Source organism: Natronomonas aquatica, from assembly GCF_024449025.1.
In the GTDB taxonomy this organism is placed as follows: domain Archaea; phylum Halobacteriota; class Halobacteria; order Halobacteriales; family Haloarculaceae; genus Natronomonas; species Natronomonas aquatica.
This window is the reverse complement of sequence record NZ_JAHLKM010000017.1, coordinates 1-55,659: the sequence shown is the minus strand read 5'-3', so window position 1 is coordinate 55,659 and position 55,659 is coordinate 1. Positions and strand designations below refer to the sequence as shown.

57 protein-coding genes and 1 tRNA gene (1 of these 58 only partly in view) are annotated in these 55,659 nt (G+C 61.7%); 35 read left to right on the top strand and 23 right to left on the bottom strand.

Features of this window, described 5'->3' with window-relative positions; all coding sequences use genetic code 11:
- From KM295_RS11920 to KM295_RS11875, 10 genes are all read left to right on the top strand, one after another.
- Positions 1–1,639: the 3' portion of a bacterio-opsin activator domain-containing protein gene (locus KM295_RS11920; protein ID WP_256030182.1), read on the top strand. The gene continues 392 nt to the left of window position 1, outside the view; 1,639 of the gene's 2,031 nt are visible here — the last part of the coding sequence; its start codon lies off the left edge, out of view; the stop codon is at positions 1,637–1,639.
- 103 nt (positions 1,640–1,742) lie between these two features.
- Entirely contained in the window at positions 1,743–2,597 is an 855-nt protein-coding gene (locus KM295_RS11915) for a lycopene cyclase domain-containing protein (RefSeq protein WP_256030181.1), read from the top strand.
- Positions 2,578–3,678, top strand: coding sequence for a Brp/Blh family beta-carotene 15,15'-dioxygenase (locus tag KM295_RS11910; RefSeq protein WP_256030180.1), 1,101 nt, complete (start codon positions 2,578–2,580; stop codon positions 3,676–3,678). Before KM295_RS11915 ends, KM295_RS11910 begins: the two co-directional genes overlap by 20 nt.
- A gap of 32 nt (positions 3,679–3,710) precedes the next feature.
- Entirely contained in the window at positions 3,711–4,136 is a 426-nt protein-coding gene (locus tag KM295_RS11905) for an SRPBCC family protein (protein ID WP_256030179.1), read from the top strand.
- A 189-nt stretch (positions 4,137–4,325) separates the two neighbouring features.
- On the top strand, positions 4,326–5,186 hold the full coding sequence (locus KM295_RS11900) for a bacteriorhodopsin (protein ID WP_256030178.1): 861 nt from the start codon (positions 4,326–4,328) through the stop codon (positions 5,184–5,186).
- Positions 5,187–5,330: 144 nt separating this feature from the next.
- Positions 5,331–5,415 (top strand) — tRNA-Ser (locus KM295_RS11895).
- A gap of 171 nt (positions 5,416–5,586) precedes the next feature.
- Positions 5,587–6,597 carry an ABC transporter substrate-binding protein gene (locus KM295_RS11890; RefSeq protein ID WP_256030177.1) on the top strand — a complete coding sequence of 337 codons (1,011 nt, stop codon included), beginning with the start codon at positions 5,587–5,589 and terminating at the stop codon, positions 6,595–6,597.
- Positions 6,594–7,424, top strand: a complete 831-nt coding sequence (locus KM295_RS11885) for an ABC transporter permease (RefSeq protein ID WP_256030176.1) — start codon at positions 6,594–6,596, stop codon at positions 7,422–7,424. Before KM295_RS11890 ends, KM295_RS11885 begins: the two co-directional genes overlap by 4 nt.
- Positions 7,421–8,170, top strand: a complete 750-nt coding sequence (locus KM295_RS11880) for an ABC transporter ATP-binding protein (protein WP_256030175.1) — start codon at positions 7,421–7,423, stop codon at positions 8,168–8,170. The genes KM295_RS11885 and KM295_RS11880 overlap by 4 nt, the downstream gene beginning before the upstream one ends.
- A gap of 1 nt (position 8,171) precedes the next feature.
- Entirely contained in the window at positions 8,172–8,927 is a 756-nt protein-coding gene (locus KM295_RS11875) for an ABC transporter permease (protein WP_256030174.1), read from the top strand.
- A gap of 21 nt (positions 8,928–8,948) precedes the next feature.
- Here the strand turns inward: KM295_RS11875 and larB are convergent, their stop codons facing one another.
- Complete coding sequence (gene larB, locus KM295_RS11870; protein ID WP_256030173.1) at positions 8,949–9,719, bottom strand: nickel pincer cofactor biosynthesis protein LarB; 771 nt, start codon at positions 9,717–9,719, stop codon at positions 8,949–8,951.
- Positions 9,720–9,750: 31 nt separating this feature from the next.
- Complete coding sequence (locus tag KM295_RS11865; protein WP_256030172.1) at positions 9,751–10,896, bottom strand: nicotinate phosphoribosyltransferase; 1,146 nt, start codon at positions 10,894–10,896, stop codon at positions 9,751–9,753.
- 134 nt (positions 10,897–11,030) lie between these two features.
- Here KM295_RS11865 and KM295_RS11860 point away from each other — a divergent pair, with 134 nt between their 5' ends.
- The 5 genes from KM295_RS11860 (at position 11,031) to KM295_RS11840 (ending at position 15,942) form a co-directional block, all read left to right on the top strand.
- Positions 11,031–11,978: an ABC transporter ATP-binding protein gene (locus KM295_RS11860; RefSeq protein ID WP_256030171.1), complete on the top strand. Its 948-nt coding sequence runs from the start codon at positions 11,031–11,033 to the stop codon at positions 11,976–11,978.
- A 26-nt stretch (positions 11,979–12,004) separates the two neighbouring features.
- On the top strand, positions 12,005–12,781 hold the full coding sequence (locus KM295_RS11855; protein ID WP_418904792.1) for an ABC transporter permease: 777 nt from the start codon (positions 12,005–12,007) through the stop codon (positions 12,779–12,781).
- A gap of 101 nt (positions 12,782–12,882) precedes the next feature.
- A complete protein-coding gene (uvrB, locus tag KM295_RS11850; protein ID WP_256030169.1) occupies positions 12,883–14,934 on the top strand; it encodes an excinuclease ABC subunit UvrB in 2,052 nt (683 codons plus the stop codon).
- Between the two features lie 45 nt (positions 14,935–14,979).
- On the top strand, positions 14,980–15,705 hold the full coding sequence (locus KM295_RS11845) for a hypothetical protein (protein WP_256030168.1): 726 nt from the start codon (positions 14,980–14,982) through the stop codon (positions 15,703–15,705).
- Positions 15,706–15,801: 96 nt separating this feature from the next.
- A complete protein-coding gene (locus KM295_RS11840) occupies positions 15,802–15,942 on the top strand; it encodes a hypothetical protein (protein ID WP_256030167.1) in 141 nt (46 codons plus the stop codon).
- Between the two features lie 77 nt (positions 15,943–16,019).
- On the opposite strand, the gene KM295_RS11835 is transcribed toward KM295_RS11840, so the two are convergent.
- Together KM295_RS11835 and KM295_RS11830 are read right to left on the bottom strand one after the other, a co-directional pair.
- Complete coding sequence (locus KM295_RS11835; RefSeq protein WP_256030166.1) at positions 16,020–17,315, bottom strand: cobyrinic acid a,c-diamide synthase; 1,296 nt, start codon at positions 17,313–17,315, stop codon at positions 16,020–16,022.
- The gene (locus KM295_RS11830) at positions 17,312–18,340 is read right to left on the bottom strand and encodes a nicotinate-nucleotide--dimethylbenzimidazole phosphoribosyltransferase (RefSeq protein ID WP_256030165.1); all 1,029 of its coding nucleotides are present in this window, start codon (positions 18,338–18,340) and stop codon (positions 17,312–17,314) included. Before KM295_RS11830 ends, KM295_RS11835 begins: the two co-directional genes overlap by 4 nt.
- A 124-nt stretch (positions 18,341–18,464) precedes the next feature.
- Between KM295_RS11830 and KM295_RS11825 the strand changes: the two genes are divergently transcribed.
- Together KM295_RS11825 and dnaJ are read left to right on the top strand one after the other, a co-directional pair.
- Positions 18,465–19,172: a CbiX/SirB N-terminal domain-containing protein gene (locus tag KM295_RS11825; RefSeq protein ID WP_256030164.1), complete on the top strand. Its 708-nt coding sequence runs from the start codon at positions 18,465–18,467 to the stop codon at positions 19,170–19,172.
- 98 nt (positions 19,173–19,270) lie between these two features.
- Complete coding sequence (dnaJ, locus tag KM295_RS11820; protein ID WP_256030163.1) at positions 19,271–20,431, top strand: molecular chaperone DnaJ; 1,161 nt, start codon at positions 19,271–19,273, stop codon at positions 20,429–20,431.
- On the opposite strand, the gene sppA is transcribed toward dnaJ, so the two are convergent.
- Positions 20,428–21,426 (bottom strand): signal peptide peptidase SppA, encoded by a 999-nt coding sequence (sppA, locus tag KM295_RS11815; protein WP_256030162.1) that lies wholly within the window; start codon positions 21,424–21,426, stop codon positions 20,428–20,430. The two genes, dnaJ and sppA, sit on opposite strands and share 4 nt — an antisense overlap.
- Positions 21,427–21,548: 122 nt before the next feature.
- Here sppA and KM295_RS11810 point away from each other — a divergent pair, with 122 nt between their 5' ends.
- Both KM295_RS11810 and KM295_RS11805 read left to right on the top strand, forming a co-directional pair.
- Positions 21,549–22,226: an RraA family protein gene (locus KM295_RS11810; protein ID WP_256030161.1), complete on the top strand. Its 678-nt coding sequence runs from the start codon at positions 21,549–21,551 to the stop codon at positions 22,224–22,226.
- A gap of 71 nt (positions 22,227–22,297) precedes the next feature.
- The gene (locus KM295_RS11805; protein ID WP_256030160.1) at positions 22,298–22,756 is read left to right on the top strand and encodes a PUA domain-containing protein; all 459 of its coding nucleotides are present in this window, start codon (positions 22,298–22,300) and stop codon (positions 22,754–22,756) included.
- Between the two features lie 27 nt (positions 22,757–22,783).
- Here KM295_RS11805 and KM295_RS11800 read toward each other — a convergent pair whose 3' ends face one another.
- Complete coding sequence (locus KM295_RS11800; protein ID WP_256030159.1) at positions 22,784–23,149, bottom strand: thiol-disulfide oxidoreductase DCC family protein; 366 nt, start codon at positions 23,147–23,149, stop codon at positions 22,784–22,786.
- Between the two features lie 56 nt (positions 23,150–23,205).
- Entirely contained in the window at positions 23,206–24,489 is a 1,284-nt protein-coding gene (locus tag KM295_RS11795) for an MFS transporter (RefSeq protein WP_256030158.1), read from the bottom strand.
- 153 nt (positions 24,490–24,642) lie between these two features.
- On the opposite strand from KM295_RS11795, the gene KM295_RS11790 reads away from it, so the two are divergent.
- Together KM295_RS11790 and KM295_RS11785 are read left to right on the top strand one after the other, a co-directional pair.
- Entirely contained in the window at positions 24,643–24,969 is a 327-nt protein-coding gene (locus tag KM295_RS11790) for a transcription factor S (protein ID WP_256030157.1), read from the top strand.
- Between the two features lie 176 nt (positions 24,970–25,145).
- Entirely contained in the window at positions 25,146–26,060 is a 915-nt protein-coding gene (locus KM295_RS11785; RefSeq protein ID WP_256030156.1) for an NAD-dependent epimerase/dehydratase family protein, read from the top strand.
- 186 nt (positions 26,061–26,246) lie between these two features.
- Here the strand turns inward: KM295_RS11785 and KM295_RS17210 are convergent, their stop codons facing one another.
- From KM295_RS17210 to KM295_RS11775, 3 genes are read right to left on the bottom strand one after another with little or no spacing between them, the layout of a single operon-like run.
- On the bottom strand, positions 26,247–26,624 hold the full coding sequence (locus KM295_RS17210; protein ID WP_472924550.1) for a DUF8112 family protein: 378 nt from the start codon (positions 26,622–26,624) through the stop codon (positions 26,247–26,249).
- Positions 26,621–27,496: a C-terminal helicase domain-containing protein gene (locus KM295_RS11780; protein WP_256030155.1), complete on the bottom strand. Its 876-nt coding sequence runs from the start codon at positions 27,494–27,496 to the stop codon at positions 26,621–26,623. Before KM295_RS11780 ends, KM295_RS17210 begins: the two co-directional genes overlap by 4 nt.
- Complete coding sequence (locus KM295_RS11775; RefSeq protein WP_256030154.1) at positions 27,486–31,358, bottom strand: AAA family ATPase; 3,873 nt, start codon at positions 31,356–31,358, stop codon at positions 27,486–27,488. Before KM295_RS11775 ends, KM295_RS11780 begins: the two co-directional genes overlap by 11 nt.
- 273 nt (positions 31,359–31,631) lie before the next feature.
- Here KM295_RS11775 and KM295_RS11770 point away from each other — a divergent pair, with 273 nt between their 5' ends.
- Positions 31,632–31,856, top strand: a complete 225-nt coding sequence (locus KM295_RS11770) for a hypothetical protein (protein WP_256030153.1) — start codon at positions 31,632–31,634, stop codon at positions 31,854–31,856.
- Positions 31,857–32,033: 177 nt separating this feature from the next.
- Here KM295_RS11770 and KM295_RS11765 read toward each other — a convergent pair whose 3' ends face one another.
- From KM295_RS11765 to KM295_RS11750, 4 genes are all read right to left on the bottom strand, one after another.
- The gene (locus KM295_RS11765) at positions 32,034–32,159 is read right to left on the bottom strand and encodes a hypothetical protein (protein ID WP_256030152.1); all 126 of its coding nucleotides are present in this window, start codon (positions 32,157–32,159) and stop codon (positions 32,034–32,036) included.
- A 166-nt stretch (positions 32,160–32,325) separates the two neighbouring features.
- Positions 32,326–32,907, bottom strand: a complete 582-nt coding sequence (locus KM295_RS11760) for a hypothetical protein (RefSeq protein WP_256030151.1) — start codon at positions 32,905–32,907, stop codon at positions 32,326–32,328.
- Between the two features lie 1,153 nt (positions 32,908–34,060).
- Positions 34,061–36,526, bottom strand: a complete 2,466-nt coding sequence (locus tag KM295_RS11755) for a type IV secretory system conjugative DNA transfer family protein (RefSeq protein WP_256030150.1) — start codon at positions 36,524–36,526, stop codon at positions 34,061–34,063.
- Positions 36,527–36,636: 110 nt separating this feature from the next.
- A complete protein-coding gene (locus tag KM295_RS11750) occupies positions 36,637–38,127 on the bottom strand; it encodes a hypothetical protein (RefSeq protein ID WP_256030149.1) in 1,491 nt (496 codons plus the stop codon).
- Positions 38,128–38,359: 232 nt separating this feature from the next.
- Here KM295_RS11750 and KM295_RS11745 point away from each other — a divergent pair, with 232 nt between their 5' ends.
- On the top strand, positions 38,360–39,340 hold the full coding sequence (locus KM295_RS11745; RefSeq protein WP_256030148.1) for a hypothetical protein: 981 nt from the start codon (positions 38,360–38,362) through the stop codon (positions 39,338–39,340).
- A gap of 694 nt (positions 39,341–40,034) precedes the next feature.
- Positions 40,035–40,388 (top strand): hypothetical protein, encoded by a 354-nt coding sequence (locus KM295_RS11740; RefSeq protein ID WP_256030147.1) that lies wholly within the window; start codon positions 40,035–40,037, stop codon positions 40,386–40,388.
- A gap of 166 nt (positions 40,389–40,554) precedes the next feature.
- Here KM295_RS11740 and KM295_RS11735 read toward each other — a convergent pair whose 3' ends face one another.
- The 3 genes from KM295_RS11735 to KM295_RS11725 form a co-directional block, all read right to left on the bottom strand.
- Positions 40,555–41,052: a PIN domain-containing protein gene (locus tag KM295_RS11735; protein ID WP_256030146.1), complete on the bottom strand. Its 498-nt coding sequence runs from the start codon at positions 41,050–41,052 to the stop codon at positions 40,555–40,557.
- A gap of 51 nt (positions 41,053–41,103) precedes the next feature.
- The gene (locus KM295_RS11730; protein WP_256030145.1) at positions 41,104–41,859 is read right to left on the bottom strand and encodes a winged helix-turn-helix domain-containing protein; all 756 of its coding nucleotides are present in this window, start codon (positions 41,857–41,859) and stop codon (positions 41,104–41,106) included.
- A gap of 270 nt (positions 41,860–42,129) precedes the next feature.
- Positions 42,130–42,930, bottom strand: a complete 801-nt coding sequence (locus KM295_RS11725) for an SWIM zinc finger family protein (RefSeq protein WP_256030144.1) — start codon at positions 42,928–42,930, stop codon at positions 42,130–42,132.
- 652 nt (positions 42,931–43,582) lie between these two features.
- Between KM295_RS11725 and KM295_RS11720 the strand changes: the two genes are divergently transcribed.
- The 5 genes from KM295_RS11720 to KM295_RS11705 all read left to right on the top strand — a co-directional run bounded on the left by KM295_RS11720 (position 43,583) and on the right by KM295_RS11705 (position 47,111).
- Positions 43,583–43,939, top strand: a complete 357-nt coding sequence (locus KM295_RS11720) for a hypothetical protein (protein WP_256030143.1) — start codon at positions 43,583–43,585, stop codon at positions 43,937–43,939.
- Between the two features lie 256 nt (positions 43,940–44,195).
- The gene (locus KM295_RS11715; protein WP_256030142.1) at positions 44,196–44,888 is read left to right on the top strand and encodes a nucleotidyltransferase domain-containing protein; all 693 of its coding nucleotides are present in this window, start codon (positions 44,196–44,198) and stop codon (positions 44,886–44,888) included.
- Positions 44,875–45,387 (top strand): DUF8154 family protein, encoded by a 513-nt coding sequence (locus KM295_RS11710; RefSeq protein ID WP_256030141.1) that lies wholly within the window; start codon positions 44,875–44,877, stop codon positions 45,385–45,387. The genes KM295_RS11715 and KM295_RS11710 overlap by 14 nt, the downstream gene beginning before the upstream one ends.
- Before the next feature lie 484 nt (positions 45,388–45,871).
- Entirely contained in the window at positions 45,872–46,102 is a 231-nt protein-coding gene (locus KM295_RS17205; RefSeq protein ID WP_472924549.1) for a DUF8150 family protein, read from the top strand.
- Positions 46,103–46,334: 232 nt separating this feature from the next.
- Positions 46,335–47,111, top strand: a complete 777-nt coding sequence (locus KM295_RS11705) for an RNA-guided endonuclease InsQ/TnpB family protein (RefSeq protein WP_418904789.1) — start codon at positions 46,335–46,337, stop codon at positions 47,109–47,111.
- Between the two features lie 149 nt (positions 47,112–47,260).
- Here KM295_RS11705 and KM295_RS11700 read toward each other — a convergent pair whose 3' ends face one another.
- From KM295_RS11700 to KM295_RS11690, 3 genes are all read right to left on the bottom strand, one after another.
- Positions 47,261–47,695 carry an HVO_A0114 family putative DNA-binding protein gene (locus KM295_RS11700; RefSeq protein ID WP_256030139.1) on the bottom strand — a complete coding sequence of 145 codons (435 nt, stop codon included), beginning with the start codon at positions 47,693–47,695 and terminating at the stop codon, positions 47,261–47,263.
- Entirely contained in the window at positions 47,688–47,990 is a 303-nt protein-coding gene (locus KM295_RS11695; protein WP_256030138.1) for a toxin-antitoxin system TumE family protein, read from the bottom strand. Before KM295_RS11695 ends, KM295_RS11700 begins: the two co-directional genes overlap by 8 nt.
- 152 nt (positions 47,991–48,142) lie before the next feature.
- A complete protein-coding gene (locus KM295_RS11690) occupies positions 48,143–48,922 on the bottom strand; it encodes a DUF8170 family protein (protein WP_472924548.1) in 780 nt (259 codons plus the stop codon).
- A 113-nt stretch (positions 48,923–49,035) separates the two neighbouring features.
- On the opposite strand from KM295_RS11690, the gene KM295_RS11685 reads away from it, so the two are divergent.
- From KM295_RS11685 to KM295_RS11660, 6 genes are all read left to right on the top strand, one after another.
- On the top strand, positions 49,036–49,506 hold the full coding sequence (locus tag KM295_RS11685; RefSeq protein ID WP_256030136.1) for an ArsR family transcriptional regulator: 471 nt from the start codon (positions 49,036–49,038) through the stop codon (positions 49,504–49,506).
- Positions 49,507–49,821: 315 nt separating this feature from the next.
- The gene (locus KM295_RS11680) at positions 49,822–50,172 is read left to right on the top strand and encodes a hypothetical protein (protein ID WP_256030135.1); all 351 of its coding nucleotides are present in this window, start codon (positions 49,822–49,824) and stop codon (positions 50,170–50,172) included.
- Between the two features lie 124 nt (positions 50,173–50,296).
- Positions 50,297–50,848, top strand: a complete 552-nt coding sequence (locus tag KM295_RS11675) for a DUF7342 family protein (RefSeq protein WP_256030134.1) — start codon at positions 50,297–50,299, stop codon at positions 50,846–50,848.
- A gap of 19 nt (positions 50,849–50,867) precedes the next feature.
- Positions 50,868–51,356 carry a hypothetical protein gene (locus tag KM295_RS11670; RefSeq protein ID WP_418904791.1) on the top strand — a complete coding sequence of 163 codons (489 nt, stop codon included), beginning with the start codon at positions 50,868–50,870 and terminating at the stop codon, positions 51,354–51,356.
- Between the two features lie 456 nt (positions 51,357–51,812).
- On the top strand, positions 51,813–52,130 hold the full coding sequence (locus KM295_RS11665; RefSeq protein ID WP_256030132.1) for a toxin-antitoxin system TumE family protein: 318 nt from the start codon (positions 51,813–51,815) through the stop codon (positions 52,128–52,130).
- Between the two features lie 33 nt (positions 52,131–52,163).
- The gene (locus KM295_RS11660) at positions 52,164–52,580 is read left to right on the top strand and encodes an HVO_A0114 family putative DNA-binding protein (protein ID WP_256030131.1); all 417 of its coding nucleotides are present in this window, start codon (positions 52,164–52,166) and stop codon (positions 52,578–52,580) included.
- 33 nt (positions 52,581–52,613) lie between these two features.
- On the opposite strand, the gene KM295_RS11655 is transcribed toward KM295_RS11660, so the two are convergent.
- The 3 genes from KM295_RS11655 to KM295_RS11645 form a co-directional block, all read right to left on the bottom strand.
- The gene (locus KM295_RS11655) at positions 52,614–52,973 is read right to left on the bottom strand and encodes a toxin-antitoxin system TumE family protein (RefSeq protein WP_256030130.1); all 360 of its coding nucleotides are present in this window, start codon (positions 52,971–52,973) and stop codon (positions 52,614–52,616) included.
- 74 nt (positions 52,974–53,047) lie between these two features.
- Positions 53,048–53,584 (bottom strand): DUF7342 family protein, encoded by a 537-nt coding sequence (locus KM295_RS11650; RefSeq protein ID WP_256030129.1) that lies wholly within the window; start codon positions 53,582–53,584, stop codon positions 53,048–53,050.
- A 1,007-nt stretch (positions 53,585–54,591) separates the two neighbouring features.
- Positions 54,592–55,659 (bottom strand): RNA-guided endonuclease InsQ/TnpB family protein (locus tag KM295_RS11645; RefSeq protein WP_256030128.1); only part of this gene is annotated, 1,068 nt, incomplete at its 5' end.

Sequence of the window (55,659 nt, the reverse complement as noted above, 5' to 3'; positions counted from 1 at the left end):
CTCCGATCCGACCGCGGCGAACCTGCGGCTCGCCCAGCGGACGATGGACGAGGCGCCGGTCGGAATCACGGTCGCGGACGCGACCGAACCCGACGAGCCGCTCATCTACGTCAACGAAGCCTTCGAGCGGCTCACCGGCTACGACAAACACGAGGCGCTGGGCCGCAACTGTCGGTTCCTGCAGGGTGACGACACCGATCCCGAGACGGTCGCCACGATCCGACAGGCGATCGCCGACGACCGTCCGGTCTCCGTCGAGTTGCTCAACTACCGCAAGAACGGCGAACCGTTCTGGAACCAGCTGGATATCGCCCCGATCAGAAACGACGACGGCGACGTGACACACTACCTCGGTTTTCAGACCGACGTGACCGACAGAAAGGAGGTCGAACTCCGCGCACGGAGACAGGCCGAGCAACTGCAGGCCGACCGCCGGATGCGCGAGCGCTTGCTCGCCCGCATCGATGGTCTCGTCAGCCGGGTAACCGCCGCGACCGTCAACAGCACCTCCCGGACGGAAATCAACGAGCGCATCTGTAAGGCGGTCATCGAGACAAACGACTACGACGCCGCCTGGATCGGGACCAGACAGATGACGAGCGATCGGATCGTCGCCGAAGCGCGAGCAGGCTGTGGGACCGCGGCGGAGATACGGGTCCTGCCGGACGACACCGATCCCGTCAACGAGGCGGCCCGAACCGGCACCGTCGTGGTGGCCGACGCCGGGTCGCTGCCGGAGTCCTCGCCACACCGTCGGTTCATGCCCCCCGATGGCGGCATCGCCGCGATCCCGCTCCGGTACCGGGAGGCCGAGTACGGCGTCTTGGTCGTCTACGCGTCGCAGACCCGTACCCTCGACGACCACGAGACTGCGGTGTTTGAAGCGCTCGGCCGCGTCGTCGGCACCGGTATCAACGCCCTCCAGAACCAGCGGCTGCTCGTGACTGACGAGTATCTCGAACTCGTCTTCAGCGGCGGCCAGCCGGGGCCGGTGCTCGTCGAGTTGGCCGCCCGGGCCGACTGTGAGATCACCTACAAGGGCGCCGTCTCGGGATCCGACGGCCAGTTCGCCCTTTCGGTGTTGGCCGCCGGCGCCGATATCGATGCGCTGCGGGATGCGGCCGAAACGATGCCGGACCCGCCCGAACTGAAACTCGTCGCCGACTACGAGGAAGGATGTCTCCTCGAGGTGCTTCCCGGCGGGGACTCGCTGGTGCGCACAGTGCTCGATCACAACGGCTCCGTCCGATCGCTCACCGCGGGCGGTGACGACACGGACATCCGGATCGAACTCCCCGGGGCGGCCGACCCGAGTGGGGTCGTTCAGACGCTCTTAGAACAGTACGAGGGACTCACGCTGGCCTCCCAACAGCGCCGCGAGCGCGACCGAAACGCCAGACAGAAAGTCGTCGAGACGCTACAGACGGAGCTGACTGACCGCCAACTCGAAACCGTCCAGAAGGCGTATATGAGCGACTACTTCGAGTGGCCCCGGCCGGTTTCCGGCGAGGAGATCGCCGACTCGATGGGGATCACCCGGTCGACGTTCCACCAGCATCTCCGTGCCGCACAATCGAAGATCATCGGGGAACTCCTCGATGAGATTCAGCCTGTAACTGACCCAACTAGTCGGGTATGATAGATTTACTACTCGCGGGCAAACTTCGTATTATGGCCCCGACGATGTCGCATCCGACCTCACTGCACCACGAGCCTGCCGGAGTAGCGTCGTCGAGGCAACGATGACACCGGAAACGTATCTGGGGGTCCATCTCCTCTTCGTCGTGCCGCTGATCCTCGTCCTTGGGATCCTCACGTACGCTCGCTCGGCCGCGACGTGGGGGAAAGTCCCGTTCTTCGGCCTCTTCGTCGTCCTCGTTTTGGCGTTTCTGTACACGACGCCGTGGGACAACCTCCTGATCGATCAGGGTGTCTGGTGGTACGGGAGCGGCGCCACGAGGGCACACGTCTGGGCCGCCCCGATCGGCGAGTATCTGTTCTTCGTCCTCCAGCCGATCCTGGCTGCGCTGTGGCTCTATAATCTCGATATCCCGACCGAGGGATCCCTCCGGATCCCGGGTCGAACGCGTCTCGCCGGCCTCGTCGCCGGCCTCGCCGTCGGGGCGTGTGGCGCCGGGCTGTTGCTCGCCGACCCCTCGAGGCTGTATCTCGGTGCGATCCTCGTGTGGGCCGGACCGATCCTCGCGATCCAGTGGGCGTTCGGCTGGCCGCATCTCGTCCGTGCCCGGCGTACCGTCGCGCTCGGTATCGGCGTTCCGACCGTCTATCTGTGGTTCGTCGACTGGTACGCGATCACGAACGGTCTGTGGACGATTTCCACGACGTACACTGTCGGTATCGCGGCGTTCGGGCTGCCGATCGAGGAGATGCTCTTTTTCCTGATCACGAACGTCTTCATCGTCCAGGGGCTGGTTCTGTACCTGTGGCTCGTCGAACAGTGGCCGACGGTCGCCCCCGACGTTCGGGCGGCCGTCCCGCCCGCCGTCGTCGGGCTGTTCCCGGCCGGCAAACGTCGCGCGGTGGCCGACGGCGACCCGGACGAACGGGGTGAAGAGAGTGACCGAACGGTTACCTGACCGGCGATTGCTGCCTGGCGGTGTCGGTTCGGGCGAAAGCGGGGGCGTCGGGGCGCTCTCGAGGCTCGCGTTTCTTCCCGGGTGGATCGTCATCGGCGTGACGACGCTCGTCTTTCTCGCCGGCGTGTCGGTTCCGCGTTCCTATCAGTTGGTCCCGCTCGCCGCCAGCGTCGTCCTCTTCGGGCTCCCACACGGCGCGATCGATCACCTCGCGATCCCGCGAACCAGGGCGGAACCGGTCACCCCGAGGTGGCTCGCCGCCGTCGGCGGCCTCTATCTCGTCGTCGGCGGGGCCTACGCCGTCGTCTGGTTTCTCGCGCCCGCCGTGGCAGTCGGCTCCTTTATTCTCCTGACGTGGGCTCACTGGGGGCAGGGCGACGTCTACCCGCTCGTCACCTTCGGGACGGGCCACCCGACCGGCCGGGTCACGCGTCTCCTGACGGCGGCCACGCGGGGGGCGCTCCCGATGCTCGTTCCTCTCGTGGCGTTTCCCGCCGAGTACGAGCTGGTCGTCACGACGCTCGTCGAACTGTTCGATCCCGGCACAGCCGTCGCGGTTTCGGCCGCGTTCACCCCGACTGGACGGCTCGCCGTCGCGGTCGCACTCGCCGCGCTCGTCGTCGGGACGCTCGCCGTCGGGTTCCGAACCGCCGGCCCTGCGGGACGACGATCCTGGCTCCTCGACGCCGGCGAGACGCTCGCGCTCGTCGCGTTCTTTTCGACCGTTCCCCCGATCTTCGCCGTCGGGCTGTACTTTTGTTTTTGGCACTCGATTCGACACATCGTCCGGCTTTTGGCCGTCGATCCCGGCGCCGCGCCGGCGCTCGAATCGAACCGTTACATTTCCGCGCTCGTCTCGTTCGGCCGGGACGCTCTCCCGCTCACCGCGGCGTCGGTCGCGATCCTGGGGCTCTGGTATCTCGTCGTGCCGGGCACCGTCGCCGAACCGCTTTCGCTCGTCGGGGCGTACCTCGCGTTGATCGCCGTTCTCACGCTTCCTCACGTCGTCGTCGTGGCGGCGATGGATCGCGAACAGCGTCTCTGGACCGCCGACCCCCCGGCTTCGGATCGGGGCGGTTAACTATTAACCCCGTCCGACCGCAACCCTCCCACATGGAGGCGAACGCGACGACGGTCATCGACCGCCCGCCCGAAGCGGTCTTCGAGTACATGGACGTCCCGGAGAACCAGGCGCGGATCTCGCCGCGGCTCTCGGCGGTCGAGACGCTCGGCACGCTCGATACGGGCGGCAAGCGGGCCAGCTACACGTATCGCCTCTTCGGGCTATCCTTCGGCGGCGAGGTTCGCGGCGTCGAGCACGAGCCGCCCGAGCGTATCGTCTTCGAGTTGACCGGCGACATCGGGGGGCGGATCGAGTGGGACTTCGAACCGGTCGAAGGCGGCACGCGAGTCACCTACACCGCGACCTACGATCTCGGTTTCCCGCCGCTTCTCGATCGGCTCCTCGGCCCAGTTGCCGACCGGATCAACCGTCGGGAACTCGAAGCGACGCTCGAAAACCTCCACCGGCGGCTCTGACCGGGCGTCCCGTCGGCGTCCGTACGCCCGCCTACGTCCGGTTCGACCCGGTTCCGTGTGCGGATACGAGCGCCGGGGAGACATCGATACCGGCCGAAAGACCTCCTGTTGGCGGTTTTACATCTCTGAAAGGCCAAACTAGTGTGGTTCCTATTTTTTCAACGTACCGCGCGATATACTGATTGGACTATGTCACAGATCGGAATGTCAGCCACGCTACAAGCATCGCAGGCGGAGCTGTTCCGACACGTACTGAACGACCCACTCCTCGGCAGTTCGATATGGATAAACATCGGACTGGCGGGGCTGTCGTTGCTGTTCTTCGCGTACCTCGGACGGAGCGTCGATGATCCCCGCGGCCGGTTGATCGTCGTGTCAGTAATGATGGTTTCGGCCGTCTCGGTCGCCAGCTATACCGGGCTCGCCTCGGGTCTCACTATCAGCATCCTCGAGATGCCCGACGGCCATCCCATGGCAGGGACGACAACCAATCTGGCGACCGGCGGGACAGTCGATGGGACCGTCAGCCTCTGGGGTCGATACCTGACGTGGGCGTTCTCGACGCCGTTTATTCTCCTTGCGCTCGGGCTTATTGCGGGCTCGAGCATGACGAAGATCTTCACCGCTATTGTTTTCGATATCGGAATCATGATAACCGGGCTGGCTGCGGCGCTTACCACCTCCTCGTATCTGATGCGGTGGTTCTGGTACGCGATCAGCTGTACGTTCTTCCTGGTCGTCGTCTACATCCTGCTGTTCGAGTGGCCCGAGGACGCCCGGGCCGCCGGCACGGCCGATATCTTCAACACCCTGAAGCTGTTGACGGTCGTGCTGTGGTTCGGGTACACGATCTGGTGGGCGCTCGGCAACGAGGGGCTCGCCGTCGTCCAGTCGGTCGGCGTCACGTCGTGGGGGTACAGCCTCTTCGACATCGTCGCGAAGTACTTCTTCTCGTTCCTGGTGATCAGATACGTCGTCAACAACGTCGAGACGATCAGCTCCGGCGCCTCCTACGGGGCGACCACCGAGTCGACCCCCGCCGACGACTGACCGCTCGCCCGGCATCCTGTTGACAACGATTTTCTGAACATATCCTGCGGGACACGAATTTCCCCGAAACCGGGCCGGTCGACAGTGCCGACTTCTCCCGTGGATCGAAACCCATAAACTCACCACCCACCGACGTACGATCGAGCCGAGGTAGCCTAGCCCGGCCAAGGCGGTTGCTTCGAGAGCAACTGTCCGAGAGGACTCGTGAGTTCAAATCTCACCCTCGGCGCTCCCGGCCCTTTTCGTTTCGGACCCAAGCGACCGCTGTGTGTCGCTTTCCCCCCTTCTCCGAGCGACACGTGACAGGATTGACGTTCGATCCGGATTTCAATAGATATTCTCTTTTCAAAGACACTCTCCGAAGATATTTTAAATCAGAACCTGCTACGAGGAACCTACAGTGAAGCGACGAGCCGTTCTCGGCGCGGTCGGCGTCGGGGTATCTGCCGGTCTCGGCGGCTGTCTCGGTTCCGGTACCGACGGCGAGGGGACGTCACTCCGGACCGTCGAGGTCGAAAGCAGCATCAGCGTCGCCGTCTTCAGGTGGGGAATACAGGAAGGGGTATGGACCGACCGCGGGATCGATCTCTCGTTCGAAACGGCCCCGTTCGGGCGGTATAACCGCCAGATCGTCGACAACGAGGCCGATATCGGCGCCCCGTCGGCGGTCGCCCAACTCGAGTTCATGGATCGGGGTGAGCCGCTCGTGTTCGTCGGGCCCCAACAGAACATGTTCAACCGGATGTTCGCCGACGCCGACGACGAATCCATCGTGGATCCCACCGACCTCGCCGGGAAGACGTTCGGGCTCCCCGCGGCGTTGAGTTCGACGACCAGCACCGTCCACCGGGTGCTCGTCGAGGACGAGTACGGCTTCGACATCGTTGAGGACACCGCCGACACACGGGCCGCCGAACCGCCGGCCCTGTGGGAGTTCCTCCAGGAGGGGGAACTCGATGCGATCTCGCAGTTTTCGGGGTTCACCATCAGGGGGATCGCCGACGAGGGCGTCAAAACGGTTTTCGACCCCTACGAGCTCTGGTACCAGCGGACCGGCGTCGGGATCCCGACGACGGCCTTCACCGCCCGCCCGGACTGGCTGTCGGAGCACGGACGCGAGGTCGAGGACTTCCTCGCCGGCTGGGCTGCCGCCCTCGAATCGTTCGAGGCGAACGCGGAGACGGCCCTCGAGGAGTTCGGCGAAGCGGCCGGCATCACCGGTTCGGACGAGGCCGCGACCGTCGTCGAGCTGATGGGGGACGGCGTCGTCTTCGGCCCGGCCTACTACGACGAGGAACTCGTCGAGGCCCACTGGACGTTCTTCGAGCTGCTCGCCGACGCCGGGGCCGTCAGCCTCGGCGACCGGGAGACGACGTTCCGGACCGCAGAGGAGCTCGAGGCCGACACATGAGCGCCGACGGCGCGTCACGGTCCCGGTCCAAGTCGCTCCCGGCGCGCATCCGCCCGCGGCCCGCGACGGTCGTCTCGGTCCTCTCCGTCCTCGTCGGCTGGCAGCTGCTCTCGCTTCTGTTCCCCGCCTACCGGTTTCCCGGGCTGGTGGCGCTCGCCGGGGACCTCCGTCTCGTCGTCGGTGGCGGGACGCCCTTCGATCCGCTCGTCCAGTTCGGCGCCACGGTCGCCCGGGTACTCGTGGGGTTTGCCGTCTCGTTTTTCCTGGCTACGATCTGGGGGATCGCGATGGGGTCTTGGACCGCGCTCCGTGGATACCTCGCCGGGCCGCTTTTCGTCCTCCTGACCGTCCCTTCGGTGGTGTGGGCGTTCGTCGGCGTCATCTGGTTCGGACTGACCGAGTTTCTGGTCCCGGTCTTCGTCGTCGTTCTCGTGGTGTTTCCCTACCTGACTGTCACGATCTGGGAGGGGATGGGCGACATCGACGAGTCGCTCTCGGAGATGGCCCGGGCGTTCGGTGCCTCCCGGCGTGCGGTCTGGCGACACGTTTATCTCCCGCAACTTCGGCCGTACCTGTTCGGGGTCGCCCGGATCGGGCTGGCGGTCTCCTGGAAGCTGTGTCTCGTCGCGGAGGTGTTCGGTTCCGCAACCGGCGTCGGCGTCGCCGTCAAATACCACTTCGAGAGTTTCGAAAACGGGATGGTCATCGCGTGGGCGATCCCGGTAATGGTGCTGATCTACGGGGCGGACCGGCTCCTCCGGCGGCTGGAGCGATACGCGAGCCGGTGGCAACCCGAGACGACCGGCGTCCGGGGGATGGTAGAGTGAGCCGGCTCCGGATTGCGGGCGTCACCAAGCGCTTCGAGGGGGCGGACGGCCCGCTCACCGTCTTCGAGGATCTCGATCTCACCGTCGCCGACGGCGAGTTCGTCACGCTGATGGGACCGTCGGGCTGTGGCAAGACCACCCTCTTGAACGTGGTCGCCGGCATCCTCGAACCCGACGCCGGAACCGTCGAGTTCGACGGCCAGCCCGTCGATCCGGGGGAACTCCCGATCGGATACGTCTTTCAGGAACCCCGGCTGCTCGAGTGGCGCACCGTCGGCGAGAACATCGACTTCGCGCTGAAGGCGGCCGGCGTCGGCCCCGAGGAACGCGACCGCCGGATCGAGGCGTGGCTCGATCGGGTCGGACTGGGCGAGGAGCGAAACAGCTATCCGAAACAGCTCTCGGGGGGGATGCGCCAGCGGGTCGGGCTGGCGCGTGCGCTCGCGATCGATCCCGAGTTGCTGTTGATGGACGAACCCTTCTCCTCGCTCGACGAGGTGACCGCCCGAGGGGCCCGCGAAGACCTGCTCGATCTCTGGTCGGAGACGGGGACCTCGGTACTCTTTGTCACTCACGACGTCGCCGAGGCGGTCGTCCTCTCGGATCGGATCTCTCTGATGGACGAGAACGGCGCCGTCTTCGAGGAACTGGTCGTCCCCCACGGTCGGCCCCGCCAGTTCGACGACCCCGAGATCCACGAGACACAGGCCGAACTCACGCGGCTGTTCTTCGAGGAGGTCGAATGAGATGTCCCGACGCGGGCTCGGCGGCGGTGTCGTGGTGCTTTTGTGTTGGGTGCTCGCGAGCGCGCTCGCGCCGACGCTGCTGCCCGGACCGCTGGCGGTGGCCGAACGGCTCCCCGAGATCGTGGCGTCGGGTCCGGGCGGGAACGGACTGACACACCTCGGCCGGAGCCTGCTCCGGGTCGCCGTCGCGACGGCCGTCGGGCTCGCCGTCGCGGTTCCGGTCGGGGTCGCCATGGCGGTCGACGACCGCATCGAGGCCGGCGTCTCGGTCTGGCTGCCGTTCTGGATGACGATCCCGACGCTCGTCGTCGTGCTGGTCGGGATGGTGCTTTTCAGCTTCAGCGACCTCTCGGTCGTGGCCGCCGTCGTCGTGGCGGCGACGCCTTTCGCGACCGTCTCCGTCCACGAGGGCGCCGCGGACGTCGACCGGGAACTGCTCGATATGGCCGCCGCCTTCGGCGTCGATCGGCGCTCCGTCCTGCGGGAAATCTACCTTCCGGCGATCCTCCCGGCGGTCTTCGGGAGCGCCCGGTACCTGTTGAGCATGGTCTGGAAGATCGTCGTGCTGGCCGAGACGTTCGGCATGAACCGCGGGATGGGAGCGCTGTTCCGGTTCTGGTTCAACGAGGGCGATCTGACGGCACTGCTCGCGGCGCTTGCGCTCTTCGTCGGCGTGATGGTCGCTCTGCAGGCCGCGGTGACGGGGGCCGAACGTCGGCTGTTTCACTGGCGTGAGGACGTCCCGACCGCGCGGTGAGCGGTCCGTCAGTTTTCGGCCCTATCGTGCGATGAGTGCCGCCTGCCCGCCCGCGACGAACCCCGCATCGACGTTCACGACTGTCAGGTAGGTACACGACTGTAACATTCCCATCAGCGCGGCCTCGCCGTCGCCGCCGTATCCCGCTCCCGTCCCGACTGGCAGGCCGATGACGGGTGCCGAGACGAGGCCGGCGACGACCGTCGCCAGCGCTCCTTCCCGCCCGGCAGCGACGACGACACAGTCACACGCCTCGAGCGTCTCCCGCTCGGCGAACAGCCGGTGGATCGCCGAGACGCCGACGTCGTAGACCGTCTCGACGTGACACCCCATCTCGGCGGCGATCGCGGCCGTCTGCTCGGCGACCGCGATGTCGGAGGTCCCTGCGGTGACGACGCCGACCCGCCCCCGCTTTTCGGGCGGCTCGTAGTCCTCGGCCCGGAGGACGAGCGTCCCCGATCGCTCGTAGAACTCGCACTCGTCGGCCGCCGCCTGCAGGTCCGGGCGGGCGGATTCGGGTACGCCGGTGAGCAGCGCCAGCCCGATCGAGGCGAGAAGCTCCTCGCCGATCTCGAGCAGTTCGCTGTCTGTCTTGCGTTCGGCCTCGATTACCTCCGGAATGCCGGTCCGCTCGCCCTGTCGGGTGTCGACGCGGGCGAACTCTCCGAGCTGGCGGACGCCGCCGAGCCGCTCTCTGGCCTCGGTCACCGTGAGTTCGTCCCGATCGAGCGCCTCGAGGACGGCCTCGACGTCGTCGCCCCCGGCGATCTCTCCGTCGTCTCCGTCTTCCATACCGGCCATTTTCGGTCCCTCGGTGGTAGCTCTACCGTTCGCGATCGAAGACGCCCCGGTCCGAAAGCGGCTCGATCGCCGCCCGTGCGCGTTCGCGGGCGTCATCGAGGTCGAACGACCGGACGATCTCGCCGCCCTCGAGAAGCGGTTCGAGCAACTCTCTCCCGGGGGCCGTCTCGTCGCGTTCGACGACCGTATCCTCGTAGTCCTCGCGGTAGACCGTCTTCGCGCCCGGCTTGACGCCCCGTTTCGTCCGCGCGTCGCCGTCGACCTCGACGACGTTCAAAGAGAAATCGATCGGGTCGGCGTCGGCGATCGCCCCGCCGACGCCGAACCCGTCGGCGACGTCCCGCAGGCGTTCGATCGCCGGGACGTCGATCCCGCCGCTGACCAGCACGTCGACGTCCTCGCTGTCGTGCCGTCTCAGCTCCCAGCGGACGTCCTCGACGATCGCGCGCATATCGCCGCGCCGCGAACCGGTCGTATCGAGCCGGACGCCTTCCAGCGCCTCCCCGAGCGTCCCGAGGGCCCGCCGGACCTCTTCGGCCTCGTCGTCGAAGGTGTCACACAACATCACGCGGGGTACGTCCGGACCGAGCGCGTCGTCGAAGGCGCTCCAGGCGGCCTCCGAGGATCCCAGCACGATCGCGAGCGCGTGAGGCATCGTGCCGCCGGCCTCGACGCCGATGGTCTCGCCGCCGCCGACGTTGCCGATCCCGTCGGCACCCCCGACCAGGGCGCTCCGTTCGATCATCGCCCCGAGCGCGGGGTGCTGTCGACGGGTCCCGAAACTCAGGACGGTCCGGTCGCCGGCGGCCGCCCGGACCCGCCAGGCGGCCGAAGCGATCCCGGAGGCGTGAGCGAGAAACCCCAGGATCGAGGATTCGTACCGTCCGAACGCCCGGTAGGGGCCCTCGATGCGCAGGACCGGGCCGCCGGAGATCGGTGCCCCCTCCGGCGGCGCGCAGACGTCGACGGGGACCCCCTCGAGGAGCCGCGCGAGGTCCTCCAGCCCCGCGATCAGGTTCCACCCTTCGGGTGCCGAAAGCTCCGCGACGACCTCGGGGTCGGCGCCGACGTCCTCGAGGATCTCCTCCGTCCGGAGGAAGTACGCGGCCGTCGCCCGTCCCTCGTCGATGTCCTCGGCGGTGAGTAAGTCGTATTTCCGGTCGGTCATCGACCGGGATTCCGTGGGGGGCAAACAAGGGTGTTTGGCTCTGCCCGGCCGACCGTGGTCACAGCCGTCGTCCGCGGACGGCCGTCGGATCGGCGTTTCACGCTACTTAACCCGCTCGCACGCGACGGTTCCGTATGGAACTCGCGATACGTGCCGACGGGCTCCGGAAGACCTACGGCGACGTCGTCGCGCTCGACGGACTGAGCTTCGAGGTCGATCGCGGTGAGTTCTTCGGCCTGCTCGGCCCCAACGGCGCCGGCAAGACGACCTTTATCAACATCCTCGTGGGGCTGGTCCGGAAGAGCGGCGGGACGGCCGAGGTGTTCGGCTACGACGTCGAAGCCGAGTACCGGGAGGCCCGCGACCGGATCGGGCTCGCCCCCCAGGAGTTCAACGTCGATCGGTTCTTCCCGATCCACGAAGTGTTAGAGCACAAGGCCGGCTATCACGGCGTTTCACCTGCCGAGGCCGAACGGCGCGCCGCGGAGGCGCTGAAGACCGTCGGCATCTGGGAGAAACGCGACACCCGCTTCGATTGGCTCTCCGGCGGCATGAAGCGGCGTTTCCTCCTGGCCCGTGCGCTCGTCACCGACCCCGAGTTGCTCATCCTCGACGAGCCGACCGCGGGCGTGGACGTCCAACTGCGCCGGGACCTCTGGCGCGTCATCGAGCGGCTCAACGCCGAGGGGACGACGATCCTGCTCACGACCCACTACATCGAGGAGGCCGAACGGCTCTGTGATCGGGTCGCGATCGTCGATTCGGGCCGGATCGTCGAGGTGGCCACGCCCGACGAACTGCGTTCGCGCGGCACCGACGAGGTGTTCGTGACGCTCGCCGACGCGCCGGCGTCGGTTCCCGATATCGATATCGACGGCGTGGTCGGGACGCGGCTCGACGGCGACGTCCTCGTCGTCACCGCCCAGGGCGGCGGCCGGATCGCGCCGGAGCTGCTCCGGTCTCTCGAGTACGAGGGCCACGAGGTCGTCGATCTCGACATCCGGCGGGCCTCCCTGGAGGAGGTCTTCGTCGACATGACCCGGACGGACGAGGCGGCGAAGAAACTGGGGGCGATCCAGTGAGCGCCGACACGGACCGGTCGGATCCGATCCGGGGGAACGGCCTCTTCGGCGTCGGTTTCCGGTCGCTTTTGCGCCGGGAGATCCTCCGGTTCGTCCGCCGGCCGCGGAACACGTTCCTGCCGCCGGCGATCACGAACGTGCTGTATTTCGCCGTCTTCGGCGTCATTCTGGGTCGGCGGATCGAGGACGTCGCCGGCTTCGATTACATCGTCTTCCTGCTGCCGGGGCTGGTCGTGCTGGGGGCGATCTCGAACGCCTTCGAGAACGCGTCGTTTTCGATCTTTCATGGGCGCTGGAACGAGTACATCCACGAGGTTCTCACGTCGCCGCTTTCCTACATCTCGATGGTGCTGGCCTATATCTTCGCCGCCGCCATCCGTGGGATCGCAGTCGGGCTCATCATCGTCGCGATCGGGCTCGTCTTCACGCCCGTCCCCATCGAGGAGCCGCTCTACCTGGCGGCGTTCATGGTCGTCGTCCCGCTGCTTTTCGCCTCGCTGGGCGTGGTCGGCGGCTTGCTGGCGACCGACTTCGACGATCTGACCGTGATGAACCAGTTCATCCTCCGGCCGCTGGTGTTCTTCGGCGCGGTGTTTTATTCGCTTTCGATCCTGCCGCCGCTGTACCGGACGCTCTCGCTTTTAAACCCCATGGTATACATGGTCAACGGCGTCCGGTTCGGGTTTCTTGGCTATCAGGAGGTCGATCCGCTGGCCTCGCTTGCGGTGTTGAGCGGGCTGACGGCGGCCGTGATCGCGCTGGACGCGTATCTGTTCAAACGGGGATACGGCCTGTTGGATTGATAACGGCCGTCGTGGCGATACTGGGTATCACACGCCCCCCGGCGCACGCGACGACCGCCGCAAGCGCACGCCTCAAGTATCCGAGACCCCTCCGTCCGACAATGAGCGACACCGGTCCTCTCCAGCCCGACCGACCCGACCTGGATCGGCCGTTTCGGGTCGAGGCGCCCTTCGATCCCGCGGGCGACCAGCCCGACGCGATCGAAAAGCTGGTCGACGGCTACGAGACCGGCGCCGAGAAACAGACGCTTCTGGGTGTCACCGGCTCGGGGAAGACCAACACCGTCTCGTGGGTGATCGAAGAGCTCCAACAGCCCACTCTGGTGCTCGCACACAACAAGACGCTGGCCGCGCAGCTCTACGAGGAGTTCCGGAGCCTCTTCCCGGACAACGCCGTCGAGTACTTTGTCTCCTACTACGACTACTACCAGCCCGAGGCGTACGTCGAACAGACCGACACCTACATCGACAAGGACATGTCGATCAACGAGGAGATCGACCGGCTGCGTCACTCCGCGACGCGGTCGCTTCTGACCCGCGAGGACGTCATCGTCGTCGCCTCGGTGTCGGCCATCTACGGGCTCGGCGATCCGACCAACTACGAGGGGATGGCGATGCGGCTCGAACCCGGCGACGAGGTGGGCCGGGAGGAACTCCTGCGGCGGCTCGTCGATCTGAACTACGAGCGAAACGACGTCGACTTCCAGCAGGGAACCTTCCGGGTCCGGGGCGATACCGTCGAGATCTACCCGATGTACGGACGGCACGCGCTGCGGGTGGAGTTTTGGGGCGAGGAGATCGACCGCATCATGAAGGTCGACGTCCTGAGCGGCGAGGTCGTCTCGACGGAGCCCGCCGCCTTGGTCCACCCCGCCGAGCACTACTCGATCCCCCAGGAGAAACTACAGCGGGCCATCGAGGAGATCGAGGAGCTGAAAGAAAAGCGCGTGAGCTACTTCGAGCGGCAGGGCGATCTCGTCGCCGCCCAGCGGATCGAAGAGCGCACCACCTTCGATCTGGAGATGCTCGAGGAGACCGGCTACTGTTCGGGCATCGAGAACTACTCGGTGCATATGTCCGATCGCGAGTCCGGGGAACCGCCCTACACCCTGCTGGATTACTTCCCCGACGGTTTCCTGACGGTCGTCGACGAGTCCCACCAGACGATCCCCCAGATCAAGGGCCAGTACGAGGGCGACAAATCGAGGAAGGACTCGCTGGTCGAGAACGGCTTCCGCTTGCCGACCGCCTACGACAACCGGCCGTTGACCTTCGAGGAGTTCGAGGACAAGACCGACCGGACGCTGTACGTCTCGGCGACGCCCGGCGAGTACGAGCGGACCCACTCCGCGCAGGTCGTCGAACAGATCGTCCGGCCGACGTATCTGGTCGACCCCGAGATCGAGGTCGTCCCCGCCGAGGGCCAGATCGAAGACCTCCTAGAACGGATCGAGGTCCTCCCCGAGGGCGAGCGTGCGCTCGTGACGACGCTGACAAAGCGGATGGCCGAAGACCTCACCGAGTACCTGGAGGGTGCCGGCGTCGACGTCGCCTACATGCACGACGAGACCGACACGCTGGAGCGACACGAACTCGTCCGGTCGCTCCGGCTCGGGGAGATCCAGGTGCTCGTCGGGATCAACCTCCTGCGGGAGGGACTCGATATCCCCGAGGTGAGCCTCGTGGCGATCCTGGACGCCGACCAGGAGGGCTTTCTGCGCTCGGAGACGACGCTGGTCCAGACGATGGGGCGGGCGGCCAGAAACGTCGACGGGAAGGCGGTGCTGTACGCCGACGACTCTACCGACGCGATGGAGTCGGCCATCGCCGAAACCCGTCGGCGCCGGGAGATCCAGACCGAGTTCAACGCCGAACACGGCCACCAGCCCCGGACGATCGAGAAGCCGGTCGGCGAGACGAACCTCCCGGGCTCGAAGACCGACACCGACGGCGTCTCCGGCGTCGACGCCGACTCGACGGAGGAGGCCCGAGAGTTGATCGACCGGCTCGAACGCCGGATGAGCGAGGCTGCCGACAACCTCGAGTTCGAACTCGCCGCCGACATCCGCGATCGGATCCGCGAACTCCGCGGGACGTTCGAGGAACTCGAGGATCCGGACGAGGGCGTCCCGACACCCGACGAGGAGTTCTGAGCGTCGAGGGCGGCCTTTTTGTCGGTACCGTTCGATCGCCCGTATATGGGCGTCCGTGCGTACCTCGGCTCTCCGGTCGCGCTCGTCTGGACGCTTCTGGGGACTGTCGCCGTCGCCGGGGTCGTCGCCGCCGCCCTCCGGATCGGGACGGTGGCCGCCAGCTCGCGGTTCGTCACGGATCCGACCGCCCTCGACGGTCTCGGCGGGTTCGTCTTCACGATCGTCTCCGGGGCCGCCGTCGTCGCTGTCGCCGCCCTCGTCTGGTTGCCCTATAGTCTCGCCGTCGCCTACGCAGTCGGAAGCCGGGTCGAAGGCGAGCCGGCCACGTTCGGCGGCTCGGTCGACCGTCTCCGGTCGCGTGCCGAGCCACTGTACCGCTGGGTGAAAACGCGGATCGCGATCGAGCCGATCGCCGATCGGTTGCTCTCCGAGAAGGACGTCTCGCCCGCCGAGGTCGCCGTCGGCTGTGACGCCTTCGTTGTTCCCGCCCTGGCGCTCGATGCGTCGACGCTTCGGGCGGCCGTCGGGCGGGCGAACCGGGCGATCCCACAGCCCGGCCGCGAGCGGGTTCTCGCCGTCGGCCTCGGCTCGACGGGACTGCTCGTCGCTTTCGCCCTCGCGTCCGGGAGGTTCGGCGTGGGTATCGGCCTGTCGGTGCGGACGCTCGCTTTCGGTGCGGCGATCCTCGGGGGCGTCCTCACCGCCGCCCTCGATACCGCCTGGCGGGCCGGAACGTATGCCCGACAGGACATCGAGGAAGGGTTCGAATGAGTCGTTCGGGGGCCTCCGTGTGTCGTGATACCTGTCCGTCCGGTCGGGGGCGGAGTCGGGGATAGGTTTATGATGTGGGATCCGTACCCATCCCGCATGACCACGGAGGAGCCCCCTGACACGGACCCGACGGGCTGGCGGCGGTGGTGGGCGAAACTCGTGTACGCCGCGGGATGGTTCGCCGACACGTTCCGCGGGTACTCCGGCAGCCGACGGCTCAGAGAGCGCGAAAAGTAAGACAGGAGACGCCCCGATCCGATTCGACGGCGGCCACCGTCCCGGCCGTCGGACCGGCTTCTATACTCGTCCGCCGTTCACAGCCGATCGAGGAACCGATCGAACGCCCCCGAGTCGGCGTGGACGTGCGCGTAGGTTCCCAGCGTCCGGTGGGCGACGAGCCCGTCCTTGCCGTTTTCGATCCCGTCGCCGCGTTCGACGTCGAAGGCGAACGACGCGTCCGACGCCACGTCGGCCCGCGAGTAGTGGAACTCGTGGCCCCGGAGCGTTTCCCCGCCGTCGGCGGTGAGTGTGTCCTCTCTCGCGCGCAACTCGACGTGATCGAGCGCCTGATACCGCTCGCACATCTCGACGTCCGCCGGGAGGACGCCCGCCATCCGGTGGGTCTCGCCGTCGGTGTCGGTCAGTGTCTCCGAGAGCGCCATCAGGCCGCCGCACTCCCCGAGGACGGGCAACCCATCGGTTGCCAGATCGCCCAACTCCTCGAGCGTTCCGCCGGCCTCGAGCGCCTCGCCGTGAAGCTCCGGATACCCGCCCGGAAGGTAGACGCCGTCACACTCCGGCAGGGGGTCGCCCGCGACGGGCGAGAAGGTGACCACCGACGCCCGATCGCGGAGCCGCTCGATCGTGGCCGGATACTTGAAACAGAACGCGCCGTCGTCGGCGACGGCGACGGTCGCGTCGGTTCGCTTTCCCGTTTCGGTCGCTTCGGGTTTCGGCGGTTTCCGGGCGAACTCGGCGAGCCGTTCGACCTCGAGGTGTTCGCTCGCTTCCCGCAGCGTCTCGCGGTCGATCGGCGCCTCCCCGCCCATGTGTAACCCGAGGTGTCTGTCGGGGATCTCAAGCCCCGACAGCGGCGGAATCCGGCCGAGGTACGCGAGTTCGTCGGGCAACGCCGCCTCGATCCCTTCGGCGTGGCGGCCGCCGTGGGCGCGCTGGGCGAGAACCCCGACGACGTCGATCTCCCGACCGGCGGCGTCAGCGTACTCCTTGAACCCGAGCGCTGTCGCGGCGACGCTTTCCATCCCCGCCTTCGCGTCGACGACAAGCACGACCGGCAACCCGAGCGTTTCGGCGACGGCCGCCGTCGAGTTCGTCCCGTCGTACAGCCCCATCATCCCCTCGACGACACAGACCTCGCCCGTCCCCCGCCAGTAGTTGCGGCGACAGCCCGCCTCCCCGGAGAGCCACGGGTCGAGGCTCCGGGACGGTCGATCCGAGACGACGGCGTGGTGGCTCGGGTCGATGAAGTCCGGCCCCGCCTTGGCGGGCTGGGGGTCGTAGCCGGCCGACTGCAGGCCCTCGAGGACGGCCAGCGTGGCGACCGTCTTGCCGACGCCGGAGGAAGTGCCGGCGAGGACGACTCCCCTCACGGTTTCGGGGCCTCCCGGTCGGTCCCCTCGAAGAGCCGCCCGTACACCTCCAGCAGGCCCTCGCGGACGTCTCCCATCGGCAGCCCCGTCCGTTCGGCGAGCGCCAAAGCGCCGCCCATCCCGACGCCCTCCTTTGCCTCCCCGGCCTCGAAGGCGGCCATCGCGGGGTGCTCGTCGGTGAATCCGGGATCGGTGACGGTCACGGAGAGATCCAGCGCCGCGGCGGCCCGATCGAGATCGATCGCGGGATCCTCGGCGACGAACGAGGTGGTCGCGAGCGACAGCGACCGATCGTAGCCGCCGTGCCGGAGGCAGGCCGCGGCGGCGACCAACTGCGTCCCACCGGCGAGTGTCACCGCGGTGTCGGTCTCGAGCGCCCCGGTGGCGAGCCCACAGACGACGGCGAGGGCGGGATCGCCGACCCGCCGGAGCGCGACCGTCGGCCGGCCCGCGGCGTCGCCGGGGGCCAGCGCCGAGGCTTCAAGCGCCTCTCCGACGACCCGCCGTTTCAACTCGAGTGGGTTCTCCGGCAGCGACGAGGAGACAGCTCCATCGCCGAGGACGTCGGCCTCGCCGAGCGCCGTCAGCACGCCCAGCGCGGTCGTGGTCCCCCCGGGGACCGTTTCTGCGAGATAGAGCTCGTCGTCCGGGAGCTTTCTGCCGAACTCCCTGGCCGCGACGAAGGCGCCGGGCGCCGACGGGACGGGGTCGCGCTCTCTGATGTCCTCGCCCGGGCGGGCACCGACGGTGACTGTCGGCGCGCCGGTCGGCTCGGCGAGCCCGGCGTCGACGACCGTCGTCTCGACCCCCAGCCGTTCGACGACCGCGCGCGTGACGACCGCCGGCGTCGGACAGCCGGTCGGAGAGACGGGGACGACCGGCGCACGGACCGGACGACCGTAGGTGAGGATCTCGCCGTCGGCGCTCGGCGTGTGGGCCATCAGATCGGCGTCGGCCCCGGCGGCGCTGATACCGTCGATCTCGGCCGTCCGCGTCGTTCCGGCGCACAGGACCAGTCGTGTCATTACGGTTGAATTGGACACAACCGCACTTGAGTCCACGGGTCCCCCCGTAACCTATTTATCCGATCGCTCCACAGACGTGTACAAGCGCATTTGCCCTAATTAAAGTAAATTTTCATTCAGGCCCATGACAGACACACTACTGCTCGTCGGCCGGACGCACACCCGCGACGTCGCCCGGATTCACGCCGACCGGCTCCGGGCCCGCGACGTCGCCGACCGCGTCTCGGTCGCGACGTACGACGACGATCCCGCCGAGATCGACCCCGACACCGCCGGCACCGTGTACGCCGTCCCGATGGCCGCCGCGCCGGATCGGGACACGACGCGTTCGATCCCCGGCGTCCTCCCGGAGGCCCGCCACTGCGAGCCGGTCGGAACGAGTCCGGCTGTCGCCCGCGCACTCGCCGAGCGGGCACGGGAGACCCTGCCGGCCGCGCCGGATGCCTCACTCGCGCTCGTCGCCTTCGGCGACAGCTCCGGCCCGAAATCCCGGCGGACGACCGAACAGCAGGCCGACCGACTCCGGGAGACGACGGCCTACGGCGAGGTGACGACGGCGTACCTGCTGCAGAACCCCGCCGTCGAGTGTCTCCGATACAACCTCTCGGGCGAGCGAGCGGTCGTCGTCCCCTTCTTTCTGGCCGCCGCCGAGGAGACCGAGCGGGCCATCCCCGAAAAGCTCGAACTCGACCGCGGTGGCCTCGCCTATGCCGACCCGCTCGGGGACCACGAGGCCGTCACCGACGCGATCGAGGCCGAACTCGCGAAGGCCCGCGCGATCGGCTCGGGGACCGCCGCCGTCAGTCCCCTCGCGGCCGACGGCGGTCGTTGACGGCTGTTCGTGTCCCCCGACCGTTCCCCCGATCGCGACTGAGCGACGTCCGTGACCCGTTCTTTTGAAGTGTCTCAACCGCCTACGGGGAACAACGAATGAGCGAGGACTTCTATTCGGTGCTCGGCGTCTCCAGGGACGCCGACGAGGACGAGATCAAACAGGCGTATCGGGAGATGGCCTCGGAGTATCACCCCGACGTTTCCGACGACCCGAACGCCGAAGAGAAGTTCAAGAAGGCAAAGAAGGCCAAGGAGGTCCTCTTGGACGACGAGAAGCGCCGGATGTACGACCAGATGGGCCACGAGCGGTTCAAGCAGGCCGAAAAGCGCGGCGCGACCGACACCGACAGTCGCGGCGGCATGGGGGGGATGGGTGGCATGGGTGGCGCCGGCGGCATGGGCGGGATGAACGACATCTTCGAGCAGTTCTTCGGCGGCGGTGGCTCCCGCTCCCGTTCCCGCTCGCAGTCCGGCCCCCGGCAGGGTTCGGATCTGAAAACCCGGCTACGGATCGACCTCCGAGACGCCTACCGCGGCGTCACGAAACAGCTGACCGTCACCCGCCCGGAGCGCTGTCCCGACTGCGGGGGGGCCGGGCACCCGCCGGACGCCGACTCCCGGACCTGTCCGGGGTGTGACGGCCGCGGCCAAGAGACGACGGTGCGGCAGACGCCGCTTGGCCGCGTCCAGCAGACCCAGACCTGCTCGCGGTGCGGCGGCGAGGGGCGGATCCACTCCGAGACGTGTTCGACGTGTCGCGGCGACGGGCAGGTCAGAAACGAGGCGACGCTGCAGGTCGAGGTTCCCGAGGGTATCCGCGACGGCCAGACGCTACGGATGGACGGCGAGGGCGCCCCCGGCGAGAACGGCGGGCCGAACGGCGATCTCCTAGTCGAGATCGACATCGAGGATCACGACGCCTTCGAACGGGACGGCGACGACCTCCGGACACGGCAGCCGATCTCGTTCCCGCAGGCGGTCTTCGGCGACACCGTCGGGGTCGAAACCCTCGACGGCACCGTCGAGATGGACGTCCCGGCCGGCACCCAAAGCGGCGAGGTCTTCCGGTTGCGGAACAAGGGGATGCCGCGGCTGCAGCGCCGCGGGCAGGGCGATCTCTACGTCGAGGTCAGGGTCGTCACGCCCGAGAGCCTGAACGAGGAACAGCGGGAGGCCCTGGAGGCGTTCGCCGAGGCCGGCGGCGAGGAGATCGACGTCGAGCAGGGCTTCTTCGAGAAACTGAAAAACACCCTTTAGAACCGGAACCGGAATTGCTCGCCGTCCCCGGCGACCCGGCCTGCGATCCCGGCGCCAAAAGCGTAGGCGACCCGTTCGGCCCCACTCCGGAGCCGTTCGGCGACGCCCGCCCGGGCTTCGAGTTCCCTCGTTTCGATTTCTTCCTCGAGCAACTCTTCCACCCGCGTCTCGGCGTCCTCCTGTGTCCCGAGCCCGTCGACGAGCCCCAACTCGTGGGCCGCCTCGCCGAGGAAGACCTTCGCCTCCGTCCCGCGGATCGTCTCCGGGTCGACGCCGCGTCCCTCGGCGACGGTCTCGACGAACTGCTCGTAGTAGTCGTCGACGATCCCCTGGAGGTATTCCCGCTCGTTTTCCTCGAGGTCATCGAAGGGGACGCCGGCCTCCTTGTACTCGCCGGCGGTGAGCTGTTCGTACTCGATGCCGACCCGCTCGAGGAGGTCGGCGGCCGTCATCCGCGAGCCCCGGACGCCGATCGAGCCGACGATGCTACCCTCCCGGGCCCACAGCTCGTCACAGCCGCTGGCGATCCAGTAGCCGCCGCTGGCACAGACGTCCGTCGCGTAGGCGACCGTCGGGCCCTCGAAGGCCTGCACCGCCAGCCGGATATCGTCGCTCGGAACGACCGCCCCGCCGGGGGTGTTCAGCCGGACGAGAAGCGCCTCGACGTTGTCGTCCTCGTCGGCCCGCTCGATCAACTCGACGATGTCGTCGGCGCCGGGCGAGCCGGGCGGGGAGACAGGCAGCCCGCCGCCGCCGTCGCGGGTGATCGGCCCCTCGACGGCCACCTCCGCGGCGTTGTACGCCGGAAAGACGCTGCCCCCGACGCTGCCCCCGATCCGGAGCCCGGCGACGGCGACCGCGACGACGAGGAGAACGCCGAGGAGATCGGCCGTGTCAGCCGGGATCCGGACGAGGAGGACCCAGCCGGCGACCGAAAGCAGGGCGGCGACCGCGAGCCCGATACCGAGACGACCGACGCGTGCGAGTCCGTTCATGGTTCGCCCCGAGGGCTGGCTCCGTGTTAACTCCTGTGAGGCTACGCTCCCGTCCGCAAGGAGCAACACTGTCCGATTCGGGAACGGGTATATCGGGCCGTACTGACTGGGCAGACGGATTCATGGATTCGAGTGAGATCGGTTCCGCGCTGGGATCGTTTACGACCCCGGATATCGCCGACGCCCTGGACGTCCTCGGGTATCCCGAGCAGACCGCCTTCGGCATCACGCGGCTGTGGGACGACTGCCCGTCGATCGCCGGCCGGGTCATGCCGATCAAGCTCGAACCGGACGCCGACGGCTCGACCGTCACGGGCACTCTCGAGGCGATCGACGCGGCCGATCCCGGCGACGTCCTGTTGTTCGACAACGACGGCCGGCTCGAACAGAACACCTTCGGCGGCATCGCCGGCCTCTGTGCCGACCGGGCGGGACTGGAGGGGGCGATCAGCGACGGCGCCAGCCGGGACATCGACGACCTCCGGTCGCAGAACGTCCCGCTGTACGCCCGCGGCCCGGTCACGACGTCGGTGAAAGACCGGACCGGGGTGGTCGGCTACGACATCCCCGTCGAGTGTGCCGGCGTCGGGGTCGAGCCGGGCGATTACGTCGTGGCGGACGGCAGCGGCGTGATCTTCGTTCCGGGCGAGGTGGTCGAGACGGTCCTCGAGATCGCCCCCACGTTCCTCGAGCAGGAACGGGAGATCAAACGGCGGATCGCCGAGGGGGAGGACCCGATCGCGGTCCACGAGGACCTCGAGTACGAGGACTTCGAGGGCCGCGTCGGCCTCGACGAATAACCGACTTCGCCGCCCGGGCGCCGCCGTCCGAAATGCGGAAAGCGTATCCCCCCCGGGACGCCAGAACTGGTATGCCGACCGACGTCGAGGCGCTTTCGACGGTCGCGGACTACCAGTTCGGGGCGGGCGCCGGCGCGGCGCTCTTTTCCGGCGAGGTCCGCATTCAGCGAACGAGTTCGGGCCGGCCCCAGCAGATCCTCGCCGACGGCGACCGGGTCGTCTCCTATGGGACCGACGGCCGCTTCACGCTCGGCGTGGCGGGCGGCCACAGGCTCCAGACAGCCCTTCCGACGCCGGCCGCCCGCGTCGTCGTCGGCGACGACAGCGAGCCGTTCGTCCGGGAGGGCCGGAACGCCTTCGCGAAGTTCGTCCGGGCGGTCGATCCCGCGGTCCGCCCCGGCGACGAGGTGCTCGTCGAACACGAGGACGGCGATCTGATCGCGGTCGGGCGGGCCGAACTCTCCGCGGACGCGATGGCGGATTTCGAGACCGGGATGGCCGTGAAGGTCAGAAACGGCGTCCCGGAGTGATCGCCCCCGGCCCCCGGCCCCCTGCCTCTACTCGGGACGGTCCTTCGAGAGGAACTGTCCCCACAACCCCCGCCGGTCGGCAACTTCCCGGTAGAGCCGCTCGCGGAGCCGCTCGTAGTCCTCGAACTGCCGGAAGAACCGGACGATTTCCCCCGATCCGGGCGGCAGGTCCGCCCGGACGAGCGACTGTTCGATCGCGGCCCCACAGGAGTAGACCGCCCCGTCCGTGAGAAGGTGAGCACACGACTCGTAGTCCTCGGGGAGCCGTTCGAGCTGTTCGTCGGTGAGCTCGTCGAAGCCGACGGCCTCCAGATCGGTTCGCCGGACGAAAAAGTCCGCCCACCACGTACAGAACCCGCAATCGTCGTCGTAGACGAACGTATCGCCACCCATACCGGGACGTTCGACCGCTGGGGCTATATGTCCCCCGACTCGCCCGGACCGGGGTGTCACTCCCCCCGGCCGAGGAACGCCCCGACGGTGACCGCCCCCTCGAGGGTTTCTTCGACCTGCGTGAAAACGAGGACGAAGGCGACGACCGCCAGGACCGCCCCGACGGCGAACGGGATCGCGAACCCGAACCCGAAAAGCGCACCCGACAGCAGCGGACCGATCGCGGTCCCGAGCCCGAACGCCATCGTCAAAACCGAAAGCGTCGTCCCGGACTCGCCTTCGCCCGCGAGATCGCCGGCGACCGCGAGCGCCGGGGCGAACACCATCGCCACCGACACGCCGTGGACGAGCCGTGCGAGAAGCATCGCCACGGAGGAGGTCACCACCCCCTGGACCGACACTGCGGGGACGAGCAACAGAAGTCCCCAAAGCAGGAACGGCTTGCGGCCGATCCGGTCGGCGGCCCGCCCGACCGGGACCTGCAGGGCGATGTTGGCGATCACGACCGCCGAGAACTGGACGCCGAACCACGTCGGCCCCTGCCCGAGCCGGCGATTGATCGGCTCCTGTAGCGTCGCGAACAGCGCGATCGAGACCGCCATGAACAGCGTCCCGACCCCGAGAACGAAGACGGGGTCCAGCAATCGGTCGCCGTCGCCGAACACCGCGATCGAGAGGTCCTTGCTCGCGCCAGCCGTCATCGGCGGCTCCTCGATGAGGACCGTCACGAGCGTGAAGCTGACGAGCGCGCCGACGACGGCGACCCCGAAGGCGGCGTCGAACCCCGAAAGCGTCGCGTAGGGCAGCGCGTACGGCCCGGCCTGGACGACGAGGCCGGCGACGACGGGGCCGAATCCGAACCCGACGAGCCGGAACGTGTTGAACACCCCGAAGTTGCCCCCGCGCTCTTCGTCGCTTCGCGCGAGGTCGTTGACCAGAGCGATCGTCGTCGGGATGACGAAGGCCCCGCCGAGCCCCTGCAGCCCCCGGACGACCACGAGCGCCTCGTAGCTCTCCACCAGGGCGTAGGCGACGCTCGTGACCGCGAGTACGGCGAGTCCGAACAGGATGTATACCTTCCGACGGCTCGTCCGGTCCGAGAGCCGGCCGGTGAACGGCTGGGCGAAGCTGTTCAGGAAGCCGAAAAGCGAAAGCGCCACGCCGATGAGCAACTCGAGGGTGATCGGGAACCCGAGGATCGACGCCCCCGCATAGCCCGGTAACGCGAGTTCGCCGCTGGCGATGTACAGCGGCAACACGACGATGAGAAACGAGTTCGCGACCGCATCGGCCATCCGGGCCAGCGCCAACACGACCACACGACGATCCGTCCCGAACATCCCAACCAATCGGAACGACGGCCGGCCGTCGCATCACCCTTGCGGAAACGTCGGCGATAGCGGGTCCGTTCCGTGAACGGCCGCGTGGCGGCGTATCGCTCGACGGGACGTGAACCCCGCCGTTTAAATACTGCGGGTCCCCGACTCCACGACATGGAATTTTGCGACGAGTGCGGTTCGATGATGCACAGCGACGACGGGCTGTGGGTCTGTGGTTCCTGTGGATTCGAGAAACCCCGCGACGTCGAAAACGAGGCGGACATGACGACGACCGAAGACCAGGACACCGACAGCGGTCCGGTCGATATGTCCGAGGTCGACGACGCCGAGATCGGTCCGACGACGACGGTTCGGTGTCCCGAGTGCGGCAACGACCGCGCCCGCTACGAGATGAAGCAGATCCGCGCCGCCGACGAGTCCGAAACGCGGTTTTTCACCTGTACCGAGTGCGACCACAAGTGGCGCGAGGACGATCACTGAGAAGGCCTGTCGATCCATCTCTCGGTCATCGCTCCGCTATCGGCGCCACGTAGCGAGCCCACAGCAACACTGCGGGAGAAACGGGATCATCAAGACGCTGACGATCACGTACAAAGCCATGCCGTCGAATTTGGCTTTCCCGAACGTTTTTATTTATATCCGCCGCCGCCACTAACATGCAGGATCGTCGTGTGCTTGTCACTGGCGGCGCTGGATTTATCGGGTCAAATATCGCGAATCACCTAGCAGAGAGCAACGACGTTGTCGCGTTAGATAACGGCTATCTCGGCACACCGGAAAACCTCGAGGATGCCGTCGAGTTCGTCGATGCGAGCGTGCTTGATGCCGACCTTCCGACGGCTGTCGACGTCGTCTTTCATCTCGCGGCACTGTCATCGTATGCGATGCATGAAGACGACCCCTGTCGGGGCGCCCGGGTCAACGTTGAGGGGTTCGTCAACGTCGTCGAGCAGGCCCGCCGGGACGGCTGTGAGACCGTTGTCTACGCGTCGACGTCCTCGATCTATGGGAGTCGTACCGACCCCTCGCCCGAGGATATGGCCGTCTCTGTGAACACCGGGTATGAAGCCTCGAAGATGGCTCGCGAGCGGTACGGCGAGTACTTTTCGAACCACTACGATATGTCGATGGCCGGCCTCCGCTTCTTTTCGGTGTATCAGGGCTACGGCGGCGCCGAAGCCCACAAAGGCGAATACGCGAACGTGATCGCCCAATTCGCCGACGACATCGCCAACGGCGAGCCGCCAGTCCTGTATGGTGACGGTACACAGACGCGTGATTTCACCCACGTCGACGATATCGTTCGCGGCCTCGAACTCGCCGCCGAGCACGAACTGGATGGCGTGTATAATCTCGGCACTGGTGAGCGCTACTCGTTTAATGAGGTCGTTGAACTGCTGAACGACGAGCTTGGCCGGAATATCGGCCCCGAATACGTCGACAATCCGATCCCCGAGTCCGTGTACGTCCACGATACGTGTGCCGATCCCTCGAAAATATACGAGGTGACCGGCTGGGAACCCGAAATCTCGTTTGAGGAAGGGATCAAACGGGTCTGTTCGGCGTATTAGACTCCTCGTTTTTGAAAATACGATGGTCAAATCGCGGATTTCTTTCTAGAACATCCCCGAAAATAAGAGCAATTTCGGCAGGCTTGCCGAAGTCATCTCCCACGAATGTGGTTTGGAGGCTTGAGAGATTGATATCTGTCTGAAGCACTACGAAGGTATCGACGGACATGATAGGGTACGAAGGGATTATGATCTTGTCCCGGTTGTCGGTGACGCGAATGCAGTAACTGCCGGCTTGATCAGACAGAGACTGTGGTGCTGGGCAGTGACCTCTGAAACAGTAGCCAATCGGGCGTTGATTCGACACTCAGACGTTCCGAGTGTCGGGGCGGTGAGCTGATCGGGCGCACAGGACGAACAGCAACACCGACCAATATACCATTGAGAGCCCTCAGCGGGTCGGTAGGCGTAGACGGATACCGAATCGCCCTCTTGTAAACGCTTGTCACAGCGCGAACAGATCACTGTCAGCGACGGCAACCCGATCCCAACCCCGGTAAAGAGTTGGGCGGGGGCCGCAGTAACCGATTCAACGGTGTCGGAGGTGGTATCGTGGTTCGTCATTGGGTGTCGTGGTTACTGATCGTGCTCGGATACACCGCGACGGGAACCGTCGCGTGTGCCACAGCCGGCTGTTGGATGAATTCACCGAGCGATCCACGCCAGGCTGGCTCGGCCTGTCGCCCCACGGCTTGAGTAAACAGCTGTGCCCAAACCGGTCCGTCATCCAACCGATCGCTATCGATTGGGGCGACCTCGAACAGCGCCGTGCTACAAACGATGATGGTCTGGAGCCGCGCCCGGGAGATAGCGACGAGCAGCCGGCGTGGGTCCAACAGGAATTGCTCCTCGCGGCGTGCGAACTCCGGATCCGAAACCGTCGCAGAGACAGCGATAACGTCTCGCTCGCCACCCTGGTATTTTTCGACGGTATTGGCCGTTACCGTGGCGGGCAAAGCCGTCTCCAAGGCGCCTCGCTGGGCGTTGTGTGGCGTGACAACCCCGAAATCGAGGGAATCAAAGTCTTCTGTGGTTGCTCTGTTGGCCTGCTCTTTTTTATTGCTTCCAACGGTCCCGCCGTCCGGCACTGTCTCCTCGGAGCTATCCGTGCGTACAGCACCGGCCAGTGCACCGATAAGCGTCGTCTCGATCGGATTCACCATCCGGTGGGATCGCTCATCATATGTGATGAGCACTACTGAGGCATCGCTCTCGAAGACGGTCGCAAGCCCCGGGCTCGTAGCGTCGATCGCCCGGTCTGGAAGCGGTCGGTTTTCGGCGGCTGTCAGGGTGATCCCGTCCGCCTGATACTCCAACTGTGTCAGCAGGCGAGCCATCTCACTATCGAAGCGGTAGGATTCAGCCAACCGCTCGACCGTCATCGGGAGCGTCTCGTCGGCACCGTCGAGTTCCTCCGGCGGCTGGTCAGTCGGCATCGGTGTCACCTCCAGTTCGGTCGGCACAGCCAGCCTGCGGTGCCGTCCCAACGAGCCGTCGGACGTAATCAAGTGCCGACCGGTGGGCATCAGCGTCGGTAACCGATCGCCGGAGGGTTTCCTGCCAGTCGACGGCTGTAATCGTCGCCAACTGTCGGTGATCACCGATCAACAGGGTCTGCCCACTCGGCTTCAGGGCGCTGCCGGCCAACAAAAGAGCCGGGACGTCCAGCATGCTCGCCTCATCGACACAAAGGACGTCAGCGATCCCTGGCTCATGCCGCATCGCCGCCGGCGCCGAGGTGCCGTCAATCGCCGTGACCGACTCGGCGATGGTCCCGAGCGTCTGGTACAGCGTCGTTGGCGTCATGAACAGCAGATACTGCCCGGGCGAGGCGTCACTGCCGGTTGCTTCGCCGGTTGTTTCCTCTGCGATCTGACCCAGCGTCGCCGCATCCTCGCTGTCATGATAATTACAGTACGTGACCTCGACAGCTGCCGTGTCAGCATCAACGCGGGCCGTCTCGTCCGGTGGGGATGACGGCTGCACGCGAAGGAGCTCAAGCGTTGCTAACCCGGTTTCCGTGTGTCGCCATTCTGCGAGCGTCGCAACCACGCCTTCAAGCGCGGCGTCAACGGCCTCGTGTGACGGCGCTACCACAAACCCAACGAATGGGGTTGATTGCTCCGCGTGGGCAAACGCTCGCCCGAGTACGGCTGGGGCGATCGCACCGCGTGTTTTGCCGGTCCCGGGCGGGCCCTGCAGCGGGACAATCGCCCGATCGGTCGCGTTGATAAACGCCTGTTGACGCTCGTTCGGCGTTAGACAGGCTGGGGCCTCACGGAGCCGCTCACAGAACCGACCGACACCCGTCGGTGGGGCGGCCATCGCAGGGGGTTGTTGGCCTGTCTGGTCGATGAATTTGAGATGTTGATACAGGACGTTTGCCTGGATCGTCGGCGGCTGGAGCGCCCGGTTTGCTTTCGGCGCGCCGAACTCATCGACCATCGGATCGAGCACGAACCGGGCGCCGGGCTCGATCGCAACGGGTGGTCGGGCCGCAATAACGCCGTCGCGGTCGGCCGGCGCTGTCGTGGGATCATCGAGATTATCGCTGTCTGGCGACCGCCAGCCACAGTGATCGACCCGAAAGGCGGTGTAATTCCGTTTGAACCGGTGGGGAAACGCTGTCAGCTGGATCGACCCGGTCGCCTGATTAAGAGAGTCGATCTGGACCGGCGGGGAGTGTTGGATCTCCTTTGGGGCCTCGATACCGGCTTCGGCGTAGGTGCTCGATGCAGCTCCCGGCGTGTCGTCTGTGGTCGGGTTGAGCCGCGTCAGGATACGCCAACTCCCACCGCCCGAGCCATCATCGCCACGAATACGCGCCTGGCGAGCGATCTGATCGGCTGCAGTAGCCTCGAACACCGACTCGTATGCCAACGTCCCCGTAATCGAGAGGGATCCATCCGTGTTGGTTTCGACGCCGGTACACTCGATCAGGATTGACCGCCCGCTTCGGGCCCGGTCTCGCAGCGGTTGTCGGTAGTGCTCTAAAGTGGCTTCCCGGCGGGCACCGTGTTCCATCTGGAGGTAATCGCGGGCGGCGCTGGGCAGGTCGGTTACCGGCACCTCGAACTCCGAGAGCGTCCCCGTCTCAAGCGATTGTTTCTCAAAATATGTGTCCTTGTATGGAATCGACTCGACGAGTCGACACAGCGTGTAGCTGAGACGCTCACAGAGATACTCGATGTCCGATCGCTGGATCGGGTCGTCTTTGTTCTTAGTCCGATAATAAAATCCCTCGAGTTCCTGGCGGTACAGCGCCTGCGTGTCAGCATCAGCCGTCCATTCGGTTACCCGGTTTGGGGTGAGCCGTGGCGTCTCGGCTCCCGGCGTGGCCGGCAACGCTGCCCAAAGATACTCGATCGGGAACTGTCCGCCGGCCCGTTTCCGGATCGGGTACCACCCATCCGGCGTTGACCGTGTCTCATCGTCACCAACGGCTGCGGCGGCCGGCCCCTCGGCGAGGGGCCTGCGAGCCAAATGCAGTCGGATCCGATCTGAAGCCTCGAGATACGGCACCTGCTCACGTATGAACTGATACCCGAAAATCGATCGCAGCGGCGGCGTCTCACCACGTGCATCCAGCGGATCGAACGCCTCGATCGTCCACCCGGGAATGAATTGCTCGGCGACGGCAAACAGCCCCTGCGAGGAATACGCCAGTGCAAAGTACTCGTTCACGATCGGCTGGACCGCCGTAGCCATCTCCTGATCGGTCTCGGTGTGGCCGTCCCGATGTAGATTCAGCAGGTTGCGAAGCGCCTGTGCGTTGTCGAGTTCGGGATGTCGCTCGAGCCCCTCGGCGAGAGCGTCGAGTTCGTGCTTGGTATACGTGTACCAGTGCAGCGCTGCGGACGAGTTCCCGAGAGCCTCGCCGACCGTCTCGATCGCGTCAAACACCTGCCGGCAGAACCGATCGAACAGCGCCGCCTCGAGTTCGTCAGCCGCGGCAGCCGTCTTGGGGACGGCGTCCAGTGTTTCGCTGACAGTATGATAGGTGCCGTCCTCGGCAGCGTAGACACACGCTCCGAGCGCACCGACCCGGTCGATCGTCGAGTCCGGACGGACGAACACGGCGACGTGGATCAGCTCCCCGGGGGCTGCCGTGTCGATATTGCCCCAACCGGCCACCCGGTCGTCCGGAAGTGGCACCCACTGTTGGCCGCGGTAGGCTGGCGGACGAGTCATGGCCGAATACTTCGGGTCGATCTCGCCGCGGAGCACTTGTGCCCGCTGGACGATCCGGTGGACCGGCCCCGGCAGTGCTTGCTCAAGTTTCCGCTGTCGGGCGGGGGCAAGATCAAGCTCTGGCGGCGGGTCCGTAGGCTGTGGATCCGAGACGCGTGGCATCAACTCCGAGAGCTCCCGGAGGTTCGTGATATCGCACTCTTTGAGCGCGCGTTGGACGCTGGCATCTACCCCCAACAACGCCAGGCTGGAGGCAGCAGTCGGGTCCTCGATGGCCCGTGTTGCGCAGGCCTCCCGGTAGGCACAGTTGTTACAGACCTGATCCAACGCAAACGGCAGGTCTTCAAGATCATCAGCTAGTGCTGACTCGACCGGGCCATCGGCTGCAAGCAGCCGCTCGGCGAACACCACCCACTTCTCCCGGGAAAACGTCGGCACGGCAAACGGGTCCAGCGACTCACCGGTGGCAGCCGCATCCGGCCGCGTGAGCACGCTTGTCTCGATGCGATAGCCATCAGTTTCGCTGAGGATCTCGTCTAGCAGTGCGCTGTAGATAGCGACCTGTACGCGATGGGCACGCTGTTGCTCGGTGGCGCTTTTGATCTCTAGAACGCGGGCCACCACGTCGATCTCTTCGGCCTGTGCCGGCGCGAACACGAGACAATCCGCTTCGCCCCAGACAGCTTCAGCGCCGAGTTGCCCGCCAAGGGGAGCCTGATAACACAGGATGTAGGAAAGCTCTCCGTCCGTTGTGAGCTGTCGAGCCGCCTCAGCGGCCTCTTGCAGCTGTCGTCTACGGCCTGTTGTGGACTCTGCCCACGTCGCATCGATATCGATCCCCGGAACACCGGCTTTCCCCGTCGCGTCGCGCTCCGGGCCGATAATTCGCGCTGCGTTTGTTGCAAGGGCCTCTATTTGGACTGCTTCGAACTCTTGGCCCTCGCCGAGGAGCCCGGCATTCATAGCGCTGAAGGCTTCCGTCCACTCGCGAGCTTCGGGCTCATCGCCGGGGTCAACCCGCTGTTTGAGATACCGCCGGCACCGGTCGTGCTGGATGAACTGTGCGATCCCGCTCGGATCTAGAGGGTCGGTATCGTGGTTACTCATTGTTTCTATCAATATCGTTTACTGAGACCGGACAGATCGGCGCCGGCTCGTCTTCCTGCTCGACGTCTGCTGTGGTGAGCAGTATTGCTTGGCGCCGATACCCGCAGTCCTGCCGACCGCCGATAGCCCGGTGAGGTATCGCTCGTGGCCTGTGCATACCTCTGCTAATAGTTGCAAACATTTAGAACTTTCTAATGTAAAGTTCTATTAGCAACAACATTTCGAAACTGCTGAGAGACACATCTATACCCCCCCGATGTGTGAGTGCCGAATATGTCTCTCACGCCCGAGCAACTCAACGATGTCGACGATCTGATTTTGGATGTGCTGGCTGACGGGCGGGCGACTCCAACGTTGGTCCAGAAATCCCTTGCCGCCGATGATCACGAGTTCTCTAGACAGTATGTGAATATGCGGATGAAACGGCTCGCTGAACACGATCACATCGAGAACCTGTTTGATACCGGGGTCTATGAGTTGGTTGACGATCCGCGGTAGACGACCACGTACGATGGCTTTCACGCGTGCACGTCTTGGTGATATCCGGGATTCTGTTCAGGTAACGTCGAGATCCGATGTGGTCGCAACGTAGGACGTAACAAGAGTGCTTACGACTTCGCTCGGAGAATATGGTAGGGGATCGTCCGCATCGATGTAGACTCACTGCTTTGTGTGTCACTCCTCTACTTCGCTGCTTGCCTCCTCGCTGACGAGCAATCGGAGCTCTCTTGCTTCGGCGACGACTGATCGAGACGTTTTGGCTGGCGGTACGACTGGCTGGGCGTATGCTGGATCTCTCATTATCTGGGTTTTGAGTGAAGCAGGGTGCTTCGTGTGTAGTAGTTGGTCCATCTAGAGGTGGAATCTACGAGAGTACTCGTCCACCGACAGAACAGCGATGTGTGTCCTCCTTACAGCACCCTAACGCTTGATCATCCACACACGAGCAATCGTGACTGTTGGTTTCCTATTCGGATAGGCAGTTCAGTACGATGTCTACTGTTACAGCATGTACAGTAGTATCCCTTTCCCAATAACCCAAAGGAAGATCACCACGTTGCTGGGCAAGCGGGATGAGCCGCTCTTTGATATCAGCGAGTGGGTACTCGTGTGTTTCATGCAACCTTCGGACTAGGTTTGCCATCTCGCTTCGATTCCCGTTCTCGGGATGGGGGCTAGTGACGATGAATGTGAGTATCTCAAGTAGTTCATACACTAGTGTGCCAGCGTCACTCAGTGTTTCCGGATCATCGATCTCGGAGAATGGCGAACAGAGAATCGGGGCCGTATAATCCGCCGGCTGGACGATCGCAGCCGCGTCGGTTCCGTCCGGAACGGCGTCTCTGTCGAGTCTGGCAACCGCTGCATCATTTGCTGGGTTACTCAGTACAAGCCTGTGGAGTTGCATTTCATCGGGCCAGTCTCCAATGTTTATGAATTCGTATCGTTCCGGGCCGTAGTTTTTGAGGAGAGCGGTGGCCGTCGTTTTGTATTCCGACCACCGGTCAGTTTGTGAACTGGACAAGTCATCATTTGGGGGTTGAGTCATTGTAATTTATTACCTCGTTGTTCGGGGAGACATCTGAGTGCCGTTTCTCCGCCAAGGATCAATAAATAAACACATGTTTGTGTATGCCATGGAAGCCTTACGCTATTTGTCGAATTCATTTTAACAGATTCCCCTCGCGATGTACTTGCCACATGTTGTCTTGAGTCATTTGCACACTCATGTGACTTCTATCTAACAGTATTCGATGCTCCTGTCTCATACACGTGATTGCAGTTCGTAGCCGGTAACCTCACCTCCGAGCCTATCTTGGTGCACATGATCCTCGGTACACAACCGATTCATCACCCGCAAGTATGACTGTGACACCGCTTTCAGGATGATTGTGTAGGACGGGTTTTCATAGAGTGTTGATCCTCTCTCCGAACTAACTTGGTTGGGGTCTGTGGGCGATCGTGGATGTCTGAGCGTTTATTCAACCCGCGTTGACCACCTTTCTAAGTAGTTTTATCTGGTGTTTCATGTCGAGTGGTTGGAACGTACCATCGTAGGCCAGCGGTCTATCGACATGGGTTTTTATCAGCGAGTTCGCTTGCTGGCGCTTGGGGTAGTGCTATTGTTCCGTTCGTGGGGATCATCGTCGGCACCCTTTGATGTTATGTGTCGGTCTTTCGCAGAACACGATGATTGTCTCGGAGACCCTCTATCGGTCGGATTCGATAGAGCAGGCTGATTAACTACTCGGGAATACTTGCCAACCGGTAGGTTCGATCTTTTCCATTCGCCGCAGTGTCTCGCTTCTCCGTGGGGCGATGGCTTGTTACGATACGCTCTGTACGTTGCGATTGATCGCGTTGACTGATGGGTGCTACCACGGGATCTTGCTGTTTTGATCTGGGTTGTTGATATAAAATCGATAGGTGTCAGTGAGATAGATCGTATCGAATGACGGTTTACGAGATATTACACACTGTGTTTGTGTGGTGGTTTTGGGGTGACACAAACGTATTCTGGGCGTGTTCTTGCGGGCTATGTGGTGGTTGTGTACGGCGGGGTGGGTCTGTGTGAGGCTGCTGTAGACGGTCGGCTGTTTGGTTGGTTGGCGTTGCGGTGGTTGAGTATGGCGTTGAGAAGTAGGGTGTCTGTGTGGGTAGCTGTGGTGTGTGGCTGGGTTCGGGTGCGGGTTCGAGCGGTGTTATTCGGCTGTCAGGGCTGCTCGAAGCTCATTGAGTGTGAAGATGTCGGTCATGCCTGGGGCGTCGATGCCGCTGATCTGTTCGATTCGCGTGTTGGGGCTGTACTGTTTGATGCGTGGGCTTGGGTCGTTGAGTGAGTCGGGCGGGTCGCCTAATGGTTGGAGGACGGCGGTTTGGCCGCGGGAACTGCTTGGGACGACCCAGAGTGCGTGATCAACGTCAAGCGCAGCGAGTTGGTCGTAATCGGTGACGGCGGCGGTTCGGTAGTCGTTGTTTTTGCGTTCGGCTTCGCCGGCGAGACAGAGATCGCCATCGGTATCGAAGCCGGCGATATCGAGTCTGACCCGGCCGTCTAGGTCGGCCGCGTCGGCTTGTTCGGGAGTGAGTTCGTAGTATGGTTGGACTGACGTGACGGGAGAGGTGGTTTCGTCGACGTAGTGTTGCTTAACGTAGCGGAAGAGTGCTTCGACCATCACGCGATGGAGTAGCGATTCGGTGAGATCGCCGGTGCCGTCGCCCCAGTCGATGGTTTTGCGGTTGGACTCGTTGAGTATGTCTCTGCCCTCAGCGGTGACTGTGTAGTAGACGTATTGTTTGAGTTGGTCGCGGGTGAGATAGCCGGCCTCAACGAGCGGGTTGAGGGTGTCGGTGTCGATACTCAACCGGCGCAGTACGGCGGTTAGCTGGTTGTGTACGAGGTCGAGTTCGCATTGTTGGTGCCGTTTTTCTGCGATGTTGTACAGGAGTTGGAGGGCGCAGAGTTGTTTGGTGGTGACTGGTGCGGCATCGATTTCATCGGGTGTGAGTGTTACCCCGAGTTTGACAGGCGGGATTGTTGCGGCATCGATTTCGTCGCGGGTGGCGTGACACGTGATACTCTCACGGATGCCGTTGATGTCGGCGGTGTAGGTCCGATCACACGTCGTGCAGGTGATGGCGTTGCGGTCGGGGTCGTACGCGATCGGATCAGGTAATTCGTCGACGAACGGTAGGGTGGTCGTGTACCCGGTTGTGTCCAGTGTCTTGAGGGTTGCCGCGTCGAATTCATGCGGGGCTTCCGTGCCTGGCTCAGTGCCGGCGGCTGTCTCTGTCGCTGTGTCTGTGGTGGCGCCATAGGAGACGGTGTAGTGGTCGTCGGTGCGGGTTCGACACTGATCAAGGGCGTCTTCGAATTGGGTTTCTTCGGCGTCCGTCAACGGGGTGGGGCCGTCGGGGTGGCCTGCCGGTAGTGGTGCTTCGGCGATCATGTGTGGCGGGATCGACCCGATTTCGCGCATTGAGGCGGGTTTGAATAGCCAGCGGTCTAAGGGCAGTTCCGTGAGTCGGTTCCTGAGTTCGGCTTCGCTCATGGTGCTGTCGGCGAGCCGGGCGACGAGCGCGTCGTCGTTAGGAACCTGTCCGAGCAGGTAGCTTTGAATGTTGGTCAGTACTTCGGCTTCGGCGTTGCTTTCGGTGGTTTCAAGCTGACTGGGGAACTGCAGCATCGGGATGAGCCCGAGTTTGTGGCCGCGGCCGAGGGCGATGAGCGCTTCGAGGCGTGATTCAACGTGGAGTTGTGCAATTTCATCGATGAACGCAAGGACGGTTGGTGGTTCGTTTTCGGCGCGCCGGGTGCGCCGTTTGAGTGCCCACCACAGCTGTGACAGCAGTGTGTTCGCGATGACGCGTTGGCCGTCGTTAGAGAGGCCACCCAGATCAAAAACAAGCAACGCGTCTTCGGTGAGGAATCGATCGAACCGGAAGGCATCAGCAGGGTCGGCTGATGACTGTTCGAACATCGGTCGGAGGGCGCCGTTACCGTAGAATTTCTCGATGCGGGTGACCGCGCCTTGCAGAATTTGATCGCGGGTGTGTTCGGGGCCGTCGGTCAGGCTCGTGACGAGGGCATCGTCGACGTCGGTGCTGACCTCCGGGACAGTACCGTTGCGGCGGAGTTGATACGCCGCTTCGATGAGATGTGTGATCGGGAAGGCGTCCTCACCGTGGACCGGGTCGAATAACGCGCGGACGAGATACCGGATGACGTCCGGCGACCGGATCGCGTCGAAGCCGCTGGGTTTGACGTGATCAAGCAACTCGAGGAACTGATCGTTGAGTTTTTTGATGGCGAATTCTCGGTGGATGCCTGCATCGAGGTGCGGGCGGAGATCGAAAAACGAGATCGCCGGGACCGCCGCTTCGAGATCGAAATAATAGACATTCTCGAGGCTGCCGTGTTGTTTGTAGTGGGCCCGGAGGAGTTGTGTTGGCCAGCCGTCGCCTTTGGGATCGATCACGACCGTGGCGCCGTCGGTGGCGGCGTGCCCGCTTGTGACGGCGTGGGTTGCGGTCGTGGATTTGCCGCTGCCCGAGGCGCCAGCGATGAGGAGATGTCGGTTCCAAGCCTCACGGGGCAGCCCGACGAAACCATGGATCTGATTGTTTCGGTCGAGTTCACGGCCAAGAATTAGTGTCTCTTGTGTCATCTGAACACTATGTCTGCGTTTGGTTTCCCATGTTTGGTATGTCTGTAGATGTTTCGGGAGCGTCGGGTTCTGGTCAGTACTTTTCCATTCTTATTTGATTTTTGGTGTTTTTATTCTTCGTCCGATCGCTGAGGTGAGGTGTCCGTGTCGGCTCCAGCAGCATTTTGCTCTTCGTCGTCGGATGCGGTTGAGGCTGTGTCCTGTGGTGTGTCGTCAGCCGGTTCTGCTCGGAGTGCGTCCATCTGAGTGTCGGTCGGCCGATCCGTCGGGACCTGAGCACGAGACGTCGTGTTGAGCCCGCGCTGGGTGTCACGATTTCCTTTACCAGGGAGCAAGATGAAATTCCAGATCGTCTCGTTGTCGACTGTCAGGTTCGTTCGTTTTCGCTGCAGCGGAACGTAGTACCGGTGATTGGTTATCAGCTCGTGATTGTACATACGCTCGCGGACAGTGTCGGCGTCGACGTCACCCCACGACAACCACCCGGTGTCGATCGAATCAACTCGCTCAATTTGATACCTTTCGGAGCTGGCGGCGTCGATCATGGTGGTGATCTGCTCGAAGGTCCGTTCTGCTTGAGCCTCATCGTCTGCAGTGAGGACGACACGAATGTTGATATCAAACAGTGACGACCCGTTGAGTTCCTTGATCGACTCCAGACGCTGCGGATTTCGTGGGTGATTGTCCCCGTCGCTGTCGCTGTCGCTTTCGTCCTCCAATAAGAGGCCGATCGTCCTGATTGGCAGCCACTGATCGGCTCCGCTTTCGACCCGAGTTTTATGATTTTCGTAGACGATATCCGACTTGTTTCGTGGCGCAAAGGTGACCTGTACCACAGCGCTGAAATCGCCGGACGCAAGCACGCCAGCCACATTATCAATCGGAAGTCCGCGATCGTTTTCTCCGGCCAGCAGCTCTTTCGCCGGCTCTCCTTTTGTCAGTGTATCCCGAGGCTTTTTTTCGGTGATAGAACACTCCATGCCATACAGTGATCCCTCCGCCTCCGAGAGGTATTCGTTTATGAATTCCTCAGTCGAATCATCTGTGTTGTGCAGGGGAATTGCGTCTGTGTGGACCTCTTCAAGTGCTCTTTTGATTGTTTCGTTACTTCCGTTTTTACGCTCATATCTGGCGGTAAGTTTGCCAGACCTTGCACTTCCGAGCAGCAGTGTAGCTCGATCACCACCCTGAGTATCGTATGGTTTCAGATTCACAATCAGCGACAACAGCAACCACGTCGGTCCGAATAGAATTATCGACGTGATGAAGACCGTGACAGATAGTTGTATTTCGTACGACATCGGGATGGCTCCTCCAGAAAACGCTAACGGATAGCGACCGGGGAAAAATCGTTCTGCCCCGATGACGGCTACGAGTGCGATCAGGAGTCCGACGAGTCCGCTCGTAATACCTCTTCTTGTACTTGAGCGGAGAATCCAGGTGAGAGTGTTTCTGATTCGGCTGTCGTTCGTTCGGTGGCCAGTCAGCTGCTTCCCAGCCTGTTTGAGTTGCGTCGAATCGATCGCCACCCCATGAGCGTCGAGTTTGAAACCGTCTGTCTCCTCTGCTGACGTTTCATCGTCATGATTGGGCTTCCGCATCGTACGACAATATACTGGGCCCTCACATTTAAAATCTGGTTCTATTTCGTCCTCTTGAACTTGGGGACGTAATGTATATATTATTTCTATTATATACGCCCCGATCTTTTTATCCCCAAAATATTTAAAAGGTGGAAGCGATTATATGTATTAGAGACCAGCAAATCCCCCTGTTCGAGTTGGTCCCGATTGATAATACAGAACTTTACTCTTTCAGATCTTTGATCCGAGAGTGAGACCAAACATCGATATCGACTGGGGATGCCACGGTCCGATCAAAGATTTAGCCAAGGCCCGTTTTGATGGGGATCTTAACGCTGCGTATACCGCGGTTATCAAACGCGGATTAAAATATACCGCCGTCCCCGAAGACTCGATCGTGGTACCGGACGGTGAATACGCCTGCACATTTATCGAGAGTCATTCGGATCGCAGTACTTTCTCAACCCCAATCACCTTCTACCGAGGATTAAAGAACCGTTTACGTCTCGACTATACGTATTCTGCCAACCAGCGTTCGCTCGAGAGTTCCGAACTCACCAACGCACTTCGAACGATCGGCCGATACACGCAAGTTGATATCGATAATGCAGCGTTCTGTATTCGCCGACCCCGCGGGCTCTGGGCCGGCTTTGAATTTGGAAACTTCATCGCTGCGCTTGAGCAACCAATACACCGCTACCAACACTCACCGTTCGAGCAGATGGAACGAGAAACATTCGGCTTCATCTTTGATTGCGAAACCGGCACGATTAGTCTGTCTGGAACGTATATACCAGAGTTCGACGAAGTTCGCGACCTCAGCGTCCGCGCGTTCAGTATGTACCTTCCGATCGGAATTCAAAAAATCATCCCGACTATTTTCAACCATCTTGGAACGCGTATCACTCCCCCCACAGAGTTCACCGGCCAACTCCATAGCACGACCGAATCCCACCCGGTTGAGCAGACCCATGATGAATATGTCACCACTGAAGGGGTAAACCAACCGTTGGTGAAAGCAGTCAGCATCGAGAACCCGTTCGCCAACGGCTTACTTGAAACCACATCCGACGAGTGCCAACAGCCAGAGCATGTTTTTATGCACATCTCAGACAGTCTACCAGTAACTGAAGCCGAACAGCAACAATTCGTTCTTAATGAAGCTCATATCACAGGTCAGGAATTCGACGTCCTGAACATGTCTCTCCACGGCTCCGTCGAATCCCGATAATTCTCGATCGAGAAACCTATCAATAACCCGTCACTAATTTACAAAAGTACTCACATATATCCAGTTGATACCGGTGTTGTGCGGGTCGAAACGGCGACGTGTTCCGGTGTTCGTGTGGCTACGAGGGATACGTCGATTTGGGTACGTCGCGGAGGCTCCTCGAACGCCAGGCTGACGAAACCGCACTCGGGTTGATGGTACGGCTCGGGCACCTCCAATGGGACGACCACAACTGGTCGGCGTTATCAAATGCGCGTTGGAAATCTACTCGCTCGGCTCCGCCTCGTTTTTTAAATATCGACTCTCGTCGATCAGTCCGTGAAAAGAATCGCTCACCGACTTATTTACCGAATCGCCAACAACGGTCCTGAGGTTGTGGAACTCCAGTCAACCGGTTCGATAGGTTGGCTCACCGATCCCTGAGAGCGTATTTATGGAAGTGAGTCGTGGTCCGGTGTCGGTTAGCTGCCAGCCCGCGGCGAGCGACCCCTGCCGTTCTTGGCGGCTCTCCGCATCGTGGCCGTCCGTATCCGGCGGGTGCCGACGAGTACTCGCCGCCGTATAATACGATGAACGTACTCCTCTGTCCAACATCGACGATTCAATCCGTGTATCGATTACCCTTCAGCCACCGTGATTCATCGAGTGCCGACGTCGAGGAATTGACCGAATCGCTCGAACTGGAGGGTCACCGATGACGAGCGAGGATTCCTCCAGTGCGCCGTGGTTGGCGGCAGCTGCCGTCCTTAAGCGCCTCTCTGATTCGACCAATGGTCCTCGTACCAACGGTGGGAGCCGCACAGCTGACACCGCGACGGCGAAGACGCTCTCGACGCGTGGGAGTTTCGTGGTTTCCAGTCCACCGACCACTAACGTCGAAATCTCGGTTACCCCGTACGAGGATGCGATCGGGCTGCAGTTGACGACCGCAAGCGGTCACGTCACCGCTTTGTTGTCGGCCACCGACGCCGAGGCCCTCGCCGAGCGGTTGCAGGTCGCCGCCACCGAGTACTCGACTGGCAAGGTCGGCGACGAGTCCTGGCCCTGACCATGATTGGGAACTTCCGTCCCGACGGGAGTGATTCTATGAGCGGCCCCTCGCCGAGGGGGCAACAGCCAGCGATGAGCTCGGTGTAGTGCCCTCTTCCGCGGAGCCTTCTGAGCAAGATACCGATGAACAATAGACGTGGATCGAGAGGAAGCTGCGCTTTGAGTCAAATGAGTGTGATGTCATCATCGTCGCGATCAATGAGATCCCAGAGTGTAACCGTTGAAACCTGGTCGTCATATCCTAATGATGTTATTGCGGTTTCGATTGCCTCTCGAGCAAGCCGATCAGCGGTGATCACTGTCACGTTTTCGGGCTGTTTCTCATTGAGAATGTATTCGACAGCAAGCCCGGCAAACACTGGATCGGCTTTTTCAACATCGTGCTCGTCTTTTTCGGCTGATTTCGAGGCGATTGCTCGCCGGACGATATCTTGGGCTGTCGTCGCCTTGCTGTGTGCGACAGTTGGTGCTGTTATAACCTTCGCCCATCCCTCATCTTGAGCACGCTCCAATGCTGGTTTGACGTTTCCTTGTTCGATCTCCTCTTCGACCCGAGCAGGAACCAGCAGCGTCACGCCGGCACGCCGAACAACGCGACGAAACCGACGATGTTTGGCGGTTCCTGGATTCCCAATACTGATGAACACGTTCGCATCGACCAATGTGGCGTGTTCAGCGGAGAGCGGAGATGAACTTCCCATTAGCTCGATTGATCATTCAGCGTTTGGCAGCGACGCAGTCACGTCAATGTCAGTCTCGAATTCGATGTCGTCTGCAAGCTCCGGGAAAATCACGTCGAAGTAAGGGTCGTATTCGCGTCCGGCAGCGATCGCTGGCTTGAGTGCGAGGATAATACTGATCGCCTCACCAGTTGAGATACCAAGTGGATCAGCGGCCATCCGCTGGGTAGTCCGGTCTCCATAATGAAGCCCGGCCTGTCGAACCGCAGCAGCGAGTTTTCCAACACCGTGTCGCTCAACGAAGTATGAAATGTCTTCGTCGACTTCCTGTAGCGCAACGGCATGGAGGTGTGTCGGCGTCACCACGTGGCCATCAGTGGTGATTCGGACTGGGTCCGCTGTCACTTCCATCGGTCGTGTTCCCTCTATCGTAATGACACCGAGTGTCTCAAGTGTCTCAACGTGATCGTACACCGTGGTCTTCGGGATACTCAATGCGGCTTTGATCTGCGGTCGAGTAACTGGCCCATAGTAGCAAACATACACATAGACACGCGCGAGTTCTGGATGATCTAACAGCCGCCCGACGGTGGCAAGTTGATTGATCCCGGCTTCGAAATCCTGTGGGGGCGTCTCCGAGAGAGGATGCGGAGCCATATTCTCTAATACGAAGTCCTTGAATTTCAAACTTTCTTTGCTGGTCTCGATATCGTTCGGAGACGCACATACCGGCACGGCAGCGTGGTCGGCCTTTTCGTCACCGACAGGCTCGTCGAAGAGCCTGGCCATGTGCCAGGTGTTCAGGAACGTTTTATAATGCGGCGAAGAACATCGGATTCCGGTATCTGAGTGAGGACCTATCCAGCCCGGCGAGCCACAAGCGTTCGTCCGGGCAGGCCACGAGTCACCTGGCCTTAGTGTCGGGGACACTCTCACCAGCCGGCGAGTTTGCCGAGCAGGAGTGGGTGTCCACCGACAAGCCCCATCCTCAACAAGCGAGTGGTAGTTGATTTGCCCGAGCGCAGTAGGGTGAGGTCGTTGACGAATCGGTCTGTTGTCTCACTCATTGTATCGCTCTTCGAGATTGTCGAGTTCGCGCCAGAACTGGTCACTGTTGATCGGTGGCTCCGACGTTGCTCGTGCTTCCAGCACGCCCGCATACCTGTCGAATTCTTCAGGAGTCGGGTCGGTGGCAAGGATACAGTCGGCGTACCCATCGATAGCTGTCTGGATGGTCCGTGCGTAGTGGTCGTATGCTCCATCGATCCAGTTCGATTTCTCGTCGACTTCCTCAAACACCGCTCGATAGACGGTCGCAGCGGCCAAGTATCGGTCGCGGTCGCGGTACTGCTCAGCGATATCGAAAAACCGGGAGAAATCGATGGCCTCGAACACGACCGGGTCGGCGTGTTGCTCGAAAAGTTTCGCGATCTCTTCGCGGTACTCGTTGACCGATTTGTGGTCCTCGCCAAAGCGTGCGAGAAACTGGTCGCGCAACGCAGCGTGTTCGGCAAGTGCGTCACGGACGAATCCACGCAGGTCATCGGCCGATACGTCCTCGAGAATCGTCTCGATATCCTCGCTCTCGTCCTGTGGCGGGTTTGCGGCAATGTCCAGCCAAACCGCGACGACGTGCTTACACTCACCACCGCCATCGTACGGACAGGTACACCGTGTGTCGATGCTCCGCCCGCCGAACTCGACGATCACGTCGTACAGTTTCGATCCGTTGACGGTCGCAGTCACGATTTCATCAAATCGGTTGAGTCGCTGAATACGTCCCTCGTCGCGGTAGTTTTCCCCGCGCTCGAACACTGCATCGGTGCTCCGACTCCGGATCGTCTCCCTGTCAACGTTCATATCTCGTCTTTTAGGTGGAGGTAAATTCGATTTCGGTGCCGAACCGGCGGCCTGCCGACTCGGATCGGCCAGCGCCATCGTCAGCGTCGCCGCGAGCCGTCTATTCGTCGAGCGCGTCGAGAATTTCTCGATCTTCCTCAACAAGGCGATCGAGTTTCTCGTCAGCGGTTTCGTCTTCGGGACGGTCTTTCAGTGCCATTCGTGTTTTTGTGTATGCTGTCTCCCGTTTTCAACTCTTCGAGCCAGTTCACTTACTGCCGTTGTGCGTAGTATGGACGCCGATGATCGCCCCGGAGAGGTTCAGCCATTCATGACAGATCTCGGCATCGACGGGCGAGTGGGAGTATTGTCCCTGAAGGAAGTAGCGGAGAGTGGTTCATCGATCCCTGAGAGTGTATTTATAGAATTGAGTCGTGGTCCGGTGTCGGTTGGCTGCCAGCCTGCGGCAAGCGGCCTGTGTCGCTCGAGGTGGCTCTCCACACCGTGGCCGCGCGGGTGCCGACGAGCACTCGCCGGTTGACAGTACAATGACTGTTTTACTCTGTCCAACATCGACGATTCAATTCGTGTATCGATCATCGCCCAACGACTGTGACTCGTTGCGTGCCCCTGTCGAGGAACCAACTGAGTCGCTCGACCTGGAGGCCCACCGATGACGAGCGAGGAGCCCTCCAGTGCGCCGTGGTTGGCGGCAGCCGCCGTCCTCGAGCGCCTTCCCGACTCGACTGATGGTCCTCGTACCGACGGCGGGAGCCTCATAACTGCCACTGCGTCTGGGATGACGCCGCTTTCGACGCGTGGCAGTTTCGTGGTTTCGAGTCCGCCGACGACCGACGTTGCGGTTTCCGTTACTCCGTACGAGGATGCGATCGGGCTACAGTTGACGACCACGAGTGGTCACGTCACCGCCTTGTTGTCGGCGACCGACGCTGAGGCTCTCGTCGAGCAGTTGCAAACAGCCGCTATCGAGCACTCGACTGCCGACGCCGGCGGCGACTCTTGGCCCTGACTATGAGTGGGAACTTTTGTCCTGACGGGAGTGGTCCTGTGAGCGGCCCCTCGCCGAGGGGCCAACAGCAGCCATGGGTTCGCCGTAGCGCTGTCTTCCGCGGAGTCTTCTGATTAAGCCACTGATGAACGACAGACCTAGATCGAGGGAAGGATGCGCTTTGCGCTAATTAGCTTTGTTAACCCACTCGGAGAGCATCTCTAAGCGTGCTCGGCAGCCGAGCAAGATTTTAATTGTTTGAACCAGTAAACCATTCATGAACGTTGAAACTATTCAAAACAGAGAGCCAAAAGCGGGATCATACGTTCGGCTTCCAGTCCCGCTCGGTGAGCCGGAGGCATTCCGATACGGGGCAACTGCTGATATCTTACACATCCTCGTCGACAACCCGGATCGAGCCTTCACGAACCGGGAACTCTACCGAGTAACGGAGAACGGATTGAGTAGTGTAAATGCTGCCGTCGATACGCTCGAAGCACTTGGCGTGATCACTGTCAATCGATCTGGCCGGGCGAACGGTGTTCAGATGAATCCAGCGGCGCTTGTCAAAGCCGATGATCCAGTCACGACCATCCCACAAGCAGCATATCAGGCACCAGTCAGAACGATTCTCGATAGACTCGAAGAACGGGTTGGTAACGATATCGGCGTCGTCCTCTTCGGTAGCGTCGCACGAGGAAGCGCTGATCGAACGAGCGACATTGACCTGTTCGTCGTTGTCGAGGGCAACCGCATGCAGGCACAGCGTGAAGCCCACGCCATCGAACAAGAGATCGCTGAGGAGGAATTTGACGGCGATCGGTACGAGGCACACATCATCGTCGAACCCCAATCGTCGGCCGCAAACCACGATCGGATTGAGGCTATTTTCGTCGAAGGACTGACGCTCCGAGAGTCGCCGGCACTTGAGGCGGTGAAACAGGAGGTGTTTGGAAATGGGTCTGCATGAGGTCGTCGACGCGTTCGAACGTGCCGAACAGTTGTTAGAAGATGGCGAAACCGGGCCTGCACAGGACTCACTGTCCTGGCAGCGGGCTGACGATGACGCTGACATCCAACTCGGGAAGGCGTGTGCGATGCTAGGGACGTGTCGGCAACTTCGGCAGGGAACGAACAACTACGTGAGCATCGTCGAACTCTCGTTCAACGCGATCGAGCGATCGTTCCAGTTTTACCTTGTCGAGATGACAGCGACGGAATCCGCAGACTACAGAAAACACGAGGAAGTGTTCGATGACATCGCGGCACGAAATGTCTTCTCTGATGAGGATGTCGCCGATCGGATCGAAGCTTTCCGGTCTGAACATCATTCACGGTTTTATTATGATATCGACCGACCCGGTCGAGACTTCGCTATTGCGATGCATGATTTGGCGGAAAAAGTTCATCAGTATCTCGTTGAGTTTGCCGACGCCCACTCGCGGTGCAGCTGTGGCGAGCGAAAGTAATCTAATTCGTCCGCCAGCTCCTGACGACCCTTTGGAGCGTCAAGTGCTGTGAGAACCCAGAATCATCGCTTTCTTATCATATTATCTCAAAATTGTCTGAGCATTATTTAAATACCTTGGTAAATATAGGACAAATAGTAAGTTAGGTGGTATAATATTAGTTCTGTGTTTGATTAAATTGCCGTGTTGAATAGCGGTCTCTGAGCCACGGTGAAGCGACACCGATTTTGAGACTACTGGTATCAGCCTCTGATACACCAACTCAAATTCCGACCGTACTAGTCAACATCGCTATTCAACACAGCAGATTAAATTGGTCCGCTCGAACTCCAACTTGCGTACAAACTCCGGCTCGCGCAAGCGGCGGGTAGCCACAGCGGGAAGGATTTCGAAGATGCTCTCCACTTGTACTTGACATTCAAGGAACAATTTAATATGGAGCAGCTCGAATCTTACATTAAGAACCTCGGAGTAGAGGACTACTATGCTGAACTCAGAAACGTTTGACGCCGATCAACGGCAAAATACGGAGCGTCGGCGTGCGATGATCAAACAGTGGGCTGCGTACGTTCGGACACACGACGATAGTGAGTGGTCGCGTCAGCAAAATCGGCTTATCAATTCTCAGCTCCAGTCGGCAAACGAGATGGCGCTCTCCGGTGACACGGATCCTGTTCGGTTTGCCGCTGCTCGAGATCGGCTCCGTGACGAGTAGTCTCTTTTTGTGGAACAAGCCCAATCCACGTCAGTTCGCGGATACATTCGCCGTGTAAGAGAAAGCGACTGCCGTTCAATAGCTCTCTCCGGTGCAAAGAAATCGAATGATACGATCCATTGTCAACGGCCCCGGTACCACCCGACCGTTCGGTCAAGCCCCTCGCGAAGCGAGACGGCTGGATCGAACCCCAATTACTCGGTCGCTTCGAAGATCGGCTTCGGCGTGTTCGATGTCGCTGTCAACTGTGGACGGACGTATCGAGTGCGACTACATCCTCCCCGACGATGCCGACGTACCGCCAACAAAGTACGTTGCCAATGAGGACTACGAGTTCCGGCGGGCGACGCTCCATCGACGCAACGGCGATTGGTATCTCCACGCGTCGATGCTCAAAGAAGACGACGACACTGACACCGGCACCGGGCACAGAACAGTCCTCGGTGTGGACCTCGGTGTGAATCAACTCGCGGTCGCTTCGACCGGACGGTTCTGGTCGGCAGCCGAGTTCAACCACTGGAAGCGAGAATACGAGAAACGGCGTGGCGATCTGCAACAGTGCGGCATACGGGCGGCACATGAGGCGATAGCAGGTGTCAAGTGCAAGGAGGATGGACGCTTCGAGATATTGCTACACCGTGTCGCCAACGAGATTGTAGCCGAAGCAGTTGAACACGACTGTTCGCACATCGTATTCGAGGACTTGACGGACATTCGTGAGAACATTCCAGAGGCATCGTGGCAGCATCTGTGGGCGTTCCGTCGCCTTGTCGAGTACGTCGAATACAAGGCCAACGAGCAGGGCGTCGAGGCCGTGCAAGTAGATCCACGGAACACGTCGAAGCGGTGTTCGAGTTGTGGGTTACCCACAACGAGAACCGCCACGGCGATGAATTTGCGTGTCTGGATTGTGGGTATGAGAACCACGCTGACTACAACGCGGCGAAGAACATCGGTTTGCAGTATCTCCGGCGTCGGCAAAACGCAGACGACGGAGGCGCACCCGTAGACGTGCGCTTGAATCGCGGGACGTTGAACGTGAGTGGAGAGTACACTCTTCCCGCCTCATCCGAGGCGTAAAACGGGAGTCCACGCGAAAGCCCCACCCTCAACGAGCGAGCGGGGCTGTTGCCCCCGAGCGAAGTAGGATGGGGTCGTTTACGCCAATACACGGTCGGGGGCCGTATCGCCGGCTATTTCGATATCGAGATGGACGCGGTCATACGGGATCATGGGCCGCTTCGACCGCCCATCTGTCTCGAAATAGACGATGTGATGATCTGCGAGCACCTGGACATCGCTGTGCACATCGGCGTAGTTCCGGTCGAGACGGTCAGCGAGACTGGTAATACTCTCGGGCGTGTCGGTCATGATGGCTCGCATCACCTCAACGCGGCGATCGGTCAGTAGTTGCCGGACATCGGCAATGCTTTCGAACGATCTGACGGCCACATTTGCAACACCGTCTGTCGTCGACTGGTCGCGTGCCTCCTCGAAGACATCGGCGGCAGACTCAACGGTTATTCGAAGCGTTTCCGGGTAGGTTTCTGCGCCATTTGCATCCAGTTCGTGGGCGTTCGGGTTCTCATTCATAGTTTTTCACCTCGGTTTCGAAGGCAGCAAGATGGCTGTCGAGATCCTCGAATTCGAGCTCTGAGACCTCTTCGTCACCAGCCACCCATTCGTGGCGGTGGTGGTGGCCCGCACCGTGCGTCGGGACCTGGGAATTGTCATACCGAAGGAGACTGTCGCCAGTCGTCGGGTCATAGTAGTGGAACCGGTAGTTCACACCGCCGGGATACGCGGAACTTTCGACGGCAAAGAGCCGGATTCGAGTTCCGTCCCGGAGAGTGTGTTCGGCATCAACCAAAACATCGCCATCCGCCATCTCTAGTCCTAATTATAAGCCGATCAAGTATAAATTATTGGGCTATAGGCTATATGCCTATATCAAATCGATTGTGGCGTGGGATACCAACTACTCCATATGCTGGCCATCGTATTTAAACTGTAGCCGGGCGATTTCTCCTGTCGTCTCAGTCACTGCTCCCATTTCGGTCGCGGAGGTCCCGGTAACTCGTCAGTTTGTTCTAATAACTCATCTGTCGTCAGCCACGGATAACACCGATCTTGCAGTTCGAAAAGCCGGAAATCGTTCAACTGGACCCAACTGTAGGACGGGACCTCCGGCTTCTGTTCGGCCAGCCACGCTGTGAGTTCCTCGACAGTCACCTCGATCCCAGTGGCACTCGCCCGGTCGACAAGCGCTGTGAGTTCGGACTGTTTTGTCTCCTCATCAACGTCGGTCGCCGTCTCGATTTGGGCCGCTGCAAGGAAGACATCTTCTTTCTCCTGCAGCTTGGGCTCCGTTTCCCAGTGGTAACCTCGCGGGAGAACATACGCTTTGCTGAAATATTCGGTCTCGGACAGTTTTCCTAATTCATTAATTTCGCCGCCGGCGTCCTGTTCAATAACACTCGCAACATAGTCAGCGAGCGCTGCTGTGAGGTGGAATTTCACTCGGAATTCTGGTATTCGCGGGATCCCGATATCACCTAAATCACCGATCAAAAACGCATAGGTCCCATAGCGGCGATTGAGTCGGTCGCTCACTGATCGAACCCGTCGGATATAGGGGGACCGATAGCTGCCCAAGACGAGATACGCCGTCTGATCGCGTTCGTAGATCGCTGGGAGTTCTTCGTGAGCCCACGAAAGAATATCCATCGCCTCTGCCGGATTGATCTCAACCTCGCGAAGTGCGCGACGAACCGCTCGCATAATCTGGCCGGCGTTCGGCGGTACAGACGGGACTGGCATACAACGACCCACGACCAACTCAGTAATACGCTTTTCGATTGACTTAGCCAATTTGCAAATTACTCACTTAGTTACACCAAAACATTATATGCCGTGCCATGATATAATTCACTATGAGCCATACGGCGGGCGACGCCTTTGAGGATCCATTCGCCGAGCAACGCGAAATGCGAGCATTGCTCTCCCAAGAAACCCGCCATCTGATCGTCCAGTGTCTGTTGGGCCACCCGCAGCACCTTGCGTCGCTGGCCGAACTCGCCTATATGATCGAAAAAAACGACGGAGCGATTCTCGACCAGCTTGAGACGCTCCAAGAGGCCGGGCTCGTGGACGTGTACGTACATGAGCCGAACGAATCGACACGTGATCTGCCGTCGCGATTTTGGGGGCCAACTGAGCGCGGCGTCGAAGTGCTGTATGAGCACAACTTCCTTCGCGGTGTGCCGGTTGCTCGCGCAGTCTACGAAGAGACGACCAAGTCAGCAAAGACTCGCCGGCATGAAACGGCGCCACGACCATCGCTTCCGGCTCCCGTCCGAGAGGCGCTTGAATTTGAGGAACCCCCTGCCGGCGATATAGAGTGAACGGTAGCCATCCAGCGACTACCGGTTCGAGAGGCTGGGTCACGGGTTAAGCGTGTATTTTTTTGGATTGAGTCGTGGTCCGGTGTCGGGTAGCTGCCAGCTTGCGGTGAGTGGCTCGTGTCGCTCTAGTGGCTCTCCACATCGTGGCCGTCCGGCGGGTGCCGACGAGCACTCGTCGATTGACAGTACAATGAATGTCTTACTCCGTCGAACGCCGACGTCCCAGTCTGTGTATCGGTCATCGCCCAACTACTGTGACTCGTTGAGTGTTGATGTCCTAGAACTGCCCAAATCACTCGATCTGGAGGGGCCCCAATGACGAGCGAGGAGCCCTCCAGTGCGCCGTGGTTAGCGGCGGCTGCCGTCCTTAAGCGCCTTTTCGATTCGACCAATGGTCCTCGTACCGATGGCGGGAGCCTCGTAACTGACACTGCCTCGGAATCAACGCCACTCTCGACGCGTGGCAGTTTCGTGGTCTCGAGTTCGCCGACGACCGAGGTCGAGATCTCAGTCACTCCGTATGAGGATGCGATCGGGCTGCAGTTGACGACCGCAAGCGGTCACGTTACTGCCTTGTTGTCGGCCCCCGACGCTGAGGCCCTCGCCGAGCAGTTGCAGACAGTTGCCGCCGAGCACTCAACTGCCGACGTCGGCGGCGACTCTTGACCCTGATCACTGAACTGGTACGTGAGTCGTTTCACACCGTGTTCCCGATAATCTTTCAATTATGCAAGAAGGTACAAACATATATGCGTATCGAGGGCGAACGATATCGAAAGAGGTGCCCAGTATGTCCGAGTCCTCACGGGACGGCATCGAGTCGTGGACCGAGTCAATGAGCGCTCGCGAACGCATCCGGTCAGTCGCTGAAACGCTTCAGGAACCGCGATCAATCAATTGGATCAGCGACCAGGCCGATGCCGCGTGGAGTACGACCAACGAGGAACTGCAAGAACTCGTCACGCAGGGACAGCTTCGCCGTGTCGAGGCGGGCGAGACAACGCTCTATCAGCCGGATTATACGCGGTTGCTTTTCGACGAGATCCGAACGCTCATCGAGGAGAACACGCGCGAGGAGCTTCGTGACGAACTTGCGGCGATCACCGACGAGATCGAGACATGGCAAAACACCTACGAGGTCGAGACGTGGGAGGAGCTCGAACAGTCACTTGCTGATAGTGATCTCTCAAGTGTCGAGATCCGCGAACGCCGGGACGTGATTGCATTCTGGCAAGAAAACGAGGCGGATCGTCGGCTCATCAAACATGCGTTGAAACTCTACTCGGATGTCGAAGCTGCCCGTGAACAGCTGACGAACGTTGCCGACCGCGCTAGGAGCTAACCGTTATCTCACTCGCATCATGATTTTCCTCGCTGGGCGTGACCGGTATACACAGCGTACCCTTCTCCGAGATATTCGCGACCGATTGACGAAGCAGGCTGGGTGTGAAGAGGTTCGGTACCGCCCTTCTCGACGACGACCTCGGTACGTGATTGCAGATATCGTACCGACAACGTTCCTGGGTCAATCGTATGACGGTGAGAACGCACGGGTGGACGTCCGCTTCTGGTATCCTGCCGGTGTGGACTACGAATACTACCGCATCAACTGGATCGAACCGAAGCGGCACTTCATGCTCGGCTTTCATCGGGATGCGGATCACGATGATCTCGGCCCCTGTCATATCCAGCTTAATTACGAAGACACGCCCGTCGATCGGTATCCGGCGACCGTTCTCGATGCGCATCCACTCTCCGTGCTCGAGGCCCGCATCCAGCAACTTCCATCAGCAGTCGATTCGATCCGCTGGGACGATGGCACCCCCTCGCTCCCGACATGGCCAGTCTAGACCGCCAAGTGAGATCGGGGTGAGCCACTCAAGCTCAGAGCGGCGGTTGATGGTTATACGTACGATAATATTATCGTGGAGATAACGTGAACCGCCTCGGTGTCAAGCCCCAAGGTACTCTGCCTGCTATCTCTGCGAGAGGACTCCGAGCAGTGGACGTGATATCGACTTGTTCTTGACGATCCAGTTGGAGCGTCTTGCCACTCGTATTTGTGAACTTCTGATCGAAGACGATACGAGAGAGGATTTCAAGAAAATCTTCTTTCGTGTACTTGCCGCACTGCTTGATGCGGGTCGAAACGGCGACGTGTTCTGGTGTTCGTGTGGCTACGAGGGATACGCCGATCTCGGTGCGTCGCGAGAATCATCGGCCAGAAAAAAGCCGGGTGCTTTTCGGGTCTTGTTGGAGTCTCGCCCAACACTTATGCTGTTGGCTGCCATCCCAACACGTAGGGAATGCCGCAGGAGCCGCTCTTCCAGTACACGCACGTCGAGGCCGGCCTCGTCGAGAACGTCGTGCTTCGGCCGACTGCTGACACCGAGACATACCCCTCGGGCTGGAAGTACACGCTCCACTTGGGCACCCTCGATGACCTTACGCTCGTCCGGTACGACAACTCCCATGAGGACACGAAGGGCCACGAACACCACACCGCAGCCGGTGACAGGGCCGATGTCGAATTTCCCGGGACGGAAGACCGACTCGTCGAGTTCTGGGCGAGCGCAGACGAGTACTGGGAGGCCGTTGGCGGCGCCCCGCCCCGACCACACTGATCGAACACCACCCGACCCACCGATATCCTGACAATGACCACGCTCCACATCACCGTTGGCGACCGAGACCAGCTCCGCCAAGACGCGCTCCAGTTCGTCCAAGATGCCGACGCCGACGATCTCGACAGCCGAGATGGGAAAGCGACGCTCCAGTTCGGAACCTACAACGACTTCGTCGACAGTCTCACCCCACTCCGGCTTGAGCTCATCCGAGCGATCGCAGAGGGGTCCCCCGAAAGTATGCGTGAGGCGGCCCGCCTCGTTGATCGCGACGTGTCGGATGTCCACTCGGATCTAAAACAGCTCGAAGTGCTGGGTATCCTCACCCTCGAAGCGGGCGGCCCCAGCGGCGCGATCCAACCCGTCGTCCCGTTCGATCGAATCGAGGTTCACATTGACTACCCGCTCATCGATCGCGACGACGCCGATAGCGCCCCTGCGAGTGCCTAGCGGGAGAACTCAGCGTTCACGCCAGGGAGGATATCATTCGGTGTTTTTCCAAAGTGTCTCAATCCGGTCTCGAATATTGGCAAGCGTCCGGGTGAGCATCGCGGCAGGATGTTGTTCGGGCGGCGTGTCCGCGATTGCGTCTGTTGACCGTGCGTCGGGTGGCGGGTGAAAGTGTGTCCGTTCCGTATGGGGATTCGGATGGCGGTCCCAACGGCATTGCCAGGTTCCGCCGGCATGCGTCTCGATGTAGTGGAAATTGTAGTCATCGTTTGTATACCACCGTATCTCGAGTCTCGCCGCTGTAATGTGGGCCGGATAGCGGTCGGGATCGCATGCTGCTTGGATCATCGAAAGCAGGCCGCCCGTTCGTTCGGCCGTGACGGTGTCGATCACCGGATGCGTTCGGACTCGGTCGCGGATGCTCCGTAGCACAGCGTCGTCAACCGGAGCGACAGAGCCGGACATCGCTATGCCGGAAGTTGGCTGTCTTCTCGCCGGGCAATTCGGAGGGCTTCTTTGTGGCGATCGATCGATTCACGAATCGAGTGCCATATCGAGAGGCTCTCTAACCGATCTTCCAGTTCGGCATGCGTTGCTTCTCCCGGGAGATCGACATCCTCTGGCGTTGGGGCATCGAACTGCTGTTGAAATTGCTCAGCCTGCGTTTCTAAATCGGCAACGGCGTCGAGGAGTTCCTCTACCGTGTGATTCTCCGCGAGTTCGTTCGCTCGTCGCCAGCGAAAATACGCATCATTACGGACGTACCGTGCTCCGCGGCTGTTCTCACGCTTCCGAATAACGCCGAGCGTAACGAATGCATCCAGATGCTTCCGGGCGGCGTTTGGTGAGCACGCTGCCCGCTCTGCGATCGTTGCGGCAGTCGCTGGCTCTTGGAGACCCGTGATCACAGCCCGAATCCGTTCTTGCGTGTCCTGTGAGTTTGTCCAGTCCTCGCGTTCTTCGGTGAGCGCAGCCTCGTCTGGTTCTGGACCAAAGTCGGACATGCTCGAATATATGCGCTGTAGGCGCAAATATCTTTGCAACGGCTCTGTATTGACGGTTTTTCACCGCCTTGTCGGATTGTGGACGTGTTCCGACTCAGGGCGGGAAAGAAGGGCAGGAAGGAAGCCGACACGATCTTCCACAACCGCTAGATTGCGGCGGCCCGATTCGCAACCGGCTCGGTTTTTTGATCGGGCGCCGGTAGTGTCAACTAGTGATACAGTCACATACGTTGTCGGTATCGCGGGCCGCAGTAGCCCGGCTGTTGAATGGCGAGAACACCGACCCAGAAGGTCGTTCGGTACAGGCGTGTCGATGACGAACTCGATTTAGAGTGACGCGAAAGGTCTATATCGATTCATTATAGACGTAGTAGTATGCCGGTGAACTGGGAGGCGCAACGCGAGATGGACCGCGATGTCGAGGAAAACGCGGACCTGTATGCCGTGCTGGCCGACGAATCCGACGACGAATAGTTACTGTTCTTCTGCGTTGACGACCCGAAGTTCGTCATCGAAAAACCGCACCCAAACATCGTAGAGTTCGTCTTTTCGATAGAGCGTGTCCAGCCGAATCGTCTCGATCTCACGGCGAACAGTGTGTGACTCCTTTCGGGCTTCCCGCAGTCGACTTAGTGACCAGTCGGCGTACTCGATACTGTTCTCAGCTAAGAGTCGTCGGAGTAGCGCAACGGCTGTCCGGTGGTTCGCATCAGGAAAAAGTGTTTGCCGACAACCGCGTGCATCCAGCCGGCACACTGCTCTTCGAGGGGCCACTTCATCGGGAACTGATAGAGGACGCGCCGGAGGTCCCCGTTCCGAGTCGCCCAGATCTGGTGCCGGAGGTTCTCGAGTGACTCGTTCCCGGTCTGTTCGTATTCCGTGTTTCCTCGGAGAAACTTGGTATTCCGGAGTTTAAAGTCCTCGGCATCGAGAGCAGGTGACCTCCTCCGCGTCCTGAAGGACGCGGCTTCCCGAACCGCACTGCAAGCGTTGGGATATTTGCTGGTCTACGGTCGTACCTGCTCTTGTGGGGCGACTCTCCCCGTCTGTTTATCGAACAGGCGGACCGATGGCTGGGCCAGACAGCCGTTACTCCTATCCGTTGCAGGACTCGGAGTTACCGTCGTTCGCATGTTTTCAGCCGCATTACAGTCGCTATTCGCAACCAAGCCACACTCTTCGCAGACGTACAACCCTCGCTCAACACGGTTTGAATCGGCTTTCATGCCACACTCACAACACGTTATCGACGTAGCCAACTCGTATTCATCAACCCGCTCTACGTCAATTCCGCGTTCTTCTGCCTTGTACTCAATGTGACTGAGCAGGGTTTCGAACGCCCAGTCATGGAGGCGCTTGTTTCCGTGCCTGCCCCAGTCTTCATCCCCGCGGATGTTCTTCGGGTGACCGACTGCAATCGTTCCAACAGCACGGTCTGCACACTGCTCAACAATATCTTTCGAGAGGGCGTGCAGGAAGTGATCTTGCCTCCGGGATTTCTTGTCTCGAGCCCACTCAGCATGGTTGCTGGGGCCGTTCTCGCCTTCCGTGTCGTATTCAACCTGCCGGAAGTAGTGGGCGTCTTCTTTCAACGCATTGCCCGGATACAGCAGTGTCTCCTCACCAACAGAGACAGCCGCCGTGTTGCAGATCCCGAGATCGACACCTGCTGTCTTCTCACCAGATCGGTCGGCTGCATCGATGGCAACCTTACAGACGAAATGCAATTCCCACTGCTGTCCGTTCCAGACAGCACGGACCTGCTGGACCTCTTCAACGTCGGTCAGATCAGCGTCTGGGCCTGTTTCATACTCACAGAGGATAAAATCAGCCCACCCGTCTTTCAGGTTCTTGCCTTTCGACAGTCGGACCTGCTGGTGGTTGGGGTCGAGTTTGAAGCCATCTTCTTTGAAGGTGACAGTGCTACGCGGTCGTTCGTCTCCGTCTTTCCGGTAGCCCGGCGGGTTAGCGTCTGGGTCGTCTTGTTCGAACCAGGAGTGGAAAGCGCCAGCCAATTCTTCGACGATTGCCTGACTTGATTGGGCGTTCAAATCTTTCCAGCACGCTTGGTTCTT

Excerpts from the sequence above, each read along its gene's own strand:
- KM295_RS11915 (WP_256030181.1), top strand. The coding sequence starts at position 1,743 with ATGACACCGGAAACGTATCTGGGGGTCCATCTCCTCTTCGTCGTGCCG.
- KM295_RS11905 (WP_256030179.1), top strand. The coding sequence starts at position 3,711 with ATGGAGGCGAACGCGACGACGGTCATCGACCGCCCGCCCGAAGCGGTC.
- KM295_RS11900 (WP_256030178.1), top strand. The coding sequence starts at position 4,326 with ATGTCACAGATCGGAATGTCAGCCACGCTACAAGCATCGCAGGCGGAG.
- KM295_RS11885 (WP_256030176.1), top strand. The coding sequence starts at position 6,594 with ATGAGCGCCGACGGCGCGTCACGGTCCCGGTCCAAGTCGCTCCCGGCG.
- KM295_RS11875 (WP_256030174.1), top strand. The coding sequence starts at position 8,172 with ATGTCCCGACGCGGGCTCGGCGGCGGTGTCGTGGTGCTTTTGTGTTGG.
- larB (WP_256030173.1), bottom strand. The coding sequence starts at position 9,719 with ATGGAAGACGGAGACGACGGAGAGATCGCCGGGGGCGACGACGTCGAG.
- KM295_RS11865 (WP_256030172.1), bottom strand. The coding sequence starts at position 10,896 with ATGACCGACCGGAAATACGACTTACTCACCGCCGAGGACATCGACGAG.
- KM295_RS11860 (WP_256030171.1), top strand. The coding sequence starts at position 11,031 with ATGGAACTCGCGATACGTGCCGACGGGCTCCGGAAGACCTACGGCGAC.
- uvrB (WP_256030169.1), top strand. The coding sequence starts at position 12,883 with ATGAGCGACACCGGTCCTCTCCAGCCCGACCGACCCGACCTGGATCGG.
- KM295_RS11845 (WP_256030168.1), top strand. The coding sequence starts at position 14,980 with ATGGGCGTCCGTGCGTACCTCGGCTCTCCGGTCGCGCTCGTCTGGACG.
- KM295_RS11840 (WP_256030167.1), top strand. The coding sequence starts at position 15,802 with ATGACCACGGAGGAGCCCCCTGACACGGACCCGACGGGCTGGCGGCGG.
- KM295_RS11830 (WP_256030165.1), bottom strand. The coding sequence starts at position 18,340 with ATGACACGACTGGTCCTGTGCGCCGGAACGACGCGGACGGCCGAGATC.
- KM295_RS11825 (WP_256030164.1), top strand. The coding sequence starts at position 18,465 with ATGACAGACACACTACTGCTCGTCGGCCGGACGCACACCCGCGACGTC.
- dnaJ (WP_256030163.1), top strand. The coding sequence starts at position 19,271 with ATGAGCGAGGACTTCTATTCGGTGCTCGGCGTCTCCAGGGACGCCGAC.
- sppA (WP_256030162.1), bottom strand. The coding sequence starts at position 21,426 with ATGAACGGACTCGCACGCGTCGGTCGTCTCGGTATCGGGCTCGCGGTC.
- KM295_RS11810 (WP_256030161.1), top strand. The coding sequence starts at position 21,549 with ATGGATTCGAGTGAGATCGGTTCCGCGCTGGGATCGTTTACGACCCCG.
- KM295_RS11805 (WP_256030160.1), top strand. The coding sequence starts at position 22,298 with ATGCCGACCGACGTCGAGGCGCTTTCGACGGTCGCGGACTACCAGTTC.
- KM295_RS11800 (WP_256030159.1), bottom strand. The coding sequence starts at position 23,149 with ATGGGTGGCGATACGTTCGTCTACGACGACGATTGCGGGTTCTGTACG.
- KM295_RS11795 (WP_256030158.1), bottom strand. The coding sequence starts at position 24,489 with ATGTTCGGGACGGATCGTCGTGTGGTCGTGTTGGCGCTGGCCCGGATG.
- KM295_RS11790 (WP_256030157.1), top strand. The coding sequence starts at position 24,643 with ATGGAATTTTGCGACGAGTGCGGTTCGATGATGCACAGCGACGACGGG.
- KM295_RS11785 (WP_256030156.1), top strand. The coding sequence starts at position 25,146 with ATGCAGGATCGTCGTGTGCTTGTCACTGGCGGCGCTGGATTTATCGGG.
- KM295_RS17210 (WP_472924550.1), bottom strand. The coding sequence starts at position 26,624 with ATGACGAACCACGATACCACCTCCGACACCGTTGAATCGGTTACTGCG.
- KM295_RS11780 (WP_256030155.1), bottom strand. The coding sequence starts at position 27,496 with ATGCCGACTGACCAGCCGCCGGAGGAACTCGACGGTGCCGACGAGACG.
- KM295_RS11775 (WP_256030154.1), bottom strand. The coding sequence starts at position 31,358 with ATGAGTAACCACGATACCGACCCTCTAGATCCGAGCGGGATCGCACAG.
- KM295_RS11770 (WP_256030153.1), top strand. The coding sequence starts at position 31,632 with ATGTCTCTCACGCCCGAGCAACTCAACGATGTCGACGATCTGATTTTG.
- KM295_RS11765 (WP_256030152.1), bottom strand. The coding sequence starts at position 32,159 with ATGAGAGATCCAGCATACGCCCAGCCAGTCGTACCGCCAGCCAAAACG.
- KM295_RS11760 (WP_256030151.1), bottom strand. The coding sequence starts at position 32,907 with ATGACTCAACCCCCAAATGATGACTTGTCCAGTTCACAAACTGACCGG.
- KM295_RS11755 (WP_256030150.1), bottom strand. The coding sequence starts at position 36,526 with ATGACACAAGAGACACTAATTCTTGGCCGTGAACTCGACCGAAACAAT.
- KM295_RS11750 (WP_256030149.1), bottom strand. The coding sequence starts at position 38,127 with ATGCGGAAGCCCAATCATGACGATGAAACGTCAGCAGAGGAGACAGAC.
- KM295_RS11740 (WP_256030147.1), top strand. The coding sequence starts at position 40,035 with ATGACGAGCGAGGATTCCTCCAGTGCGCCGTGGTTGGCGGCAGCTGCC.
- KM295_RS11730 (WP_256030145.1), bottom strand. The coding sequence starts at position 41,859 with ATGGCCAGGCTCTTCGACGAGCCTGTCGGTGACGAAAAGGCCGACCAC.
- KM295_RS11725 (WP_256030144.1), bottom strand. The coding sequence starts at position 42,930 with ATGAACGTTGACAGGGAGACGATCCGGAGTCGGAGCACCGATGCAGTG.
- KM295_RS11720 (WP_256030143.1), top strand. The coding sequence starts at position 43,583 with ATGACGAGCGAGGAGCCCTCCAGTGCGCCGTGGTTGGCGGCAGCCGCC.
- KM295_RS11715 (WP_256030142.1), top strand. The coding sequence starts at position 44,196 with ATGAACGTTGAAACTATTCAAAACAGAGAGCCAAAAGCGGGATCATAC.
- KM295_RS11710 (WP_256030141.1), top strand. The coding sequence starts at position 44,875 with ATGGGTCTGCATGAGGTCGTCGACGCGTTCGAACGTGCCGAACAGTTG.
- KM295_RS17205 (WP_472924549.1), top strand. The coding sequence starts at position 45,872 with ATGCTGAACTCAGAAACGTTTGACGCCGATCAACGGCAAAATACGGAG.
- KM295_RS11705 (WP_418904789.1), top strand. The coding sequence starts at position 46,335 with ATGTCGCTGTCAACTGTGGACGGACGTATCGAGTGCGACTACATCCTC.
- KM295_RS11700 (WP_256030139.1), bottom strand. The coding sequence starts at position 47,695 with ATGAATGAGAACCCGAACGCCCACGAACTGGATGCAAATGGCGCAGAA.
- KM295_RS11695 (WP_256030138.1), bottom strand. The coding sequence starts at position 47,990 with ATGGCGGATGGCGATGTTTTGGTTGATGCCGAACACACTCTCCGGGAC.
- KM295_RS11690 (WP_472924548.1), bottom strand. The coding sequence starts at position 48,922 with ATGCCAGTCCCGTCTGTACCGCCGAACGCCGGCCAGATTATGCGAGCG.
- KM295_RS11685 (WP_256030136.1), top strand. The coding sequence starts at position 49,036 with ATGAGCCATACGGCGGGCGACGCCTTTGAGGATCCATTCGCCGAGCAA.
- KM295_RS11680 (WP_256030135.1), top strand. The coding sequence starts at position 49,822 with ATGACGAGCGAGGAGCCCTCCAGTGCGCCGTGGTTAGCGGCGGCTGCC.
- KM295_RS11675 (WP_256030134.1), top strand. The coding sequence starts at position 50,297 with ATGTCCGAGTCCTCACGGGACGGCATCGAGTCGTGGACCGAGTCAATG.
- KM295_RS11670 (WP_418904791.1), top strand. The coding sequence starts at position 50,868 with ATGATTTTCCTCGCTGGGCGTGACCGGTATACACAGCGTACCCTTCTC.
- KM295_RS11665 (WP_256030132.1), top strand. The coding sequence starts at position 51,813 with ATGCCGCAGGAGCCGCTCTTCCAGTACACGCACGTCGAGGCCGGCCTC.
- KM295_RS11660 (WP_256030131.1), top strand. The coding sequence starts at position 52,164 with ATGACCACGCTCCACATCACCGTTGGCGACCGAGACCAGCTCCGCCAA.
- KM295_RS11650 (WP_256030129.1), bottom strand. The coding sequence starts at position 53,584 with ATGTCCGACTTTGGTCCAGAACCAGACGAGGCTGCGCTCACCGAAGAA.